Annotated in this window: 36 protein-coding genes, 1 tRNA gene, 3 pseudogenes and 1 riboswitch; of the genes and pseudogenes, 24 read left to right on the top strand and 16 right to left on the bottom strand. The window is 64.8% G+C overall.

Annotation, left to right across the window (positions count from 1 at the left end):
- The 7 genes from AC1DYX_RS03105 to AC1DYX_RS03075 all read left to right on the top strand — a co-directional run.
- Positions 1-918: FAD-binding protein (locus tag AC1DYX_RS03105; protein WP_477256154.1), on the top strand; the 918-nt coding region annotated here is incomplete at its 5' end.
- A gap of 12 nt (positions 919-930) precedes the next feature.
- On the top strand, positions 931-1,164 hold the full coding sequence (locus tag AC1DYX_RS03100; RefSeq protein ID WP_036238885.1) for a 4Fe-4S dicluster domain-containing protein: 234 nt from the start codon (positions 931-933) through the stop codon (positions 1,162-1,164).
- Between the two features lie 21 nt (positions 1,165-1,185).
- On the top strand, positions 1,186-2,592 hold the full coding sequence (locus AC1DYX_RS03095; protein WP_477256152.1) for an ABC transporter substrate-binding protein: 1,407 nt from the start codon (positions 1,186-1,188) through the stop codon (positions 2,590-2,592).
- Between the two features lie 2 nt (positions 2,593-2,594).
- Positions 2,595-3,416, top strand: a complete 822-nt coding sequence (locus tag AC1DYX_RS03090) for an ABC transporter permease (protein ID WP_477256150.1) — start codon at positions 2,595-2,597, stop codon at positions 3,414-3,416.
- On the top strand, positions 3,413-4,255 hold the full coding sequence (locus tag AC1DYX_RS03085; protein WP_477256148.1) for an ABC transporter ATP-binding protein: 843 nt from the start codon (positions 3,413-3,415) through the stop codon (positions 4,253-4,255). The genes AC1DYX_RS03090 and AC1DYX_RS03085 overlap by 4 nt, the downstream gene beginning before the upstream one ends.
- A gap of 18 nt (positions 4,256-4,273) precedes the next feature.
- Positions 4,274-5,239, top strand: coding sequence for a HEAT repeat domain-containing protein (locus tag AC1DYX_RS03080; RefSeq protein WP_477256146.1), 966 nt, complete (start codon positions 4,274-4,276; stop codon positions 5,237-5,239).
- Positions 5,236-5,520, top strand: coding sequence for a DUF971 domain-containing protein (locus tag AC1DYX_RS03075; RefSeq protein ID WP_477256144.1), 285 nt, complete (start codon positions 5,236-5,238; stop codon positions 5,518-5,520). Before AC1DYX_RS03080 ends, AC1DYX_RS03075 begins: the two co-directional genes overlap by 4 nt.
- Before the next feature lie 99 nt (positions 5,521-5,619).
- Here the strand turns inward: AC1DYX_RS03075 and AC1DYX_RS03070 are convergent, their stop codons facing one another.
- The gene (locus tag AC1DYX_RS03070; RefSeq protein WP_477256142.1) at positions 5,620-6,465 is read right to left on the bottom strand and encodes an MOSC domain-containing protein; all 846 of its coding nucleotides are present in this window, start codon (positions 6,463-6,465) and stop codon (positions 5,620-5,622) included.
- Between the two features lie 129 nt (positions 6,466-6,594).
- Positions 6,595-6,698, top strand: a riboswitch (TPP riboswitch).
- A gap of 76 nt (positions 6,699-6,774) precedes the next feature.
- Between AC1DYX_RS03070 and thiC the strand changes: the two genes are divergently transcribed.
- Genes thiC through thiE form a run of 5 tightly spaced genes read left to right on the top strand, consistent with a single transcriptional unit; the run spans position 6,775 to position 11,104 of the window.
- Positions 6,775-8,688: a phosphomethylpyrimidine synthase ThiC gene (gene thiC / locus AC1DYX_RS03065; protein ID WP_477256140.1), complete on the top strand. Its 1,914-nt coding sequence runs from the start codon at positions 6,775-6,777 to the stop codon at positions 8,686-8,688.
- 4 nt (positions 8,689-8,692) lie between these two features.
- Positions 8,693-8,896: a sulfur carrier protein ThiS gene (gene thiS, locus AC1DYX_RS03060; RefSeq protein ID WP_477256138.1), complete on the top strand. Its 204-nt coding sequence runs from the start codon at positions 8,693-8,695 to the stop codon at positions 8,894-8,896.
- 35 nt (positions 8,897-8,931) lie between these two features.
- Positions 8,932-9,723, top strand: coding sequence for a thiazole synthase (locus AC1DYX_RS03055; protein ID WP_477256136.1), 792 nt, complete (start codon positions 8,932-8,934; stop codon positions 9,721-9,723).
- Positions 9,723-10,487 (top strand): bifunctional hydroxymethylpyrimidine kinase/phosphomethylpyrimidine kinase, encoded by a 765-nt coding sequence (gene thiD / locus AC1DYX_RS03050; protein WP_477256134.1) that lies wholly within the window; start codon positions 9,723-9,725, stop codon positions 10,485-10,487. The genes AC1DYX_RS03055 and thiD overlap by 1 nt, the downstream gene beginning before the upstream one ends.
- A gap of 11 nt (positions 10,488-10,498) precedes the next feature.
- Positions 10,499-11,104 carry a thiamine phosphate synthase gene (thiE, locus tag AC1DYX_RS03045; protein WP_477256132.1) on the top strand — a complete coding sequence of 202 codons (606 nt, stop codon included), beginning with the start codon at positions 10,499-10,501 and terminating at the stop codon, positions 11,102-11,104.
- A gap of 104 nt (positions 11,105-11,208) precedes the next feature.
- Here the strand turns inward: thiE and AC1DYX_RS03040 are convergent, their stop codons facing one another.
- From AC1DYX_RS03040 to AC1DYX_RS03030, 3 genes are all read right to left on the bottom strand, one after another.
- Entirely contained in the window at positions 11,209-13,182 is a 1,974-nt protein-coding gene (locus tag AC1DYX_RS03040) for a PhoX family protein (protein ID WP_477256130.1), read from the bottom strand.
- Positions 13,183-13,275: 93 nt separating this feature from the next.
- Positions 13,276-14,577 (bottom strand): glycerate kinase type-2 family protein, encoded by a 1,302-nt coding sequence (locus AC1DYX_RS03035; protein ID WP_477256128.1) that lies wholly within the window; start codon positions 14,575-14,577, stop codon positions 13,276-13,278.
- Between the two features lie 38 nt (positions 14,578-14,615).
- Complete coding sequence (locus AC1DYX_RS03030; RefSeq protein ID WP_477256126.1) at positions 14,616-15,701, bottom strand: tartrate dehydrogenase; 1,086 nt, start codon at positions 15,699-15,701, stop codon at positions 14,616-14,618.
- Between the two features lie 111 nt (positions 15,702-15,812).
- Here AC1DYX_RS03030 and AC1DYX_RS03025 point away from each other — a divergent pair.
- From AC1DYX_RS03025 to AC1DYX_RS03005, 5 genes and pseudogenes are all read left to right on the top strand, one after another.
- Positions 15,813-16,399 (top strand): annotated as a pseudogene (locus tag AC1DYX_RS03025) (LysR family transcriptional regulator).
- Between the two features lie 138 nt (positions 16,400-16,537).
- Entirely contained in the window at positions 16,538-19,168 is a 2,631-nt protein-coding gene (locus AC1DYX_RS03020) for a type VI secretion system Vgr family protein (RefSeq protein WP_477256124.1), read from the top strand.
- A complete protein-coding gene (locus tag AC1DYX_RS03015; RefSeq protein WP_477256122.1) occupies positions 19,165-21,063 on the top strand; it encodes an esterase/lipase family protein in 1,899 nt (632 codons plus the stop codon). The genes AC1DYX_RS03020 and AC1DYX_RS03015 overlap by 4 nt, the downstream gene beginning before the upstream one ends.
- A gap of 102 nt (positions 21,064-21,165) precedes the next feature.
- Positions 21,166-22,206 (top strand): T6SS immunity protein Tli4 family protein, encoded by a 1,041-nt coding sequence (locus AC1DYX_RS03010; protein ID WP_477256120.1) that lies wholly within the window; start codon positions 21,166-21,168, stop codon positions 22,204-22,206.
- A gap of 41 nt (positions 22,207-22,247) precedes the next feature.
- Complete coding sequence (locus tag AC1DYX_RS03005) at positions 22,248-22,502, top strand: PAAR domain-containing protein (RefSeq protein ID WP_477256118.1); 255 nt, start codon at positions 22,248-22,250, stop codon at positions 22,500-22,502.
- Positions 22,503-22,786: 284 nt separating this feature from the next.
- On the opposite strand, the gene ychF is transcribed toward AC1DYX_RS03005, so the two are convergent.
- Both ychF and AC1DYX_RS02995 read right to left on the bottom strand, forming a co-directional pair.
- The gene (gene ychF, locus AC1DYX_RS03000; protein WP_477256116.1) at positions 22,787-23,878 is read right to left on the bottom strand and encodes a redox-regulated ATPase YchF; all 1,092 of its coding nucleotides are present in this window, start codon (positions 23,876-23,878) and stop codon (positions 22,787-22,789) included.
- Between the two features lie 118 nt (positions 23,879-23,996).
- Positions 23,997-24,434: a hypothetical protein gene (locus tag AC1DYX_RS02995; protein WP_477256114.1), complete on the bottom strand. Its 438-nt coding sequence runs from the start codon at positions 24,432-24,434 to the stop codon at positions 23,997-23,999.
- Between the two features lie 264 nt (positions 24,435-24,698).
- Here AC1DYX_RS02995 and AC1DYX_RS02990 point away from each other — a divergent pair.
- A pseudogene (locus AC1DYX_RS02990) lies at positions 24,699-25,325 on the top strand (DUF3857 domain-containing protein); the annotation flags it as partial.
- Between the two features lie 1,305 nt (positions 25,326-26,630).
- Here the strand turns inward: AC1DYX_RS02990 and AC1DYX_RS02985 are convergent.
- Positions 26,631-27,149, bottom strand: a complete 519-nt coding sequence (locus tag AC1DYX_RS02985; protein WP_477256112.1) for a GNAT family N-acetyltransferase — start codon at positions 27,147-27,149, stop codon at positions 26,631-26,633.
- A gap of 258 nt (positions 27,150-27,407) precedes the next feature.
- On the opposite strand from AC1DYX_RS02985, the gene AC1DYX_RS02980 reads away from it, so the two are divergent.
- A complete protein-coding gene (locus AC1DYX_RS02980) occupies positions 27,408-27,617 on the top strand; it encodes a cold-shock protein (RefSeq protein ID WP_477256110.1) in 210 nt (69 codons plus the stop codon).
- 206 nt (positions 27,618-27,823) lie between these two features.
- The gene (locus AC1DYX_RS02975; protein WP_477256109.1) at positions 27,824-29,254 is read left to right on the top strand and encodes an HD domain-containing phosphohydrolase; all 1,431 of its coding nucleotides are present in this window, start codon (positions 27,824-27,826) and stop codon (positions 29,252-29,254) included.
- A 49-nt stretch (positions 29,255-29,303) separates the two neighbouring features.
- Here AC1DYX_RS02975 and AC1DYX_RS02970 read toward each other — a convergent pair whose 3' ends face one another.
- The 3 genes from AC1DYX_RS02970 to AC1DYX_RS02960 all read right to left on the bottom strand — a co-directional run bounded on the left by AC1DYX_RS02970 (position 29,304) and on the right by AC1DYX_RS02960 (position 31,205).
- Entirely contained in the window at positions 29,304-29,636 is a 333-nt protein-coding gene (locus AC1DYX_RS02970; protein ID WP_477256107.1) for a hypothetical protein, read from the bottom strand.
- 36 nt (positions 29,637-29,672) lie between these two features.
- The gene (gene pth / locus AC1DYX_RS02965) at positions 29,673-30,257 is read right to left on the bottom strand and encodes an aminoacyl-tRNA hydrolase (RefSeq protein ID WP_477256105.1); all 585 of its coding nucleotides are present in this window, start codon (positions 30,255-30,257) and stop codon (positions 29,673-29,675) included.
- 162 nt (positions 30,258-30,419) lie between these two features.
- The gene (locus AC1DYX_RS02960; RefSeq protein ID WP_477256103.1) at positions 30,420-31,205 is read right to left on the bottom strand and encodes an alpha/beta fold hydrolase; all 786 of its coding nucleotides are present in this window, start codon (positions 31,203-31,205) and stop codon (positions 30,420-30,422) included.
- A 166-nt stretch (positions 31,206-31,371) separates the two neighbouring features.
- On the opposite strand from AC1DYX_RS02960, the gene AC1DYX_RS02955 reads away from it, so the two are divergent.
- A complete protein-coding gene (locus AC1DYX_RS02955) occupies positions 31,372-32,811 on the top strand; it encodes an HD domain-containing phosphohydrolase (protein WP_477256101.1) in 1,440 nt (479 codons plus the stop codon).
- Between the two features lie 78 nt (positions 32,812-32,889).
- Here AC1DYX_RS02955 and AC1DYX_RS02950 read toward each other — a convergent pair whose 3' ends face one another.
- The 6 genes from AC1DYX_RS02950 to AC1DYX_RS02925 all read right to left on the bottom strand — a co-directional run bounded on the left by AC1DYX_RS02950 (position 32,890) and on the right by AC1DYX_RS02925 (position 38,511).
- Positions 32,890-33,477 (bottom strand): 50S ribosomal protein L25/general stress protein Ctc, encoded by a 588-nt coding sequence (locus AC1DYX_RS02950; RefSeq protein WP_477256099.1) that lies wholly within the window; start codon positions 33,475-33,477, stop codon positions 32,890-32,892.
- Positions 33,478-33,788: 311 nt separating this feature from the next.
- The gene (locus tag AC1DYX_RS02945) at positions 33,789-34,739 is read right to left on the bottom strand and encodes a ribose-phosphate pyrophosphokinase (protein WP_477256097.1); all 951 of its coding nucleotides are present in this window, start codon (positions 34,737-34,739) and stop codon (positions 33,789-33,791) included.
- Between the two features lie 161 nt (positions 34,740-34,900).
- A tRNA-Gln gene (locus AC1DYX_RS02940) sits at positions 34,901-34,977 on the bottom strand.
- A gap of 80 nt (positions 34,978-35,057) precedes the next feature.
- A complete protein-coding gene (gene ispE, locus AC1DYX_RS02935; protein ID WP_477256156.1) occupies positions 35,058-35,945 on the bottom strand; it encodes a 4-(cytidine 5'-diphospho)-2-C-methyl-D-erythritol kinase in 888 nt (295 codons plus the stop codon).
- Positions 35,945-36,553: a lipoprotein insertase outer membrane protein LolB gene (locus tag AC1DYX_RS02930; protein ID WP_477256095.1), complete on the bottom strand. Its 609-nt coding sequence runs from the start codon at positions 36,551-36,553 to the stop codon at positions 35,945-35,947. The genes ispE and AC1DYX_RS02930 overlap by 1 nt, the downstream gene beginning before the upstream one ends.
- A 167-nt stretch (positions 36,554-36,720) precedes the next feature.
- On the bottom strand, positions 36,721-38,511 hold the full coding sequence (locus tag AC1DYX_RS02925; protein WP_477256093.1) for a tetratricopeptide repeat protein: 1,791 nt from the start codon (positions 38,509-38,511) through the stop codon (positions 36,721-36,723).
- Between the two features lie 104 nt (positions 38,512-38,615).
- Between AC1DYX_RS02925 and mutM the strand changes: the two genes are divergently transcribed.
- The 3 genes and pseudogenes from mutM to AC1DYX_RS02910 all read left to right on the top strand — a co-directional run.
- The gene (gene mutM / locus AC1DYX_RS02920) at positions 38,616-39,449 is read left to right on the top strand and encodes a bifunctional DNA-formamidopyrimidine glycosylase/DNA-(apurinic or apyrimidinic site) lyase (RefSeq protein WP_477256090.1); all 834 of its coding nucleotides are present in this window, start codon (positions 38,616-38,618) and stop codon (positions 39,447-39,449) included.
- Positions 39,450-39,482: 33 nt separating this feature from the next.
- A complete protein-coding gene (locus AC1DYX_RS02915) occupies positions 39,483-41,417 on the top strand; it encodes a dynamin family protein (protein ID WP_477256088.1) in 1,935 nt (644 codons plus the stop codon).
- A 19-nt stretch (positions 41,418-41,436) separates the two neighbouring features.
- A pseudogene (locus tag AC1DYX_RS02910) lies at positions 41,437-41,645 on the top strand (A/G-specific adenine glycosylase); the annotation flags it as partial.

The following is a 41,645-nucleotide window of genomic DNA, read 5'->3' as shown; positions in this document are numbered from 1 at the left end:
ATCGAGTGCGATTACTGGAGCGGCCAGATGATGCAGGAGTTCCACGACGAACTCGAGGGCGGCAATGGTCCCGTCTTCCTCAAGATGAACCACCTGGCCGAGGAAACCATCCAGACCATCGAGACGATCCTGCATACGAACGAGCGCCCGAGCCGCGGCCGCTTCCACGAAGGCCGCGGCACCGACTACCGCGAGCAGATGGTCGAGATGCACATCTCCGAGATCGGCCTGTGCAGCGGCCACTCGGCATCCGGCGTGTGGGTCGACGAGCATGCGCGCACGACGGTGCCGGGCCTGCACGCGGCCGGCGACCTCGCCTGCGTGCCCCATAACTACATGCTGGGCGCCTTCGTCTACGGCCGCCTGGCCGGAGAAAGCGCGGCCGCATACTGCGCGGCACACGCGCTGCCCGAGGTCGACGAGGCCCAGGTCGAGCGCGAGCGCGCCCGCGTGTGGGCGCCCCTGTCGCGCGAGGACGGGCTGCCGCCGAACCAGGTCGAGTACAAGCTGCGCCGCATGGTCAACGACTACCTGCAGCCGCCGAAGGCGACGCGCAAGATGGAGATCGGCCTGCAGCGCTTCGAGATGATCCGCGCCGACCTCGATCGCCTGCAGGCGCGCAACCCGCACGAGCTGATGCGCGCGATGGAGATCCACGCGATCCGCGACTGCGCCGAGATGGCCGCGCGCGCCTCGCTGTACCGCACGGAGAGCCGCTGGGGCCTGTATCACAACCGCGTCGACTATCCGCAGCGCAACGACGCCGACTGGTTCGTGCATGTGCAGCTGAAGAAAGAGAACGGCCAGATGACCTGCTTCAAGCGCCCCATCGCCCCGTACATCGTCCCGCTCGACGACAGCGAGAAGGACGCCTACCGCCGCCTGCGCGTGCACAAGACCGAAGCCCTCGCGGCCTGATCAGGAGAACCCATGCCGACCACCATCAACATCACCAGCGTCCCCGTCACCGTCGACGAAGACAAATGCATCGCGCACAAGGGCTGCACCGTGTGCGTGGACGTGTGCCCGCTCGACGTGCTGGCCATCGACATGGTCAAGGGCAAGGCCTACATGAAGTTCGACGAATGCTGGTACTGCATGCCCTGCGAGAAGGACTGCCCGACCGGTGCCGTCCACGTCGATATTCCTTATTTGCTGCGCTGAACCCACTGGAGAACAACAAGAATGAAACTGCACCACAAACTCGTTACGCTGTCCCTGCTGCTCGCGTTCGGCAGCGCCAACGCAGCGGAAACAATCCGCGTCGCCATCGGCACCCAGGACACGACCATCAACTGCGCCACCGGCGGCCTGCTGATCCGCGAGCTGCACCTGCTGGAAAAATACCTGCCGCACGACGGCAAGTACAAGGACGTCAAGTACGACATCGAATGGAAGAATTTCACGTCGGGCGCCCCGCTGACGAACGAGATGGTGGCCAGCAAGCTGGACATCGGCTCGATGGCCGACTTCCCCGGCTCCTTCAACGGCGCGGCGCACGCCAAGGCGGGCAAGAAGAGCATCTTCATCACCGTCCTGTCGGGCAGCACGCTCGGTTCCGGCAACGGCATCGTCGTGCCGAAGAACTCGCCCGTGCAATCGCTGGCGGAACTGAAGGGCAAGACGATCTCCGTGCCGTTCGCCTCCACCGCGCACGGCATGCTGCTGCGCGCCGTGAAGGCCCAGGGCTGGGATCCGGACAAGGACGTGAACATCACGACGCAGGCGCCGGAAGTCGCCGGCTCCGCCCTGCAGGGCAGCAAGGTCGACGCGCACGCCGACTTCGTCCCGTTCGCCGAACTGTTCCCGCACCGCGGCTTCGCCCGCAAGATCTACGACGGCTCGCAAGCCCAGGCGCCCACCCTGCACGGCAGCCTCGTGGACGCGGCGTATGCGAAAAAATATCCGGAAGTCGTCGTCGCCTACCTGCGCGCCGCCATCGAAGCGGACCGCCTGATCGCGGCCGAGCCGGAAAAATACAGTGAGCTCATCGCCAGGGTCACGGGCATCGAGGCCGAGGTGAACTACCTGTTCCACGGGCCGCTCGGCCTGCAGACGCGCGACTTCACGTGGAAGCCGGAATACCGCCAGGCCGTCAAGACCTCGATCGAGACGTTGCGCCTGCTGAAGCGCACGGAGTCCGACATCGACGTCGACAGCTTCATCGACGACAGTTATCTTCGTTCGGCGTTCAGGCAGGCCGGGCTGGATTACGACAAGCAGCTGAAGAACTACGACAAGCTGCCGCTGAAGGCGAAGGATGCCGTCACCGGCAAACCGATCACGGACTTCCGCCACCTGACGCAGATCTGGGTACAGGGCGAGCCGCTCGTGCGCCACTACGCGAGCGCGACGACGGCGATCGCCGAACTGCGCAAGCTGGAACAGGCGGGCAAAAAGGTGCGCACCGTGTACGCCCACGACCAGGGCTCGGGCCTGAAACTGCTGGCCGGCGACGCCTGGTTCGTCGTCGACGGCAACGGCAAGGACGTCAGCGCCTACCTGTTGAAGGCCGACGCGCAGACGCAGGCGGCCAAGGTGAAAGGCAAGGTCGTCGACTTCGATACGCTCAAGGGCGGCAAGACCATCTGATCATGGAGTCCACCGCCACCCGCCCCATCGATCCGGCCCTGCTGCGCCGTGCGGGCCGCCTGCTGCTGCGCGCGTTGTCGCTCGTCGCCTGCGTGGCGGCCTGGCAGTGGGCCGCCACGCACCACCTCGACCTGGGCCTGGTCACGTTCCAGAACGTGCCGTCGCCCAAGGACGTACTCGACGCGGCCACCGCGCTGCTCGAATCGCCCAAGCTGGTCCTGCACCTGAAGGCCAGCGTGTGGCGCGTTTTCGCCGGCTTCGTGGCGGCGGGCGTGGCCGGCATCCTGCTGGGCCTCGTCATCGGCCGCTCGCGCCGGCTGGAAGACGTGCTGCTGCCGCCGCTGGAAGTGCTGCGCCCGATCCCGGCCGTCGCCTGGATCCCGCTGGCGATCCTGATGTTCCCGTCGTCCGAGCTGTCGATGGTGTTCATCACGTTCATCGGCGCGCTGTTCCCCATCCTCCTGAACACGATCCACGGCGTGGAAGGCGCCGACCCGCGTCTCGTCGCCTCGTCGCGCAGCCTCGGCGCCGGCCGCTGGACCATCTTCACGGAAGTGATCCTGCCGGCGGCCGCGCCCAGCATCGTCACGGGCCTGTCGATCGGCATGGGCACGGCGTGGTTCTGCCTCGTGACGGCGGAGATGATCTCCGGCCAGTTCGGCATCGGCTACTACACGTGGGCCGCGTACACGATCCAGAACTACCCGGACATCGTCGTCGGCATGCTGTTCATCGGCGTCATCGGCATGGGGAGCAGCGCGCTCGTGAAGAAGCTCGGCGATCTCGCCATGCCCTGGTACCACATGCAAAGGAGAAAACGATGAACCAGACCACGTCTCTGGAAAGCGCGCGGCTGGCGCAGGGCGGCGCCATCGAGATCGACAACCTCCGCATCCGCCTCGGCGAAGGTTCCCAGGCGTTCGACGCCGTGCAGGACGTCTCGCTGTCCATCGCGCCCGGCGAATTCGTCTGCGTGCTGGGGCCGTCCGGCTGCGGCAAATCCACGTTGCTCGGCGCGCTGGCCGGCCACTGGACGCCCAGCCGCGGCAGCATCCACGTGGATGGCGCGCCTGTGTCCGGGCCGCATCCGGACCGCGGCCTCGTGTTCCAGCAACACACGCTGTTCCCCTGGAAGAAGGTGCTCGACAACGTCGCCTTCGGCCTCAAGATGCAGGGCATCGCCCGGCGCGAGCGGCGCGAACGGGCGCGCGAGCTGCTCGGACTCGTCGGTCTGGCGGGCTTCGAGGACCGCTATCCGGTCCAGCTGTCGGGCGGCATGCAGCAGCGCGTGGAGATCGCGCGCGTGCTCATCAACCATCCGCGCGTGATGCTGATGGACGAGCCGTTCGGCGCCCTCGACGCACAGACGCGTCTCAAGATGCAGGAGCTGCTGCTGGACGTGTGGGCGCGCGTGAACACGACGATCATCTTCATCACGCACGACATCGACGAAGCGCTGTTCCTCGCCGACCGCATCCTCGTGATGAGCCCGCGCCCGGGCCGCATCATCGACGAGATCCGCCTCGATTTCGAACGTCCGCGCCACCCGGACGTCATGACGTCGAGCCACTTCACGCGCCTGAAACGCCATTGCCTGGACCTGCTGCATCCGCAGGCCAGCGTGACGCCGCTGGCGCGCCTGAGCCCACTGGGGCCTCCCTGAACCCTGCAAGGACATACCGTGACTTCCGATTTTTACGACGATCCCGAACTCGCTGCATTGGCTGTTCGCCTGCAGGACGCTGACACCACCGTGCGCCGCATCGCCCTGCTCGACCTGGCCGACCTGGACGGCGACGCCCACGTACCCCTGCTGCTGGCTGCGCTCGACGACGACGCCGCCGCCGTGCGCGCGGAAGCGGCGCGCGCGCTGGAAGCCTTCGAGTCGCCGGCCGCGGTGCGCGGCCTCGCGCGCCTGCTGTCGGACGCGGACGCCGACGTGCGGGCCGCCGCGGCACAAAGCCTGTCGGAACTGAAGCTGCCCGCGTCGGCGCGCGAGCTGCTGCCCTTCATCGACACGCACGATCCGTTCGTGCGCGCGGCCGCGTTGCGCGGCGTGCGCGAGTTGCGCGTGGCCGGCAGTTTCGACCCCGCGCTGGCGGCGCTGGAAGACGCCGATCCGCTCGTGCGGCGCGAAGCCGTCGCCGTGCTGGGCTACCTGAAACGGCAGGATGCGGTCGACGCGCTGACGCGCCTGGCCATTCAGGATCCGGTGCCGGACGTGCGCCGCGCGGCGGCCGGCGCATTGGGTTTTGCCGAACAGACGCCGAAGGTGCTGGTCGCCCTGCTTGCGGCCCTGTCCGACCCGGCCTGGCAAGTGCGCGAGGAAGCGGCGACGACGCTCGGCAAGCTGCGGCTCACCGACGCCTCTCCGGCGCTGATCGCGGCGCTGGACGACGCCTGGTGGCAGGTGCGCCTGCGCGCCGCGCGCAGCCTGGGCCGCCTGCGCAGCCGCGATGCGCTGGCCGGCCTGGTGGCGACACTCACGCACACGATCAGCAACCTGAGAAAGGAAGCGGCGCTGGCGCTGGGCGAGATCGGCGCACCCGCCGCACTGCCCGCGCTGCGCCAGGCGGAAAGCGATCCGGATCCGGAAGTGCGCAAGTCCGTGCGGCTCGCGATCCAGCAGATCGAGGCCGCGGCATGACGGCGGTGCCCGAGACCATCGAGAATCACGCGGCGCGGGGCGTGCTGGCGCTGCGCTGGCCTGACGGCAGGATGGCGGCGCTCACGCACGCACGGCTGCGCGCGGCCTGCCCGTGCTCGGAATGCCGCGCGCTGCGCCGGGCCGGGGCCACGGTGGAAGCGGATGACGCCGTGCGGCTGGCGGCGATCGAGCCGGTGGGGGCCTATGCGCTGAACCTGGCGTTCAGCGATGGGCATCGACGGGGTATCTACCCCTACGAAATGCTCGCGAGCCTGGACTAACGCAATGCCAACACATCGCTAATCTCACGCGTGGGCTCGGGGAGCCCACCCTACGTATGTGGGCGGCCGTAGGGTGGGCACCCCGTGCCCACGCGAATGTCAAAACGCGATCTCGGTTTCCAGTTCCTGCCCGAGATGCACCTCCCCACCTGCCCCGGCCACCACGATGCAATTCATGCCGAAGCAGACCGCACCTTCCATGCGCGGATTCGCGCGGTAGGTCTGCAGGATGTCGAGCGGATCCGGCCCCGGCACCCCGGTAGCCTGGTCGACGGACGGGATCGGGCAGCGCGCGCACGGTTTCACGGGCCGGATCTCGACGCCGCCCACGGTCAGCGTGGCCAGGAAATCTTCTTCGCAGGCGTCGAGGCCGTCGACGACCAGGTTCGGGCGGAAGCGGTCCATCTGCAAAGGGTGGCGGCCGGCCGCGACGAGACGCGCGTTGAGGTCGTCCAGCGATGCCTGGCCGATCAGCAGCAGCGGATAGCCGTCGGCGAAGCGCGTCTGCGCCGGCACGCCGTTCGTCCACTTGGTGCTGGTCGGACGCACGGCGTCGCGGTGGAAGCGCACGAGGCGGCACGGCGTGCCCAGCACGGCCGAGAACCAGGTGGCCGCCGCGTCGCCGCAATCGGCCGCGTCGACCGTGTCGTCCCAAATCGTCACCGCGCGCCTGGCCGCGGTCTCGTCCCACGCGAGCGGCAAGGTCAGCTCATCCATGCCGGGTGCGCGCACGTGCAGCTGGCCGTCGTCCGGCAGCGGGCGGATCAGCGCCATGCGCGGGTACTCGCGCTGCGTGAGGAACCGGCCGTCTTCCGTCACGAGCATCCATTCGCGATCGTGCACGCCCAGCGCGGACAGGCCGGATTCGAACACGGTGGCGGACCGGACGGCGATGCCGGCGCAGGACTTGATCGGATAGATGAGCAGATGTGTGAGTTTGGCCATGGATCGCTTCGGCGGAGTGGAATTCTGGGTGCAAGTCAATAGTATGCACCAAACCACAACCGCTTTCCCGTTTGCCAATTCCGAAAAACCTGCGTACACTCCGTCCCGTCGCCCGGCCACCGGCCGCGGCAACCATGCTAGGGGTCCTGCGCCGTCGTCGACGGCGTGGGTGAGAAATACCCTCCGAACCTGATCTGGATAATGCCAGCGAAGGGAAGCTACAGAGTTCCGCGTGCACGTTCGCCTGCCCGTTTCTCCGCACCTCCTTCAGCTGGATCGCCGATCTTCAGTGACCAACAAGGAGTGCACTTGAACGCCGATCCGAAATTCCTCTCCGCCAGCGCCACGGTCGATGCCGCCGCAGTCGCGCCGCTTCCCAATTCCCGCAAGGTCTACGTGACGGGCAGCCGCCCGGACATCCGCGTGCCCATGCGCGAAATCCGCCAGTCCGACACCCCGGCGTCGTTCGGCCATGAACCGAATCCGCCCATCTGGGTCTACGACACCTCGGGCCCGTACACCGATCCGGAAGCCCGCATCGACATCCGCTCCGGCCTCGACCCGCTGCGCGCCGGCTGGATCCGCGAACGCGGCGACACGGAAGAGCTGTCCGGCCCGACGTCGCACTACGGCGTCGAACGTCTGAACGACCCGAAACTGGCTGAGCTGCGCTTTCACCTGCAGCGCAAGCCGCGCCGGGCCCTCGCCGGCCGCAACGTCACGCAGATGCACTACGCGCGCCAGGGGATCATCACGCCCGAGATGGAATACGTCGCCATCCGCGAAAACCTGCGCCGCCAGGAATACCTCGCCACGCTGGAAGCCGCCGGCCCCACCGGCAAGCGCATGGCGCAGATGATCGGCCGCCAGCATCCGGGCCAGACGTTCGGTGCAGCGATCCCGCGCGAGATCACGCCGGAATTCGTGCGCGACGAGATCGCGAAAGGCCGCGCCATCCTGCCGAACAACATCAACCACCCGGAATCGGAGCCGATGATCATCGGCCGCAACTTCCTCGTGAAGATCAACGCCAACATCGGCAACTCGGCCGTGACGTCGTCGATCGGCGAGGAAGTCGAGAAGATGACGTGGGCCACGCGCTGGGGCGGCGACACCGTGATGGACCTCTCCACCGGCAAGCATATCCACGAGACGCGCGAATGGATCATCCGGAACAGCCCCGTCCCCATCGGCACGGTGCCGCTGTACCAGGCGCTGGAAAAGGTGCACGGCAAGGCCGAAGACCTGACGTGGGAAATCTACCGCGACACGCTGATCGAGCAGGCGGAGCAAGGCGTCGACTACTTCACCGTCCACGCCGGCGTGCGCCTGGCCTATGTGCCGATGACCGCAAGCCGCCTCACCGGCATCGTCTCGCGCGGCGGTTCGATCATGGCCAAGTGGTGCCTCGCCCACCACAAGGAATCGTTCCTGTACACGCATTTCGAAGAGATCTGCGAAATCATGAAGGCCTATGACGTCGCGTTCAGCCTCGGCGACGGCCTGCGTCCCGGCTCGATCTACGACGCCAACGACGAAGCCCAGCTGTCCGAACTGAAGACGCTCGGCGAACTGACGCAGATCGCGTGGAAGCACGACGTGCAGGTGATGATCGAAGGCCCGGGCCACGTGCCGCTGCAGCTGATCAAGGAAAACATGGACCTGCAGCTGGAACAGTGCCACGAAGCGCCGTTCTACACGCTCGGCCCGCTCACGACCGACATCGCCCCCGGCTACGACCACATCACGTCCGGCATCGGCGCCGCCAACATCGGCTGGTACGGCACCGCGATGCTGTGCTACGTGACGCCGAAGGAACACCTRGGCCTGCCGGACAAGAACGACGTCAAGGACGGCATCATCACGTACAAGATCGCGGCGCATGCGGCCGACCTGGCCAAGGGTCATCCGGGAGCACAGATCCGCGACAACGCGCTGTCGAAGGCGCGCTTCGAATTCCGCTGGGAAGACCAGTTCAACCTCGGCCTCGATCCGGACAAGGCGCGCGCCTTCCACGACGAGACCTTGCCGAAGGACTCCGCCAAGGTGGCGCACTTCTGCTCGATGTGCGGCCCGCATTTCTGCTCGATGAAGATCACGCAGGAAGTGCGCGACTACGCGGCCGGCCAGGGCATCGCCGAAAGCGCCGCGCTGCAGCAGGGCATGCAGGTGAAGGCCGTCGAGTTCATGAAGCGCGGCGCCGAGCTGTATCACAAGGAGTGACGCCGTGCTGGAAATCGAACTGAACGGCGCCGCACACGCGCTGCCGGAAGCGACCAGCCTGCACGACCTCGTCGAATCGCTGGGCCTCGCGGGACAGAAGCTCGCGCTGGCCGTGAACCGCCAGGTCGTCCCGCGCGAGYGCTGGCGCGAGACGCCCCTGCAGGCGCGCGACCGCGTGGACGTGGTGCGCGCCATCGGCGGCGGCTGACCCGCAGCTGCCACCTCAACGATATGGAGCAAAACATGGCAACGACAACTGCGGACCGGCCGCTCACCATCGCCGGCAAGGAATACAACTCGCGCCTGCTGGTGGGCAGCGGCAAATACCGCGATCTGGAACAGACGCGCGCAGCGACCGAAGCGTCGGGCGCCGACATCATCACGGTGGCGATCCGCCGCGTGAACATCGGCCAGCACGCCAATGAACCGAACCTGCTGGACGTGGTGCCGCCGTCGCGCTACACGATCCTGCCCAACACGGCCGGCTGCTACAACGCGAAGGACGCCGTCTACACGCTGCAGCTGGCGCGCGAGCTGCTGAACGGCCACAAGCTCGTCAAGCTGGAAGTGCTGGGCGACGAGAAGACGCTGTTCCCGAACATGCCGGAGACGCTGGTCGCCGCGCGCGAACTGGTGCGCGACGGCTTCGACGTGATGGTCTATTGCAGCGACGACCCGATCCAGGCGCGCATGCTGGAAGACATCGGCTGCGCCGCGATCATGCCGCTCGCGTCGCTGAYCGGTTCCGGCATGGGCATCCTGAATCCGTGGAACCTCTCGCTGATCATCGAACAGGCGCAGGTCCCGGTGATCGTCGATGCCGGCGTCGGCACGGCATCCGACGCGGCCATCGCGATGGAGCTGGGCTGCGACGGCGTGCTGATGAACAGCGCCATCGCCGGCGCCAGGGATCCGGTGCGCATGGCCGGCGCGATGCGCATGGCGGTGGAAGCGGGACGCGAAGCGTATCTGGCGGGCCGCATGGCGCGCCGTTTCGCGGCGTCGCCGTCGTCACCGATGGCGGGCCGCATCTGATGGACATCGGCCAGCGTCCCTGCGTGCTCGTGTGCGCCGGCCTCGATCCGTCGGGCGGCGCCGGCATCCAGGCCGACATCGAAGCGATCGGCGCCCAGGGCGCGCACGCGCTGCCGCTGGTGACGGCGCTCACGGTCCAGGACAACAACGGCGTGCGCGAGGTGGTGCCCGTCGACGGCGGCCTGCTGCTGCGCCAGGCCGCCGTGCTGGCCGAAACCATGCCGATCCGCGCGGTCAAGATCGGCATTCCCGGCAGCCGCGAGAACGCCGAGGCCATCGCCGCCATCGTGCGGATCCTGCGCACGCAGCGGCCCGGGCTGCCCGTCGTGCTCGACCCGGTGCTGGCCAGCGGCCGCGGCGACAGCCTCGCCCGCGGCGATGCGCTTGCCGCGCTGGCGCCGCTGCTGGCCGTCGCCACGCTGCTCGTGCCGAACCTGCCGGAAGCGACCGCGCTGGGCGTCGGCCAGACCGGCACCGAACTGCCCTGCCCGCACGTGCTGGTCACCGGCGGCCATGCGGACGGCCCCGACGTCGTCAACCGCTGGCTAAGCGCCACCGGCACGCGCGAATGGCGCTGGCCGCGCCTGCGCGGCGAATTCCACGGCAGCGGCTGCACGCTGGCCTCCAGCATCGCGGCCCGCCTGGCGCTGGGCGACACGATGGCGCAGGCCCTCGAACTGGGCCAGCGCTATTGCGACCGGACGCTCGCGCATGCGTACGCGATCGCGCCGGGCCAGCGCATCCCGCGCCGCATCCAACCCTGACAGGAGACCCCATGCGAGGTTTGTACCTGGTGACCCCGAACTGGGACGACACCGACCGCTTGCTGGACGTGACGGAACAGGCGCTGCGCGCCGGCGCCGCGCTGATCCAGTACCGCCACAAGGATGCTGGCCCGGCGCTGCGCCGCGAACAGGCCGCTGCCCTGCTCGCCCTGTGCCGGCGCCACGGCCGTCCGCTCATCATCAACGACCACGTGCTGCTGTGCACGGAGCTCGATGCCGACGGCGTGCACGTGGGCGGGACGGACGCGCCGCTGGCCGCCGTGCGCGGTGCCGTCGGCCCGGACAAGATCGTGGGTGCATCGTGCTACGGCGACCTGGCACTGGCACGCCAGGCACAGGACGCGGGCGCGAGCTATGTCGCGTTCGGCGGCTTCTATCCGTCGACCGTGAAGAAGTATGCGGTGACGACGCCGCCGGACATCGTGCTCGAAGCGAAGGCCACGCTGTGCGTACCGGTGGTGGTGATCGGCGGGATGACGACGGAGAACGCGCGGCCGCTCGTGTCGCGCGGGGCCGACATGGTGGCGGCGATCACCAGCGTCGTGGCGGCACCGGATCCGTATTCGGCGGCGCGGGAATTCGTCGGGTTGTTTTAATAATCGGCGACGCGTCAACGTAGGGTGGGCACCCCGTGCCCACGCGGAAGCCAACATGACGCAAACATCACGCGTGGGCACAGGGGTGCCCACCCTACGTCCTATCAGGCCTTGGCGAGCTTGAACTGCGCCAGCTCCCCGGTCAGGTAACCCACCGCCGCCCCGAACTTGTCCTTGTAATTGGCCTTGATGAGCGGATCGAGCGTCCCCTTGACATTGGCGTGGATGCCACCCCAGTCGCCTGGATGCTGGAAATTGCTCATGATGTAGGTCCAGCCATTGACGTCGTCGACGGCGTGCAGCCCCGTCGACTCGCCGCCGGCCGGCACCGACAGGAGGCGCGACAGCTGCTTCGTGTCGACGTTGTACGCCCACAGGAAGTTGTTCACGTGCTGGCTGCTGTCCTCGCCGATGAACAAGGTACGCATCTTTTCCGAGAACTTCAGGTTGTCCGGGTTGGCCACCTTGTCCGGGTTCGCCGTGTTGCCGAGCGCGTCGGCGGCCGTGTCCTCGCCCACCAGCAGGGCTTTCGTGTCGGCCGGCATCCACTCGCTGTTGATGGCATTGCCCGCCGTGTCCTTCTGGCCGCCCTTCAGGTTCAGCATCATGACGGCACCGGCGACCAGGGCCTTCGGGATCGAGACGCCGTTGCCCGGCACGTTCAGCGCATTCCCCGCCACCATCGAGCTCTGGCAATTCTGCAGGGCCGAATAGGCGATCTTGTCCTTGATGTTGACGGTGGTGCCTTCCATCTTCGTGAAGCCCATCGACGCGCCGACGAGTGCGGCGTAGCGGTGCGTCTCCAGGAACGCGGCCGCCTTCTCCATGCCGGCGTTCAGCTTGATCCACTCGATGCGGCCGTTGGCGGTGACCTTCGTGTAGCTGGCGTCCGCCGGGTCGGTGGTCTTGACGTCCATGATGTCGGCCGGTTTCAGCGACGCGGCCAGCGAGCGGATCTCGGCGCTCGTGGCGGCACCCAGCTTGATCCACGTGAGCGGCGCGGCGGTGGCGGCCGGGTCCAGCGAGAAGCCGGCGCCGACCTTGGCCACGTACAGCGTGCCAGCCGACAGGTCTTTCTCCTTGTCGGCCACGAACACGAAGTAGCCGCTGTTGGTGGCGTCGTCGCCCATGATCACGGTACGGTTGTCCGGCATCACCTGCACCAGCTCGTGCGAGATGCGGCCCAGGCAGTAGTGCTTCTTGATCGATGCCGTGCCGTCCGGATTGACCGTCACTTCCGGCAGGTGGCCGTAGTTGTACGGGTTCGCCTTCGTCTCGTCACCATACAGGTTCTTGCTGAAGGCCCTGAACTGGGCATCGGTGGCGGCGAGGTAGGCGTTCGGCTCGTATTCCTCGCTCGACAGATGCGTGCCCCACGGCGACAGGCTCGCGCCGCACGTGATCCACAGGCCGTTCACACTGGACGTGTCGACGTTGTGGTACTTCACCAGGGTCAGCTTGCCGGTGGTCTTGTCCTGGTCGAGGGACAGCACGGCGATCGGCGACGGCAGCCTGCCGTACATGTCGGTCTTGCCGTCCTGTGCCCACGTCGTGTACTCGAACTGCACGACGGCGAACACCGGGTTGCCCTTCACGCCGGCGACGTTCGCGTTCGGCACCGTCAGCAGCGACGTGCCGTCCGGCGAGTCGGAGAAGAATTGACGCTCCTTGCCGGCGACAGTCGTGTCGATGATCGGCTGGTTGTTGATGTCGTAGTAGCCGCCGGCGAGGATGGTGCCGCCGCTGCCGTTCGAGACCATGTCGCCCGTGATGAAGAACGGTTGATAGGACAGCTTGAAATCGAGCTTGCTGCTGTCGCTGAAGTTGACGGTCATCGTCGAGCCGACCGACGTCGTGGCCATCGCGGCCGCGGCGGCCAGCGTGGGCGCCGTCATCGACCCGAACGATACGCTCGCGAGGGTCACGGCCGGCGTCGCCGCGGTGCTCGTCGGGGTATCGTTGCCTCCGCCGCAGCCGGCCAGCAGCGCAGCGACACCGCCGGCGCCCAGCGGCAGCATCGGGGTGGCGCCCATCAGGCGAAGCAGGCGGCGGCGGGACAGGTCGGGATTCGGGTTCATGCGTCAACTCTCCAGATTCATTCACGGGAACGCGCTTGTGGCGCGGGATGCCCGGAGATTAGTTGACAAATATTTCACCTTCATTACAGAAATTTAATGTTGGCGGCAGCGCTCACCTGTAACCAGGATGGCGCGGAAGTCGTTCACATTGGTCAGCGTCGGACCGGTGACGACCGAGTCGCCGAGCGCCTGGAAAAAGCCGTGGCCGTCGTTCCCGTCCAGGCTTTGCATGGGCCGGATGCCCAGGTCGAAGGCCCGCTGCAGGGTGTCGGGAGCAAACCAGGCGCCGGCGATTTCCTCCTGCCCGTCGACGCCATCGGTATCGCCGGCGAGCCCGTACACGCCGGGCTCGCCCCGCAACGCGATCGCGGCGGCCAGCAGGAATTCGACATTGCGGCCGCCGCGGCCCTGGCCGCGCACCGTGACCGTCGTTTCGCCACCCGACAGCAGGATGCAGGGAGAACGAAAAGGTTGCCCGCGCCTGGCGACCTGCAACGCCATGCCGGCCATGACCTTGCCAACGTCGCGCGCTTCTCCTTCCAGGCTGTCGCCGAGGATGTGGACGGCGACGCCCGCCGCCTCCGCCAAGCGGGCCGCCACCTCCAGCGCCATCTGCGGCGTCGCCACGAAGCGCACTTCATGGCCGGCCAGGCGCGGATCGCCCGGCTTGACCGATTCGCCGGCCCCGCTGTCGAGCACCTGCCTGACGTTGGGCGGCAGCGCGATGCCGTAGCGGCGCACGATCTCGAGGGCATCGCGGCACGTGCCGGGATCGGCGACGGTCGGCCCCGACGCGATATCGAACGGTTCGTCGCCGGGCACGTCCGAGATCAGCAGGGTCACCACATGCGCCGGGTGGCAGGCCGCGGCCAGCCGCCCGCCCTTGATGGCGGAGAGGTGACGGCGCACGCAGTTCATCTCGCCGATACTGGCGCCGGACGCCAGCAGCGCGCGGCTGACGGCCTGCTTGTCCGCGAGCGTGATGCCGTCCAGCGGCAGCGGCAGCAGCGCCGAGCCGCCGCCGGAGATCAGGCACAGCACCGTGTCGTTGGCGCTCAATCCGCGCACCAGTTCGAGCATGCGCGCCGCCGCTTTTTCTCCGGCCGCGTCGGGCACCGGGTGGGCCGCTTCGACGATCTCGATGCGCTCGCACGGCACCGCATAACCATAGCGCGTGACGACCAGTCCCTCCAGCCTGCCCGGGTAGTGACGTTCCACCGCCCGCGCCATCGCCGCCGATGCCTTGCCCGCGCCGATCACGACGAGGCGCCCGCGCGGCGGCGCCGGCAGATGCGATGGAATGCATTTATCGGGCTGGGCTGCCGCGATGGCGGCGTCGAACATCGCCTTCAGCAATGCGCGCTCGCGTCCCTTGATCATATGCTTGGTACCCATATCGTTACACCGAAACGTTTTGCGGTTTCGCCAGGCCGTCAGGCGGCGGCGCGCTGTTCGCTGTCCAGGGCAGCGCACGCGGCCCGGGTGACGTCCGCCGTGGTGGCGGTGCCGCCCAGGTCGCGGGTATGCAGCGAGGGCGTGGCGGTGACGCTTTCGATGGCGCGCATCACCTGCTGCGCCGCCTCGTGTTCACCGAGGTGCTCGAGCAGCATCACGACCGACCAGAAGGTGCCGATCGGATTGGCCAGTCCTTTACCCATGATGTCGAAGGCGGAGCCATGGATCGGCTCGAACATCGACGGGTAGCGACGTTCCGGGTCGATGTTGCCGGTCGGTGCGATTCCCAGGCTGCCGGCCAGCGCGGCGGCCAGGTCGGACAGGATGTCAGCGTGCAGGTTGGTGGCGACGATGGTGTCCAGGGTGGCCGGACGGTTGACCATGCGCGCGGTGGCCGCGTCGACCAGCTCCTTGTCCCACTTCACGTCGGGGAAGTCCTGCGACACCTGCACCGCCACCTCGTCCCACATCACCATGGCATGACGCTGCGCATTGCTCTTGGTGATGACGGTCAGCTGCTTGCGCGGCCGCGACTGGGCCAGTGTGAACGCGAAGCGCAGGATGCGCTCGACCCCGACGCGGGTCATCATGCTGACGTCGGTGGCGGCCTCGATCGGGTGGCCCTGGTGCACGCGGCCGCCGACGCCCGAATACTCGCCTTCCGAGTTTTCGCGCACGATGACCCAGTTCAGGTCTTGCGGCGCGCAGCGCTTCAGCGGACCGTCGATGCCCGGCAGGATGCGGGTCGGACGCACGTTGGCGTACTGGTCGAAGCCCTGGCAGATCTTCAGGCGCAAGCCCCACAGGGTGATGTGGTCGGGGATGTCCGGGTCGCCGGCCGAGCCGAACAGGATGGCATCCTTGTTGCGCAGGGCGTCGAGGCCATCCGCCGGCATCATGACGCCGTGCTTGCGGTAGTAATCGCCGCCCCAGTCGAAGTCTTCGAAGGCGAACTTGAACTTGCGGCTGCCTGCGGCCAGCGCCTCCAGCACTTCGCGGCCTGCCGGGACCACTTCCTTGCCGATGCCGTCGCCGGGGATCGTCGCGATTTGGTACGTCTTCATATTCCTATCTCCTGTCTGGTTAAGTGAAGCCATCCCCCACTCTATGCGCTGGACGGAGGCGGAAATGGTGGACAGACTCAATCTGTCCTTAACCTCAAGTTAAGAATGTGGATGAGCAGTGGCGTACAACCGGCGGAATGAGTTTTTTCGTTTCCTTGGGCACGTGCGGCAGCCTCAGTGGCGCGGCGCGCGAACCGGGCATCAGTACGGCTGCCGTCAGCAAGCCGGCTGCCGTCAGCAAGCGCCTGTCGCAGATGGAATCCCGGTTGGGCGTGCCGCTGGTGAACCGCACCACGCGGCGCATGAGCCTCACGCCGGATGGGGAGGTGCTGCTCGAGCACGCCCGGCGGATACTGGGAGAGATTGCCGCTCTGGATCAGTTGCTGAGTGCGTCGCAAGAGATGGTCAAGGTGCTCGGCAACCTGACGACGAACGATGGAGAAATTGCCGTCAACCGGGCGCTCGACGGCCATGGCATCCTGATGCGCGCGGAATGGGATATCGAGCGCTATCTCGAGAGTCGACGGCTGGTGCAGGTGTAGCCGCAGTACCGTACGCCCGATGCCGATATTTATGCGATTTATCCGCAGCATCAGCATCAATCGGCGCAGGTGCGCACGCTGGTTGCGTTTCTGGCGCAGGTGTTTGAGGGGTTTGTGCAGCAGCGGAGCGATGACTTGGGGGATATGGAGAGGTAGCCGGGCTGGTATCGGCCGGCCTGCACCCCCGGCAAAAGCAGAGTCCTGACTCTTGCTTCTTATCAAGATCGCCCAAGACTGATTGGTTACCTTAACCGATGGAAATTCTAATCCTAGAGAACCCATCGGAGACAACACATGGGCGAAAGCCAAGCGATCGCGGCGGGTGCCGCACGGTCGGCATTCAGCTACGATGCGCAGCACGACCGGCTGCTGCGCATGCACTTCCCCAGCGACGATGGCCCCGACCGCATTCTTTTGCCGAACCGGTTGCGCGCGCACGAGGAAGTCTCGCGCTGCTTCCGCGTCGAGTCCGAACTGTTATCGGACGACGCCCAGATTCCGCTGAAGGCCATGATGGGCAGGATGGTGACGATCTCCCTCGTGCGCGAAGACGGCTCGCTGCGCCACTTCAACGGCTACGTCACCGAGTTCCGGTTCGTGCGCGCCGACGGCGGCTTCGCGTTCTATCACATGGTGCTGGAACCCTGGCTGGCGTTCGCCAAACTGCGCAAGGACAACGTCTCGTTCCACGGCAAAAGCGTCGTCGAACTGACCGAACTCACGTTCGCCCATTACCGCCAGGCCGACTGGCGTACGCACATCGTTGACGAGTTTCCGCGGATGACCTGCGCGAACCAGTACGACGAGACCGACTACAACCACTTGCACCGCCGCTGGGAAGCGCTTGGCCTGGCCTACCACTACGAGCACCGGGAGGACGGCCACACGCTCTGGCTCTACGATAAGAGTTACCTCGTCCAGCCCATCGATCCGACCGGGATCGACGATTCCGGAACCATCCCGTTCCGCGACAAGGCCGGCTCGCTTGAAGAGGACGGCATCCGCGAATGGACCGCCGTGCGCCGCCTCGGCTCCGGCCGGGTGACGTTGGCCAGCTTCGACTACAAGAATCCGGTCGTGCAGCGGTCGAGCGCCCAGTCGCTGAACGAGCAGGGCGACGTCTATCCATACGAGGTGTACGAGAATACGGGCTCGTACGGTTTCCGCACCCGTGACGACGGCGAAAAGCTCGCCTACCAGCGCATGGGCGAGCGTGACGCGAACACGCAGACTTTCGAAGCCCGCGGCAACGATCGTACCGCCCAGCCGGGCCGGTTCTTCAAGCTCGGCGGCCATTTCAGCGCCGGGCTGCGTGCGCCCAAGCGCGGCGAGCCGGCCAAGCCCAGCATCCGCAACCGCCACTACCTGATCCTGTCCGTCGACCATGAGGCCAGCAACAATTACCAGGCCGGGCCAGGTGCGCCGTCGCATTACGGGAACACATTCCGGTGCGTGCGCAAGGACATCCAGTGGCGGCCGGGGCGGCACTACAACAGCCAGCCCTGCACCTATCCCGGCATCCAGACGGCCATCGTGGTCGGGCCGGAAGGTACCGAGATCCATACGGATGGTTATGGCCGCGTGAAAGTCCAGTTTCACTGGGATCGGCTGGGCAAGTACGACGAGAACAGTTCGCCCTGGCTGCGCGTGATGTCGCCGGGCGCGGGGCGCGAATTCGGGAACGTTCGGCTGCCACGGGTTGGGGAGGAAGTGGCGGTGGTCTATCTCGACGGGAACATCGACCATCCGGTGATTCTGGGTGGGCTACATAACTACACCCATATGCCGTCTTGGAAGCTGCCGGAGCAGCGGGCGCTAAGCGGTGTGCGCAGTCGCGAATTGGGGGAAGCCGGCAGGCGTGGCAATCACCTGATACTTGACGATACGGCCGGCAAGATCCAGGCGCAGCTGAAGAGCGATCATCAGTGCAGTCAGCTGTCGCTTGGGCATATCGCCCGCATCGACGACACGTCCGGAAGAAAAGACCCGCGCGGCGAAGGGTGGGAATTAGCCACCAACGCCGTAGGTGTGGCGCGAGCCGGCCAGGGCATGCTCATCACCACGGAAGCACGGACGAACGCTGCCTCCCATATCAAGGACATGGGCGAGACGATCCAGCGGCTGTCGACTGCCGCCGAGCTGCAGGAGCAATTGACCGGGCTGGCGCAGCACTATGGCGCGCAGGAGAAGCAGGCCCCCCAGCAAGCGGACGCCGTCGAAGACCTCAAAGCCCAGAACCAGGGTATCCGGGGCGGCGGCAAGGGCGAGTTTCCGGAATTGGCCGAGCCGCACTTGGTGGTCGCGAGCCCGGCTGGTATCGAACTCAGCTCGGCGCAATCCACCCATATCGCCAGCAGCCACCATACCGCCATTACTAGCGGCAAAAGCCTCTCGATTGCCAGCGTTGACGGTGTGTTTGCCAGCGTCGGCAAGACGTTCCGGCTGTTCGTGCACAAGGCTGGGATGAAGCTGATCGCTGCTGCCGGCAAGGTAACCATGCACGCGCAAGACGATGACGTAGAGGTTATTGCCAACAAGGTGTTGAAGCTTCTGAGCGAATCAGACTGGGTCGAAATCCGGGGCAAGAAAGGCGTGAGGCTGCACGGCGGAGGCCACATGCTCGAGATCAGCGATCAAACGCAATTCTTCACCTCGTCGCCTGTGCTTTTTCACGGCAATCTGGAAACGCTTCCTCCAAAGAGTGTCTCTCAGTCCCTGAACGAGAAGATCTCCGGTTATCACTTCGACCAGGAAGTCAACTTCCTTCAAGTGGACGGCAAACCGGCAAAAGACATTCCCTACGAACTCGTACGAGACGACGGCACCGTCATGAATGCCAAAACCAGTACCGACGGCAGCACCGGGGTACAAAAAGGAACAGGGTTAGACAGCTATACGATCCGATGGAAAGGTGAACTGCCGTGAGCGATAAAAACAATCTCAACGAACGCGGCAACCATCAGGGGCATTTTACTCAAGGTGTTGGCGGCTGGGCTGAATACACGGTCAACATGACTGAAGTTGGGGACACTGTCCGGCATGATGTGGCAGTGCCGCCCGGGAAGGTAATTCCGGTCATCTTCTTGCCGGGTGTCATGGGGAGCAATTTGCGCATGAGCAAGAAGCGCCAAAACAACAAAGAATTGAATCGCACCGATAACCGTGCCTGGCGTCCTGATGACCTTCTGTCTGCCACCGGCCAATTGGATGTTTTAGGCGGTAATGGCATGGGGAACTGGTTCAAGAACGCAACACCAGCACAGCGCCAACTCGTCTTTGATCCGAACGAGACAGAAGTCGAATACTATCATTACACGGAAAGCAACAGTCGTTTCGATCCAGATGGAAAGGAAACACTGGCCGCTGATGCTCGACATAACAATGTGCCGGACTCACTCCCGCCGATTCCACCACTGATCGGAAGCCTCCCGTCCTCCGGCAACAATCAAGGTAAGAAAAGCTCACAAGCAACGCCTGCACAAGTCGCCCGCTGGAGAGGCTGGAGCGAGGTTCTGTTTGCCGGCTCGTATGGAGAAATGCTGCAAACGACCGAGTACTTTCTGAACAATATGATCATGCCTAAGCAGCTCAACCCGTGCTGGCAAAAGAATCCGACACATCCGATCACCGGGGCACCTTTGGATAGGTCATATTTGAAATATCCGCACATTTCTGAATTACTCCTGGAAGACCCGAAACATCTTGGCGCCGACTCCGGAACTGCAATTGACGAATGCGATATTAGAAAAATTTCTAAATGTTGGTACCCAGTTCATGCGATGGGCTACAACTTCCTGCAAAGCAACGGAAAGTCTGCGAGTGTAATCGCTCAACGCATTCGTGGATTAGTGAAGGGCTACCAACAACGTGGGTTCAGATGTGACGAAGTAATTATTGTAACCCATAGTATGGGGGGACTTGTCGCTCGCGCGCTACTTCACGCTGATTACGGCAATATGCTAAACGACAAAAACATCAAAGTGTTAGGAATATATCACAATGTAATGCCCACAATGGGAGCTGGAAGCGCGTACAAGAGGATGCGATTTGGCTTTCAAGATAAACCAGGGAAATTAGCAGAAATAGGGGCCAAGGTCATAGCCATCAACGGTGAGCATGCAACCGCGATCCTTGCCAATACACCCGCACCATTGGAATTACTGCCCGGCGCCGCGTACGGGAAAGACTGGCTGAAGGTAATAGACGAATCAGGCAAGACACTTTGGAGTTGGCCACGCAATGATGAGACGGCGCTTGAGAGTATTTACCTGCAATCCGAAGACGCTTGGTGGCGCCTAATCAATCCCAAATGGGTTAATCCTGCCAATATTCAAAAGGCGAAGGGTGGTGGCTTAGAAAACGTACAAAGGCGTTTAAAAAATGCAGCTGACTTTCTTCAGTCCATCGAAAATACCTTTCACCCAAACCATTGCTACGCGAGCTTCTGCGCCTCCCGCGAGCGCGTCACATACGGCGAAGTTGTCTTTAAAACACAAGATTTCCTATGGCAGCCCGGCAAAGTGCGTACGCTGCTACCACCTCCTGAAACTTGGAAGCTACTGGCTGATGATGCCAAAGGCAAGCTTACAGTTCAGGCAGGAGAGCAAAAATTATTCGTGTTGTTACAGCATCCCAACGCGCCCGGCGATGAGACCGTTCCTTCAGAACGTTCTGCGCGGCTAATCAGAGGCAATCTCTTCGTGCATGGTGAAATAAAAGGCGAAAGTTACGAGCATCAAGCGAGCTATTCGGATCCAAAAGTTCTGGCATCCATGCTTTATTCGATCGTCAAAATATCCAAGACGGCGAAATGGGAGTGAGATATGAGCATATCATCGAGATACGCAAAGAATTGGGCAGCTTTATCATTTATAGTTTGGTTACAAGCCTGCTCGCCCAACCATTCCTATAAGGAGAAAGCCGTGCCTGAACCCGTACAACTCAGCTCCCGCTTAAGCAAAATTTTCTCAAAAACCAAGCTCGCCTGCTTCGGCCGCTATGCTTTGGAAATTCCCGTGGAGGCGCAACTCGTATGGGGAAGCGCATCCTTTCCTTCTGATATCGATTCGTTTCCTGGCGACTTAAATGCAGTAATACAGCTAATTGATGACGATATTACCAAGCTAAAAGAGGACGATAAAACTGTAGAGATTACATATAACCATGCAGGCCCAATCAAAAACAGCTGGCAAATCCGATATTACCCCGGAAAAAATGCAAAATCATTGGGACTTTATTTCTTTAACACCTATATCAATAAGGGAGATCTAACGTTCGTTCTCGGCGGCGCAATTGAAAATGGCGAGACGGAAGAAACTGCGGCATCCAGGGAGGCGATGCGAGCAAAGAGCCTACGCCTGCGCACGCCAGATGAAGTTCCCATTGAACCAGGTTATTGCATCCAACATGGCTTTATGACCGGTACCGATTACAAAGATCAAGAGATGGTCAACATAGGAATCGTAATCCCAAGCCTACCAGATGTAAGTTTTTCAATAAGTTCGAATAAGAACGCATACGGAGACTATTCCCCCGAAGAGTTCGAAAAAATCCAACGACCGAAACTTTCTCTGCTCGCCCGCATCAAGGAGGCACAAGATGATCAGGGTATTCACTACCCCAACCGTACCGTCCTAAGGGAAGGAAAACGCGACGTTCACCACTGGCACGGCGAGGAATCGCTGATCAGACGCAAAGATGGCACGCACGATTTCGAATGGGCCTTGGTTGGCACACCGAGAGATGTTGCCAACCCCTCCGAGTTTAGCGCGCAGATGTACACGAAGGTCGAACATAACACTGTCGGAGCCGCCAAATCCGCATCGCTCAGTGATGACGAAGCGGTCGCCCTATGGGACAAGCTCCTCTCCGGCCTGAAGTTCCGGGTCAAGGTGCCGGGCGCTCCGGACGGCTCGTATTTCATACCGCCGGGTAAAACCGATACCGTCACTGCAGGCCGATGACTATCGAATCACACTCTCTACTCAAGAACGACTGGAGCAACATGAAACATCAAGGACGCGGCGTAATTCGCCTCAACGACAAAACCGATCACGGTGGCCAGGTCATCAGTGCATCCTCAGGCACAACCGTGATGGGCGTCGGCGCAGCACTTCAGGGAGACATGACGCATTGCCCGAAGTGCAAGGGAAACTTTGCGATCAAGCCTGATGGCGCGGGGGCACGACACGAAGGCAAGCCCTATGCATACGACGCGGACGTGACCGAATGCGGCGCAAAATTGATAACGTCAGTGTGAATTGCTCAGTAAAAGGGCGACCGTCCAGCCGCGAGCAACAGCAACGAGCAGATAGCGAATTCACCCGACCTCAAGACTGAACGCTCACCAAGCAATGAGCACCCGGGCATTGGGTTCGGAACAGGGCCACGAAGGACTGCGCAACATCCTGCTGGGCCCCGCGCAGCTTTACGAAACCTTACGGAACAGGTCCGTGCATGCGCGACCAGCGGTGCGAACTGAGGGCGGGCGAAGACCTCGACGTTGAGCGCTTGACCCCGAGCGTCTGCCCACCTCGTCGGCATTTAGACGTTGAACAGGAAGTTCAACACATCCCCATCCTTGACGATGTATTCCTTGCCTTCCGCCCGCATCTTGCCCGCTTCCTTGGCACCGGTCTCGCCCTTGTAAGTGATGTAGTCATCAAAGGAAATGGTCTGCGCACGAATAAAGCCGCGTTCAAAGTCCGTGTGGATCACGCCAGCCGCCTGCGGCGCGGTGGCGCCGATGGGCACGGTCCAGGCGCGCACTTCCTTCACGCCGGCCGTGAAATAGGTCTGCAGGCCCAGCAGTTTAAATGCGGCGCGGATCAGGCGGTCCAGGCCCGGCTCTTCCATGCCCATGTCGGCCAGGAATTCCTGCTTGTCGGCGTCGTCCAGGTTGGCGATTTCCGATTCGATCGCGGCGGAGATCGCGACGATCGGCGCGTTCTGCTTGTTGGCGAACTCGGTCAGCTGGTCCAGCAGCGGGTTATTCGTAAAACCGCTTTCCGACACGTTGGCCACGTACATGGCCGGCTTCGCCGTGATCAGGCACAGCGGCTTGATCAGTTCCAGTTCATCGGCATCCAGGCCCAGCGTGCGCACGGGCTGGCCTTCGTTCAGGTGCGGCAGCAGCTTTTCGATGATCGCGCACAGCTTGATCGCGTCCTTGTCGCCGGCGCGCGCCTTCTTCTGCTCGCGGTGCAGGACTTTCTCGGCGGTGCCCATGTCGGCCAGCGCCAGCTCGGTCTGGATGACTTCGATGTCGTCGATCGGGCTGACCTTGCCGGCCACGTGGACGACGTTCGGGTCTTCGAAGCAGCGCACGACGTTGACGATGGCGTCCGTCTCGCGGATGTGCGACAGGAACTGGTTGCCCAGGCCCTCGCCCTTCGACGCGCCGGCCACCAGGCCCGCGATGTCGACGAACTCGACGATGGCCTTGACGACGCGCTCCGGCTTGACGATGACGGACAGCTGGTCGATGCGCGGATCCGGCACCTCGACGACGCCGACGTTCGGTTCGATGGTGCAGAACGGGTAGTTTTCAGCCGGGATGCCGGCCTTGGTCAGGGCGTTGAACAGAGTGGACTTGCCGACGTTGGGCAGGCCGACGATGCCGCATTTGAGACTCATGGGAAGCTTTCTGGGTCGAATTGACTAAACCCCGTATTGTACCTCCGCTTGCCTGGCAGGACCGCAAACCGGCTTCAGAACAGGCCTTTTTCGTGCTTTGGAGGCCGGTTCGCGTCGCTTAAAGCGGACGAATCCGCCCGACGTCCGGCTTGTCCACGAACGCCGCGAATGCATCGCGCAACCGCTCCCCCTCGTCCATCGCCTGGCGCCATGCGCGGATGCGGGCGTCGTGGTCGAGGCCGTAGAACTTGAAGTCGCTGCGGTCGATGAGCTTGCCGCGAGGCATCTTTGTCAGAAAGTCATGGCTTGGCGCTACGATCAGGACGTTGTCGAGCCAGCCACGGTTCGGTCCGCGCGCGGCACGGCGCCATGGCAGCGCCTTGTCCAGCCAGCCCGGCACGATGTGCTCCGAGAAATGGGGGTACAGCACGATGTCGCTGGACGCCTGTCGCGCCATGCGCGCATACGGCAGCGCCAGGTTGTAGTCGATGATGCCGCCATCCCAGTAATGGCCGGGCGGCGCGCCGGCGATGTCGCGCACCGGCTTCATCAGCACGTGGCGCGCGCGGGAACCAGTCGCCGAACACCCATTGGTCGAGCGCGCGGAACACGAGGCCCTTGGGACCGCCTGCCGCAGCGGGCACGACGGCAACATCCTGCGCGCGCAGGCCATGCGCGCGGATCTGGGCGAGGGCCAGCGACCCGGCGTGGAAAGTCAGTGCGCACATCCCGAAATTATCGCAGGAAGAGCGCGCTTGCGTAGGCTCAAGGGACGACGGGTGGCGCTCCGTAACATGGACCGGTCGCCCTTCCGGTCCGTATGCCTGGAGTCAGCATGACCAGTAGATATTGTGCCTTGTTAATGCTGATGATCGCGGCGCTCCTGGCGCCGTACGACCTCGCATGGGCGCGCATTTCCCCCGACGCCGGCACGGACCCGGCGGTCGTCATCGAACGCCACGTCCGGCATTACGTGGTCGAACCGGACGGTACATACCGGCTCACGGTGGACGACGCGCGGACCATCGCAGGACAGCATGCCGTGCGTGACAGCAGCCGGTTCGCCATCCGCTACAGCGCGACGCTGGACGAGATCGTGTCGGTGGAGGCATGCATCCACAAGCCGGATGGACGGCGCGTGCCGGTGCCGCCGGACGCTATCCAGGATGACGTCACCGCCGACATACTTTCTGGCACGCGCACGCGAACCGTCGTGTTCCGCGACGTGGCGATCGGCGACCAGCTCGTCGTGCACTATGTCGTCCGGCGCCACACGCCCGCCGTTCCCGGCCAGTTCGAAGGCCTCACCGTCATGCCGTTCCAGGTCCACAGGAACACGATGGTCATCTACGACATGCCGGCATCGATGCCGCTGCATGCGGACGCCGTCGGCTTCGTCCCAGTCCCGGGCGACAGTCCGCCGGGCCGAAGACGCTACCAGTGGCATTACCAGGAGAGCCAGGCCGGCGGCGGCAACGGCCGCGTCGAGGCCGATGCGGTCAGCGTCATCGACGACGGGCAGCGCCTGGCCGTCTCGACGTTCACCGACTATCCAGCCCTCGCCACCGCTCTCCGCACAGCGACGGCCGGCAAGGCGCTGCCCTCTCCGGCCATCGCGGCGCTGGCGCACCAGTTGACCGCCGCCGTGCCGGCGACGGATGCGCGCGCCCGCGTGCTGGCGCTGACGGAATGGGTCCGGAACAATATCCACCATGTCGGTGCCCRCAGCGCGGCCGGCGTGGTGCCGCATCCCGCCAGCACCATTCTCGACACGCGCCGCGGCGATGGCAAAGACCACGCCGCGCTGCTGGAAGCACTGCTGACAGCCACCGGCATCGCCAGCACGCCGGCCCTCGTGAACGGCGGCACTGCCTACCGGTTGCCGGATGCGCCGGTGCTGGGCGTACTGGACCACGTGCTCGTGTACGTGCCCTCGCTGGACCTGTTCCTCGACCCGGCTGTCCCGACCGTCAGGGCCGGCTACCTGCCGCCGGTCCTGCTGGGCAAGCCGGCGCTGCTGCTCAAGACCGGCACCTTTGCGATGACGCCCGTGCTGCAGCCGCAAAAGATCCGCAGCGTGGTCACGGTGGACGCCCGGCGCGATGGGCGCGGCAGCTTCGCGGGCTACCAGGCCGTATCCGGTGCGCTGGCCGAGCCCTTGCGCGCGCTGGCGCACACGGACGTGGCGACCGGCCGCGAACGCGGCACCGATCACATGCTGCACGATCCGATCCGCCACGACGGCATGCATGAAGGTGCGGCGGTCGCTACCGCGGCGGTCGCTACCGCGGCGGCCACCAGCACCGGCGACAACGATGACTATCGCCTGCCGTTGTCCGGCACCAGCGTCGAACCCGGCGGCCTGGGGCCAGGCGCAACATTCACGCTCACCGACCGCGCCTGGAGCCCCGTAACCGCTGCCGTGGCGGACCTGCTGCGCGAACGCGAGCGGCACCACGACTTCGTCTGCCCGGCCATCGACGCCGAGGACGAGATCCGCGTACGCCCGCCGCAAGGCCTGCGCTTCGCCGCGCTGCCCCGGCCGGCCGGCGTGATCGTGGGCGGGATCTTTTACCAGGCCACGTATGCACGCGAGGGCAATGCCGTGCTCGTCAGGCGCCGCCTGACGTTCCGCCACGGCCGCGCGACGTGCACGCCGATCGACGCCCGCGCCATGCGGCCGGCACTGGACCGCATCCGGCGCGACCTGCTCGCCCGGATCGCCCTCACGTCGGGCAGGCCGGACGCGACATCAGGCACGGTCGTCTCGCGCAAACGCCTCGCGCCACCCGCGCGCGCGCAACGCGGCCACGGCCTCGTCCGTGAGGTCGAAGCGCAGGTCGACGCGGTCGCGTCCGGAACGGTAGCCGGCGGGCCAGCGGGCGATCTCGACGAAGCCGCAGCGCCGGAAGAAGCCGGCCGTATGCGGATGCGTATCGACCGTCACATAGCGGGGCCGCAGCTTGCGGCCGGCCATGTGCAGCAGGCGATAGGCCAGCAGGGCGCGGCCGATGCCGGTGCCGTGGCGGTCCGCCCGCACGAGACCGAACACGAGGGTGCCGAGGTCATAGAACTCGGAGAGTTCATAGCCGCCGAAGCCGACGATGCCGCTGTCGTCCACGACGACGAACAGCGGGCCGTCCGGGTCGTCCAGCGCGGAACGCAGCCATGATTCTTCCGACGCCGGGAAATGCGCCGGTACGTTGGAACGGAATGCGGCCAGCACGCCCTTGCGGTCGTCCGGTCGATAACGCCTGATATGTGGTTTCATGGTGTCGTATCGATATATGGCGTTGGTTCGCCGGATTGCCATTCAGAACACCCGCAAAATAAATCGCGAAATGATTAGGTGAATCCGCCCTGGACCTGTATATTCAATCGGGCACAACGTCAAGTTCTCGTCATTGCTGGTTTCTTTCCCGTCTCGCCTTTCCGGGCATTCCTGTTTGATCCCCTTTGTTACATCTCTTGTTCGCCTGTGCGTATCGGGCATTCGCTCTCAATATTTATCTCAAAGGTATGTAAATCAATGGCTACTCAAACCGGCATCGTGAAATGGTTCAATGACTCCAAAGGCTTCGGCTTCATCGCTCCCGATGCGGGCGGTGACGATCTGTTCGCGCACTTCAAGGACATCCAGTCGGAAGGCTTCAAGAGCCTGACCGAGAACCAGCGTGTCTCGTTCGAACGCGCCTCCAGCCCGAAGGGCGACAAGGCAAGTAATATCCGCGCGATCTGACGTCCGGTCCGGCGGACGGTGCGCACCACGCAGATAGCATGGGCGCCGGTCACGCGGACCACGCAGCGCCGACAAGCCCGCCTCGTGCGGGCTTTTTCTTTGTCCGGTCGTGAGCGACGCCGGTCCGGACGATGCCTTTTGAATAGGCAGGTGCATAACGAAACGTGCTCCTTGTCCACGCTTGTGATGGCCGTTACATTAGTGCCATGCAACCCGATGAAACCATTACCGTCGAGGACGCCGTGCAGGTGCTGGCCATGGTCGGCGACCTGTCCATGGGCCTGCCGCCGGATCACTCCATCCGCACGGCGCGCCTGGCCGCCCGGCTGGCGGAGGAAAACGGCGACGGGGCCGACGCTTGCACGAGCACGCGCCTCGTCGCGCTGCTGCGCTGGTCGGGCAGTACGGCGACGGCGGCCGGGTTCGCGCACCTGCTGGGCGACGACGTCCTTGGCCGGCATGCGATGGTCACGCGTACGCTGTCCGGCCACAGCGCCCTCACGTTCGCCAACGTGCTGCCGCTGGCGCAGATGCAGTGCGAAGTGGCGGGCGACATCGCCGTGCTGCTCGGGTTGCCGGGCGACGTCGAGAACAGCCTGCGCCACCTGTTCGGCAGCCATCATCGCGGCGACATGCAGGACCTGCTGTTCGCCCCGAACATCCCGCGCGCCGTGTTCTATGTGCGCCTCGCTGGCGACCTGGAAGTGCTGGCGCCCGCGCATGGCACGGATGGCGCGCTGTGCCTGATCGGCGAGCGCGCCGGCGTGAAGTATCCGGCCACCTTGGTCCAGCGCCTGTCGCCGCACGCGCAGGACTGGCTCGCCATGCTCGATGAACCGTCGTGCGCGGCCGACTATCCCGGCCACGACCGGCGCGTGGCACTGTCCATCGTGGCCGACGTCATCGAGCTGAAACTGCCGTGGCTGACTGGGTATTCGCGCCGCGTGGCGGCGCTGGCGCGGCGCAGCGCTTCGCTGGCCGGCATGCTGGCGCTGGAAGAAAGCCCGCTCGTACGCGCCGCCCTGCTGCACGGCATCGGCAAGGTGGCCGTGCCGAACGTCGTGTGGGAGCGCCCGGGCAAGCTCGCCGAGGCCGACTGGGACCAGGTGCGCAAGGTACCGTTCTGGACGGCGCGCGCGGGGACGCAGATTCCCGCGATCCAGGGCGAGACGACGCTCGCCTCGTTCATCTACGAACGCCTCGACGGCAGCGGCTATTTTCGCAAGGCGCGAGGAGATGCGATGGGCATGCAGGAACGCCTGCTGTCAGCGGCCGCCGCGTTCGTCTCGCTGCGCTCACCGCGTCCATGGCGTCCGGCACATGGCGAGGCGGCGGCATCCACGTTGATGACGGCACAGGCAGCCGCCGGACGCTTCGACCGGCGTGCGGTGGAAGCCGTCCTCGCCGCGGTGCGCGCGCCGGCGCCCTCTTCTCCCGTGCGCGACCGCCTGCTGTCCGAGCGCGAACTGGAAGTGCTGCGCCACATCAGCCAGGGCGAGACGAGCCGCGAAGCCGCGCGCGCCATGCGCATCAGTCCAGCGAGCGTACGCATGCACGTCGACAATATTTTCCAGAAACTGGAGTCAGGGTCGCGACCGGCCGCCACGTTGAAGGCGCTCGCGCGCGGGCTCATCTGATGTCCGCACGCGCTGAAACGACATAGCACGGCCGCCTACGCTGCGGGTGTCAATGTCCGGATCGGCCAGGCGCAGCTGCGGTGCCGCTCGCCTGCTCCCACTTGCGTAGCACCAGGTCGTGACGGCGGGTCTGCTCTTCCCACTGGGATAACAAGGCATCCATGCGACGCCGCTGCGTCGCCGCGGCGTCAAGTTGCTCGCTTGACCTCTTGAGCTGTGCTTCGTAGGCCTGCGCCAGCCGCTCACCCTGCTCAGCGGATTGACCCGACGGTGCACGTTGCATCCAATCCGTGAGGAATGAAATGAACACGATGCTCGTCAGCCAGAAGACGATGGAAAAACCGAACGCTCTCAAAAGAAATCGAAAAATATCTTTGCTCATGCTCCACTCTCGTCAAACCATCTCGTCCGTGCTCGCCTAGTCCGTATGCAACTGCATCATCGCCGCATTCATCTTGCCCTCGCACACCATCGGAATGATGCGCAGGCTTTTGTCGATGGCGTCTTCGATCAGGGTCTGCTCTTCGCGGCGCGGGCGGTGCAGCACGAAGTCGGCGACGCCCTGCTGCAGGTTCAGCGTGCGCGGATGGCCGATGCCGAGGCGCAGGCGCCAGTAATCCTGGGTGCCGAGGGCGGCCGTGATGTCCTTCAGGCCATTGTGCCCGCCCGAGGAACCACCGCGCTTGAGCTTGGCGGCGCCGGGCGGCAGGTCGAGTTCGTCGTGCACGACGAGGATTTCTTCCGGCGCGATCTTGAAGAAGCGCGCCAGCCCGCCCACGGACTGGCCGGAACGGTTCATGTAGGTCAGCGGTTCGAGCAGCCAGACGTCCTTGCCCGAGATCGATGTCTTGGCGACCATGGCATTGAAGCGCGATTCGCGCTGCAAATGACAGCCGGGCAAGGCGTTGGCGAGGTTGTCGACCAGCCAGAAGCCGGCGTTGTGACGGGTTTGTTCATATTCCGGGCCGGGGTTGCCGAGGCCGACGATCAGGCGGATGTGCATAAAGCGTCTATCAGTGCGTAAAGCTCGATTATCGCGGAAAACGCGACCGTCCTGCCCCGTTCGATGACGATAAACGCGTCCGGCCGTGCTCGCCGGTATCCGCGGACCGCCACGTCGCGGCCGGCACCGGCCCATCGGCGCCCGCCTCATCCGCCTGGTTGCTTATTTACTGGCCGCCACCGCCTCCAGGATCACGTTGGCGACATCCACCGGACGCGACTGTTGCGGCACGTGGCTGGTCGGCAGTTCCGTCGTCTTCGCGCCGATGGCCTTCGCGAAGCGGCGCTCCAGGTCGGGCTGGATCATGCGGTCGTTCTTGCTGACGATGTACCAGCTCGGATGCTTGCGCCATGCGGCGACCGTCGTCTTGTCGCCGAAGGCCTTGACGGCGATCGGGCCCTGCGTGGCGGCCATGACGGCGGCCTGGGGCGCGGGCACGTCCTGGGCGAAGTCTTCCTTCAGCACGAGCGGCGGCAGGCTGGCGAAACCGGCCTTGTCGACCGCCAGTTTGGTGATGCCCGGCGCGGGCGGCAGGTCCTTGCCGAGGTCGCTCGTGGCCTGGCCGGCGTCCGGTGCGAAGGCGGCCACGTAGACGAGGCTCGCCACCTTGTCGCCGGCGCCCGCTTCCGTGATCACGGTCCCGCCCCAGGAGTGGCCGACCAGCACGACCTTGCCCGGCTGGTTGTCGATCGCGCGCTTCGTCGCGGCGACGTCGTCGGCCAGCGAGGTCAGGCTGTTCTGGACGGCCGTCACCTTGATGCCCTTGACCTGCAGCAGCGGGATCACCTTGGCCCAGTCGGAACCGTCGGCGAAGGCGCCATGGACGATGACGACGGATGGCTGCCCGGCATTGGCGGCCTGGGCGAATCCGGTACCGGCAGCGGCGATGGCGGCGGCCGCCGCCAGGGTGCGCAGGCCGTGCTTCAGGGTGGAAATCGATGCTTTCATGATGGGCTCCTTTGTGTTCGTGGTTCGGTTGTCGATGGAGCCAGTGTAGAGAGACAGGCCCGGCTGCGGTATCGGTCGATCGACCGACCCCGATCCCTATCGGAAGATGGGGGCGGACAGCCGGCCGCCGCTTGCCGCCACCCGGCATTGTCACTACAGTATCGGGATGCAGATCGACAATACCGTCACCGTCGAAGAAGCCGTCCAGGCCTTGGCCATGGTCGGAGACCTTTCCATGGGCCAGTCGACCGATGGCTCGATCCGCGCGGCACGGCTCGCAGCGCGCCTGGCGGCAGCGGATGGCGCCACGCCGGATGCCTGCTGTCATGCGCGCCTTGTCGCCCTGCTGCGCTGGTCCGGCTGCACGGCGAACGCGTCCGGCTTTGCGACACTGCTCGGCGACGACGTCGGCGGCCGCGAAGCCATGCTCGCGCACACGCTGCCGGCCGGTCACCCGCTCACCGTCACGAGCGTGACGCCGCTGGCGCGCATTCACTGCGAGGTGTCGGGAGACATTGCCYGTCTGCTGGGCCTGCCGGCCGAAGTCGAGGCCGGTTTGCGTCATGTCTGGGAACATTACGACGGCAATGGATTGCCGGAACGGCTGCGCGGTCCGGCCATCCCGGCGGTCGTCTTCACCACGAGCCTGGCCGGCGACCTCGAGATTCTCGCGCGCACGCACGGCCTGGACGAGGCGTTGCGCATGATCGCGGGGATGGCCGACCGCAAGTATCCGGCATCGCTCGTGCATGTRCTGACGGACCAGGCCCGTGCGTGGCTGGACGAACTGGAGACGCCCGCGCAGGCGCCGGCCGATGCGATGCTGGCGCGCCGTGTTCCGTTGAGCATCGTGGCCGACATGATCGAACTGAAGCTGCCATGGCTGACCGGATACTCACGTCGCGTGGCCGAGCTCGTGGAAGCCGCGGCCGCGCTGGCCGACCTGCCGCCGGCCCAGCAACAAATCCTGGGCCGCGCCGCCCTCATCCACGGCATCGGCCGCGCGGCGGTGCCGAACACGGTGTGGGAACGCGATGGCCGGCTCAGCGCGGCCGACTGGGAAAAGATCCGGCTGGTACCGTACTGGACCGCACGCGCCGGCGCCCAGATCCCCGCGCTGCGCGCCGAGGCCGCGCTGGCCTCGCATGCCTACGAGCGGCTGGACGGCAGCGGCTATTTCCGCAACCTCGACGCCGACGGGCTCGGGCAGCCGCAGCGCCTGCTGGCGGCCGCGTGCGCCTATGTGGCACTGTGCATGCCGCGGCCGTGGCGTCCGGCCTATCCTGCCGACGAGGCCGCGCGCATGCTGGCGGAGCAGGCCGGCGCCTTCGATGCCGACGCCATTCGAATCGTGTTAAGGGCGGCCGGCGCTCCGGCGGCCGGCACCCCGGGACCGGCCGCGCCTGTCCGCAAGAGCCTGCTCTCGGACCGCGAGATCGAAGTGCTGCGCCGCATCAGCCTGGGCGAAAGCAACAAGGAAGCAGCGCGCGTCATGCAGATCAGCCCGTCGACCGTGCGCACGCACGTGGAAAGCATCTTCCGCAAGCTGGCATGTTCGACGCGCGCCGCAGCCACGCTGAAAGCGCTGAACCTGGGCCTGATCTAGCCAACAAAAAACCCGCCGGACTCGCGTCGCGACGGGTTTGATGGTGTCCGCCGGACGAGCCGGCGGTCAGCGCAGGAATTACTCTGCAGCGGCTTCGGCCGTTGCTGCACCGCGCGGGATCGACGAGGTGGCGACGGTCTGGTCCTGGCCGTGGGCGACCACGGTCACGCCTTCCGRCAGGTTCAGCTGCGACACGTGGATTGACTGACCGGCTTCCAGCGTCGACAGGTCGACGGTGATGAATTCCGGCAGTTGGCCCGGCAGGCAGGACACTTCCAGTTCGTTCAGCACGTGCGACACGATGGCGCCGCTCAGCTTGACGGCCGGCGAGATCTCGGCGTTGACGAAGTGCAGGGTGACCTTGGTGTGGATCGGCTGCGAAGCGTCGACGCGCTGGAAGTCAGCGTGCAGGACCAGTTGCTTGTATGCGTGCATCTGGAAGTCGCGCAGCAGGACTTTCTGGGCTTTGCCGTCCAGTTCCAGATCCAGGATCGAACCGTGGAAAGCTTCTTTCTTGAGCGCGTGGAACAACGCGTTGCCATCCAGGGCGATCAGTTCCGGGGCAGCGGCGCCACCGTAGATGATGCCAGGGGTCTGGCCAGCGTTGCGCAGGCGGCGGCTCGCTCCGGTCCCCTGCTGAGTGCGGGCAAATGCGACTACTTTCATGGTGTTACTCCAATTGTGTTGGGCCCGAATGCCGGCATCTGCCGGCCCGGTTGCCCGGGTTGTGATGTCCCCGCGACCAGGGACATCGATAAAAGAGCGCACTCGCGCACGCTCAAGAAATTCTGTGAAGCTTTGATACGCCAACGGCGCGCCGGTTTTTACCTTGCGCGCCGTGATCGGCAATTCAAATTTTTGGTGGGCACGGGGTGCCCACCCTACGACATTTTTTACGGCATGATCATCCGGCCGTAGGGTGGGCATTTGGGGCCGGGGGCCTCAAATGAAACGTGCCCACCATGCATATCGCGAAATTAATCGACGAACAGCGAAATGACCGAATCGCCCTTGACGATACGCTTGAAGGTCTCGGCCAGCAGCGGTGCACAGGTCAGCTGGCGGATCTTGCCGCAAGCCTGGCCGGCCGCGCTCAGCGGGATCGTGTCGGTCACGACCAGCTCGTCCAGCGGCGAGTTCGAGATACGCTCGATTGCCGGGCCGGACAGCACCGGGTGCGTGCAGTATGCGACGACTTTCTTCGCGCCACGCGATTTCAGCACTTCGGCGGCCTTCGTCAGCGTACCTGCGGTGTCGACCATGTCGTCCATGATCACGCAGTTGCGGCCTTCGACTTCGCCGATGATGTTCATGACTTCCGACACGTTCGCCTTCGGGCGGCGCTTGTCGATGATCGCCAGGTCGCAGCCGAGGCGCTTGGCCAGCGCACGGGCACGCACCACGCCGCCGACGTCCGGCGACACGACGAGCAGGTCGTCGTAGTTGCGCTTCTGCAGGTCGCCCAGCAGCAGCGGCGACGCGTAGATGTTGTCGACCGGGATATCGAAGAAGCCCTGGATCTGGTCGGCGTGAAGGTCCATGATCAGGACGCGCTCGACGCCGGCTTCCTGCAGCATGTTGGCGACCACCTTGGCCGAGATCGCGACGCGCGCCGAACGCGGACGGCGGTCCTGGCGGGCATAGCCGAAGTACGGAATCGCCGCGGTGATGCGGCCTGCCGATGCGCGCTTGAGAGCGTCGACCATCAGCATGATTTCCATCAGACTGTCATTGGTGGGAGCGCAGGTCGATTGCAGAACGAAGACGTCCTTGCCACGAACGTTCTCGTTGATTTCGACCATGACTTCGCCGTCGGAGAACTTCGAGACCACGGCTTTGCCGAGAGGAATGCCGAGGTTTTTTGCGACCCCTTCTGCTAGCGCCGGATTGGCATTGCCGGTAAAAACCATCAGGTTTTCGTAAGCCATGGGAGTCCCAGAGATGTAAGAAGCGTTGAAAGAACTTGAAAAGCAGCTAATCGTCGGATGATTAACGCTGAACCACAAAAAAAAATGAGCCGCTCATTGGCGGCTCCATTTTTATCTGCCTGCTGGAGCACTCGTCATCATCAGCTCAGGCAAAGAAACTTTGGCAGGGGAACAAGGATTCGAACCTTGGTATGCCGGAATCAAAATCCGGTGCCTTAACCAGCTTGGCGATTCCCCTACACTGAAACTTACAGCTTGTCGCTGCACTCGATTATTATATCGCCGAATGCGTCGACAGGCAAAATTTTATTCTACAACTCATTGATTTGCAAGAGCGATTTTCATCGGATGTCGTTGCAGCGCTTTTGCTTTCCACGCTCTCCACCGGGTTGGCACCTGCTTCAGTACCCGCTCGGCTTCCTGCTCTGTGGAAAATGCGCAAAACACGCACGATCCGGAACCAGTCATCCTGGCCGCTCCGTAACCACCCAACCATTCGATCGCCTCTGCTACCGGCGGGAACAAACGGGTTGCCACGTCCTGCAAATCATTTTTTCCAAATTCAATCAAATCCTTCGATTCGACGTGGCGTCTGGAAAAGTCCGATATTGTGATGGCTTTCGTGTCTCTTGTCAAATCGGGCGCGGTGAAAATCGCAACAGTGGGGACGGCGACACCCGGCTCGATGACGACGTACCAGCAATCCGGTCCCGGCACCGCTTGCAGCGCCTCGCCCACGCCCTCCGCAAACGCCGTCTCGCCGAACAGGAAGAACGGGATGTCGGCACCCAGCGGCAGGCCCAGTGCGATCAGCTCGGCATCCGTCAATCCGGCCTGCCACAAATGATTGGCCGCCATCAACGCCGTGGCCGCATCCGACGAGCCGCCGCCGAGGCCGCCGCCCATCGGCAGCCGCTTGTCGACGGCCACGGAGATGCCCGGTGGCAGGCGGCCGTGGCGGCGCGCGTATTCGGCCTGCAGCGCGCGCAATGCGCGCACGATCAGGTCATGCTCCTCGGGCACGCCCGGCACATCCGTCGTGCGCACGATGCGGTTGTCGTCGCGCAGGTCGAAGTGCAGCGTATCGCTGCGGTCGATCAACTGGAACACCGACTGCAGCAAATGGAAACCGTCCGCCCGGCGGCCGACGACGTGCAGGAACAGGTTCAGTTTGGCCGGCGCCGGGCAGTCGTGCAACGCCCGCATCACGATTCCCCCACCGGTGCGACGATGATGCGGATCGCCAGTTCGCCACCGCCGCCGGTGGCGCCGCGGGCGACGTCGATGCGGCGCGGCATCGGCTGACCGCCCGGACCGTTCTGCCATTCGACGAAGCGCAGGCGCCAGCCGTCGCTGGTGACCACGCTGTCATGGCCCGGCGATGCGGCGAAGCGCTTGCCGCCGGACTCGACGGCATAACCCTGCAGCCAGTCGCGCAGGCCGCTCACGGGCAGCGTCCAGCCCAGCGTTTTCGCGGTCAGGGTATCGATGTCCTTTTCGACCAGCGGCGCGCGGCCGGATTGCGTCAGCGTGGCGGCCGTCGGGGTCACGTTGACCAGCGCGACCGTCTGCCCCAGCGGAGAGAACAGCGACACGTCGATTTTGCCCGGGCGCTGCAGCCAGGTGAAATTCACCGTGATCGATTGCGGCTGGCCATCCTTCTCGTAATTGGCCGACAGCTTGCCTTCGAGGTCGATCGTGTCGCGGTAGGCGCCTACCTGGGCGGTCGGGTTGGCGAGCGGGGCGTTGGTGGCGCATCCGGCCAGGACGGCGGCGAATGCGACTGCGGAAACGAAACGAGAAAGTGGATGCATCGGATGAAATAAGCGAAATTCAATAAACCGGCGGACGCTTGCCGGTCAGCGAAGGTAGGGTGGGGTATGTGAGGCCGGTGGCCTCACATACGAACGTGCCCACGCGTCACGCCAACATATCGCAAACRTCACGCGTGGGCACAGGAGTGCCCACCCTACCCATTGTTTCACAGAGTCTGGTGCAGGCGCGCTAACGTACTCTTGAGTGCATCGTTCTTCGGATCCTTGGCCTGGGCCTCGCGCCAGAGCTTGCGCGCATCGTCCTTCCGGCCCTTCTTCCACAGCACTTCGCCCAGGTGGACCGCGATTTCCGGGTCGTTGCGCAGCGTGTAAGCCTTGCGCAGATGGGTCTCGGCCTCGTCCAGCTTACCCATGCGATATTGCACCCAGCCCATGCTATCGAGGATGAACGGGTCATCCGGCGCCATTTTGAGGGCCTTGGCGATCAACTGATGGGCTTCCTTCAGGCGCACGTTGCGGTCGGCCAGCGAATAGCCGAGCGCATTGTAGGCCTGCATATTGTCCGGGGATTTGGCGATGACCTTGCGCAGCGATTTTTCCATCACGGCCGTCTTGCCCATCTTCTCGGCCATCAGCGCATAGTCGTACAGGAAATCCATATTATCCGGGAAGCGCTTGATGCCCTGCTCCATCAGCTTGAACGCGTCCTGGGGCTGGCCCGCGTCGCGCAGGATTTGCGCTTCCACGAGCACGATCTGCGCCTGCCCGGTCTTGTCTTCCGTCTTGAGGGTGCCCAGCAGCTTGCGCGCGCCGGCGACGTCGCCCTGCTTCGCCGTCAGCTGGGCGCRGCGCAGTTCGGCGCCGAACTGGACCTTCGGGTCTTCGCTGTCGAGCCGGTCGAGCCAGTCGGCCGCGGCCTTGTAATCGCCCCGCTCCTCGGCCAGCTGGGACAGGATCATCACGGCCTTCGAGGGATCGCGCTCGTCTTCCGGCGTCTTTTCCATCAGCTCGACGAAGCGGGTGAAATACTGCTCGGCGGTACGGGCATCGTTCATTTGCATCGACAGGATGCCGAGCGCATACAGCGTGCCGGGGTTGTCGGGCTGAGCCTTGTCGAGCGTGAGGAATTCCTGGCGGGCGGCATCGTACTGCTTTTCGTTGACGAGCAGGCGCGCATACGCGGCGCGCACGTCGCGCGCATCCGGGTGGGCGGCCAGGAAATCCTTCAGCACCTTGACGGCGCCGCCCTCGTCCTCGCTGACCTGGGCCAGGGTCAGCGCGGCGATCTCGGAATCGGGCTTGATCTGCAGCGCAGCCTGGGCTTCGCGCCGGGCCGCGGTCTTGTCGTTGCGCGCCAGCGCCGCCTGCGCGAGCACGACGTGGGTCTCCATCAGGTTGCCGTAAGGCGCGACGAGGCGCTCGAGCATGGCGACGGCGGCATCCTTGTCCCTGGCGCGCAGCAGCAGCTGCTGCATCTGGAACATCACGAGGCCGCGCGCGGCCGGCGTTGCTTCCGCCAGGCGCTGTTTCAAGATATTTTCAGCCTCGCCGAGGTTGTCGGACAGGATCACCAGCCCCAGATAGTACTGGCCGGCCTCTTCGGAGTCCGGTGCGTACTGGCGCCATAGCTTGACCGCGGCGAGCGCGTCGTCGGCCTGCTTGGCGGACAGCGCCATCTCGGCGGCGCGCTTGGCCAGGCGCGGGTCCTTCGTCTGCTGGGCCAGGCTCATCATCGTGAGGTACGGGCCTTGCCAGTCGCCGTTCTTGAACGACATCTCGGCCTGCATCAACTGGGCCATCATGGATGGCGTCATGTTGACGTTCGGTAGTTTCTCGTCCTCGTCACCCGCTTTCGTGGTGCCGGCATCGGGATGGTCCCGGGCTTCGGCGGCGGCGAGCGGCTGGTCGGACTGGTCCCGGGCCGGCTGCTGCCTGGGCGCCACGGCACAGGCCGACAGCAGTGCGGAGAGGGTTACAATGGCGAAAGCGTTTTTCAAGGCAAGTCCCACGTCATCGAGATTGTCCGATTCTACGCCATGCACCCGCTGCGCGTGCGCCGCTGCAACACGAATTTACATTCATTTCACGTTATCCATCTTACATGCCTGAGTTACCAGAAGTCGAAGTCACCCGGCGTGGGGTTGCCCCGCATTTGGAGGATCGCGTCGTCGAAGACGTCGTGCTGCGCCGCGAAGGCCTGCGCTGGCCATTTCCGCCGAATTTACGCGAGCTGCTCGCGGGCCGCCGCATCCTGGGCACGGGCCGGCGCGGCAAGTATCTGCTGTTGAAATTTGAACATGGCACGCTGATCATCCACCTCGGCATGTCCGGCCACTTGCGCGTGCTGCCGGAAGGCGTCGAGCTCAAGAAGCACGACCACTTCGACCTCGTCGTGCGCGGGCCGGAGGGCCGGCGCGTGCTGCGGTTGCACGACCCACGCCGCTTCGGCGCCGTCCTCTGGCATGGCCACGACGACGGCGAACTGGAACAGCATGTGCTGCTGCGCGACCTGGGCGTCGAACCGCTCGAAGACAAGTTTTCCGGCGCCCTGCTGCACCAGGCCACGCGCAACCGCAGCGCGCCGATCAAGCAAGTCCTGCTGGCCGGCGACATCGTCGTCGGTGTGGGCAATATCTACGCCTGCGAAAGCCTGTTCCGCGCCGGCATCAACCCGAAAACGGCCGCCGGCAAGATCAGCCGGGCCCGCTATGACAGGCTGGCCGAGGCCATCCGCGACATCCTTGCGGCCGCCATCGTGCAAGGCGGCAGCACGTTGCGTGACTTTATTGCCGTAAATGGTCAATCGGGCTATTTCCAGCAGACATATTTCGTCTATGATCGTACGGGAGTGCCTTGCCGCAACTGTGGCACGCCGGTCCGCCAGATCAAGCAGGGCCAGCGGTCCACGTTCTATTGCGCGGTCTGCCAGCGGTAAGGTCATCGACGAGGCGCGCAGGGACACCAATATATGCAGGATTTGCAACACTACGCGGACTGGCGCGCACAAGTCGCCCAGGCGCTGGAAGACTATCGGAGCTGGGCCCAGGCGGCCGAGCTGCTGGACGGGGCGGCGGAGCAGCGCGTCGCGCGTGCGCTCGCACGCTTGCGCGACGACCGGTTGTCGATCGCGTTCGTGGCCGAGTTTTCGCGCGGTAAATCGGAGCTGATCAACGCCATCTTCTTTGCCGACTACGGCCAGCGCATCGTGCCGTCGAGCCCCGGCCGCACGACGATGTGCCCGACCGAATTCGCCTGGGAGCCGAAACTGGCGCCCTGCATCCGCCTGCTGCCGATCGAGACGCGCGCCGAGCGCCTGGCCACGGGCGACTACCGCGACGTGCCGGAAGCGTGGACCGTGCTGCCGCTGGACCTGTCCGCGCCCGAGCGCATGCACGAGAGCTTTCTGCAGGTGAGCCTGACGCGCCGCGTCAGCCCCGGCGAGGCCCAGCGCTACGGCCTGTACGATCCCGACGATCCCGACCTCGCCGCCACCCTGGGTGACGACGGCCTCGTCGAGATCCCGCGCTGGCGCCACGCACTCATCAACGTGCCGCATCCGCTCCTGCAACAAGGGCTCGTGATCCTCGACACGCCGGGGCTGAACGCGATCGGCACGGAACCGGAACTGACGCTGAACCTGATCCCGAACGCGCACGCCGTGCTGTTCATCCTGGCCGCCGAGACGGGCGTCACCAAGAGCGACATAACCGTCTGGCGTACGCACATTGGGGGCGAATCGGGAACAACTGCGGGACGCATGGTCGTGCTGAACAAGATCGATGCGCTGTGGGACGAACTCCGGACGCCGCGCGACATCGAGGCCGCCATATCTCGCCAGCAGCAGGACGCGGCCCGGCTGCTGGGCGTGGCCGACGCGCAGGTGTATCCCGTCTCCGCGCAGAAGGCCCTCGTCGGCAAGATCACGGGCGATTACGCGCTGTTCGAAAAGAGCCGCCTCGGCGCGCTGGAAGCGGCGCTGTTCCATGAACTGATTCCGGCGCGCCAGGACATCCTGCGCCGCCAGCTGCAGGACGACCTCGCCGCATTGACGGGCGCCCAGGCCGCGCTGCTGGCCGCGCGCGGACGCGACCTGGTCGAGCAGCTGCAGGAGCTGCAAAGCCTGCGCGGCAAGAACCAGGGCGTGATCGCCCACATGATGCGCCGCGTCGAGATGGAAAAGAAGGAGTTCGACGCCAGCCTGTTCAAGCTGCAGGGCACGCGCGCCGTGTTCACCACGCTGTCGACGGAGCTGTATTCCATCATCGGCATGGACGTCGTGCAGGAGCACGTCGACGCCGTGCGCGGCGCGATGGAAGCCGCGCGCTTCTCGACCGGCATGCGCACGCCGGTGCGCGTCTTCTTCGACCAGGGACGCGCCAGCCTGGATACGGCAGGCGGCAAGATCACCGAGATCGCCGCGATGATGGAGACGATGGTGCGCCGCTTCTCGGCCGAACACGGCCTCGCGCTGGCGCAGCCGGCGCCGCTGGCGCTGGAGCGCTACCGCCGCGAGATCGACGCCATCGAGGCCATCTACCTGAAGCAGTTCGGCACCGCGACGCTGCTCGTCACGAGCCGTGGCGCGCTGCTCGAACGCTTCTTCGATTCGATCGCGTCGCGGGTGAAATCCGCGTTCCGCGAGGCGAACGGCGACGTCGAGGCGTGGTTGAAGATCATCATGGCGCCGCTCGAAGCGGCGATCCGCCAGCACCGCGAGCAGCTGCGCCACCGCCAGGCGTCGATCCAGCGCATCCTGGACGCCACCGAAAGCCTGGAACAAAAGATCGCCGCCTTCGAGACGGCCCAACACGACCTGGAGCAGGTCAAGGCGCGCCTGGCGGCGCTGTCCGGCGCCGTCGCCCAGGCGTTGCGCGCCGACCTGCCCGCATTGCAGGCCGCCTGACGGCCCGACCACCGACTTCATGAAACGCAGCACCGACACCGAAACCCTGTCCGACCCGAGCTTTTCGCGCGCCGTCATCGACTGGCAGCGCGCCCACGGCCGCCACGCCCTGCCCTGGCAGAACACGCGCGACGCCTACCGCATCTGGCTGTCCGAAATCATGCTGCAGCAGACGCAGGTGACGGCGGTGCTGGGCTATTACGCGCGCTTTCTGGACCGCTTCCCGAC

It is taken from the genome of Massilia sp. P2_C2 (assembly GCF_056404615.1).
The sequence above is the reverse complement of the archived record's forward strand: the minus strand, read 5'-3'. Positions and strand labels throughout refer to the sequence as shown.

Coding starts and splice junctions, on each gene's coding strand:
- AC1DYX_RS03100 (WP_036238885.1), top strand. CDS start 931: ATGCCGACCACCATCAACATCACCAGCGTCCCCGTCACCGTCGACGAA.
- AC1DYX_RS03095 (WP_477256152.1), top strand. CDS start 1,186: ATGAAACTGCACCACAAACTCGTTACGCTGTCCCTGCTGCTCGCGTTC.
- AC1DYX_RS03090 (WP_477256150.1), top strand. CDS start 2,595: ATGGAGTCCACCGCCACCCGCCCCATCGATCCGGCCCTGCTGCGCCGT.
- AC1DYX_RS03085 (WP_477256148.1), top strand. CDS start 3,413: ATGAACCAGACCACGTCTCTGGAAAGCGCGCGGCTGGCGCAGGGCGGC.
- AC1DYX_RS03075 (WP_477256144.1), top strand. CDS start 5,236: ATGACGGCGGTGCCCGAGACCATCGAGAATCACGCGGCGCGGGGCGTG.
- AC1DYX_RS03070 (WP_477256142.1), bottom strand. CDS start 6,465: ATGGCCAAACTCACACATCTGCTCATCTATCCGATCAAGTCCTGCGCC.
- thiD (WP_477256134.1), top strand. CDS start 9,723: ATGGACATCGGCCAGCGTCCCTGCGTGCTCGTGTGCGCCGGCCTCGAT.
- thiE (WP_477256132.1), top strand. CDS start 10,499: ATGCGAGGTTTGTACCTGGTGACCCCGAACTGGGACGACACCGACCGC.
- AC1DYX_RS03040 (WP_477256130.1), bottom strand. CDS start 13,182: ATGAACCCGAATCCCGACCTGTCCCGCCGCCGCCTGCTTCGCCTGATG.
- AC1DYX_RS03035 (WP_477256128.1), bottom strand. CDS start 14,577: ATGGGTACCAAGCATATGATCAAGGGACGCGAGCGCGCATTGCTGAAG.
- AC1DYX_RS03030 (WP_477256126.1), bottom strand. CDS start 15,701: ATGAAGACGTACCAAATCGCGACGATCCCCGGCGACGGCATCGGCAAG.
- AC1DYX_RS03020 (WP_477256124.1), top strand. CDS start 16,538: ATGGGCGAAAGCCAAGCGATCGCGGCGGGTGCCGCACGGTCGGCATTC.
- AC1DYX_RS03005 (WP_477256118.1), top strand. CDS start 22,248: ATGAAACATCAAGGACGCGGCGTAATTCGCCTCAACGACAAAACCGAT.
- ychF (WP_477256116.1), bottom strand. CDS start 23,878: ATGAGTCTCAAATGCGGCATCGTCGGCCTGCCCAACGTCGGCAAGTCC.
- AC1DYX_RS02985 (WP_477256112.1), bottom strand. CDS start 27,149: ATGAAACCACATATCAGGCGTTATCGACCGGACGACCGCAAGGGCGTG.
- AC1DYX_RS02980 (WP_477256110.1), top strand. CDS start 27,408: ATGGCTACTCAAACCGGCATCGTGAAATGGTTCAATGACTCCAAAGGC.
- AC1DYX_RS02975 (WP_477256109.1), top strand. CDS start 27,824: ATGCAACCCGATGAAACCATTACCGTCGAGGACGCCGTGCAGGTGCTG.
- AC1DYX_RS02970 (WP_477256107.1), bottom strand. CDS start 29,636: ATGAGCAAAGATATTTTTCGATTTCTTTTGAGAGCGTTCGGTTTTTCC.
- pth (WP_477256105.1), bottom strand. CDS start 30,257: ATGCACATCCGCCTGATCGTCGGCCTCGGCAACCCCGGCCCGGAATAT.
- AC1DYX_RS02960 (WP_477256103.1), bottom strand. CDS start 31,205: ATGAAAGCATCGATTTCCACCCTGAAGCACGGCCTGCGCACCCTGGCG.
- AC1DYX_RS02945 (WP_477256097.1), bottom strand. CDS start 34,739: ATGGCTTACGAAAACCTGATGGTTTTTACCGGCAATGCCAATCCGGCG.
- ispE (WP_477256156.1), bottom strand. CDS start 35,945: ATGCGGGCGTTGCACGACTGCCCGGCGCCGGCCAAACTGAACCTGTTC.
- AC1DYX_RS02930 (WP_477256095.1), bottom strand. CDS start 36,553: ATGCATCCACTTTCTCGTTTCGTTTCCGCAGTCGCATTCGCCGCCGTC.
- mutM (WP_477256090.1), top strand. CDS start 38,616: ATGCCTGAGTTACCAGAAGTCGAAGTCACCCGGCGTGGGGTTGCCCCG.
- AC1DYX_RS02915 (WP_477256088.1), top strand. CDS start 39,483: ATGCAGGATTTGCAACACTACGCGGACTGGCGCGCACAAGTCGCCCAG.